The 41,675-nt window shown below is 55.7% G+C and carries 30 protein-coding genes, 1 tRNA gene and 1 pseudogene; 8 read left to right on the forward strand and 24 right to left on the reverse strand.

Annotated elements, in window-relative coordinates; all coding sequences use genetic code 11:
• Positions 1-15: 15 nt before the first annotated feature.
• Together HMPREF9720_RS10865 and HMPREF9720_RS10870 are read right to left on the reverse strand one after the other, a co-directional pair.
• Positions 16-1,233 carry a site-specific integrase gene (locus HMPREF9720_RS10865; RefSeq protein ID WP_009598416.1) on the reverse strand — a complete coding sequence of 406 codons (1,218 nt, stop codon included), beginning with the start codon at positions 1,231-1,233 and terminating at the stop codon, positions 16-18.
• A gap of 249 nt (positions 1,234-1,482) precedes the next feature.
• Positions 1,483-1,558, reverse strand: a tRNA-His gene (locus HMPREF9720_RS10870).
• 220 nt (positions 1,559-1,778) lie between these two features.
• On the opposite strand from HMPREF9720_RS10870, the gene HMPREF9720_RS10875 reads away from it, so the two are divergent.
• Positions 1,779-2,048: a co-chaperone GroES gene (locus tag HMPREF9720_RS10875; protein WP_009598415.1), complete on the forward strand. Its 270-nt coding sequence runs from the start codon at positions 1,779-1,781 to the stop codon at positions 2,046-2,048.
• A 15-nt stretch (positions 2,049-2,063) separates the two neighbouring features.
• Complete coding sequence (gene groL / locus HMPREF9720_RS10880) at positions 2,064-3,695, forward strand: chaperonin GroEL (protein ID WP_009598376.1); 1,632 nt, start codon at positions 2,064-2,066, stop codon at positions 3,693-3,695.
• Between the two features lie 109 nt (positions 3,696-3,804).
• Here the strand turns inward: groL and HMPREF9720_RS10885 are convergent, their stop codons facing one another.
• The 7 genes from HMPREF9720_RS10885 to cls all read right to left on the reverse strand — a co-directional run bounded on the left by HMPREF9720_RS10885 (position 3,805) and on the right by cls (position 10,659).
• Entirely contained in the window at positions 3,805-4,392 is a 588-nt protein-coding gene (locus HMPREF9720_RS10885; protein WP_009598393.1) for a hypothetical protein, read from the reverse strand.
• A gap of 75 nt (positions 4,393-4,467) precedes the next feature.
• On the reverse strand, positions 4,468-6,111 hold the full coding sequence (gene recN / locus HMPREF9720_RS10890) for a DNA repair protein RecN (RefSeq protein ID WP_009598384.1): 1,644 nt from the start codon (positions 6,109-6,111) through the stop codon (positions 4,468-4,470).
• Between the two features lie 6 nt (positions 6,112-6,117).
• A complete protein-coding gene (gene coaBC, locus HMPREF9720_RS10895) occupies positions 6,118-7,404 on the reverse strand; it encodes a bifunctional phosphopantothenoylcysteine decarboxylase/phosphopantothenate--cysteine ligase CoaBC (protein ID WP_009598398.1) in 1,287 nt (428 codons plus the stop codon).
• Positions 7,405-7,416: 12 nt separating this feature from the next.
• A complete protein-coding gene (locus HMPREF9720_RS10900) occupies positions 7,417-7,743 on the reverse strand; it encodes a DNA-directed RNA polymerase subunit omega (protein WP_009598412.1) in 327 nt (108 codons plus the stop codon).
• 2 nt (positions 7,744-7,745) lie between these two features.
• On the reverse strand, positions 7,746-8,567 hold the full coding sequence (locus tag HMPREF9720_RS10905; protein WP_009598389.1) for an outer membrane protein assembly factor BamD: 822 nt from the start codon (positions 8,565-8,567) through the stop codon (positions 7,746-7,748).
• A gap of 110 nt (positions 8,568-8,677) precedes the next feature.
• Positions 8,678-9,289: a porin family protein gene (locus HMPREF9720_RS10910; protein ID WP_009598395.1), complete on the reverse strand. Its 612-nt coding sequence runs from the start codon at positions 9,287-9,289 to the stop codon at positions 8,678-8,680.
• 35 nt (positions 9,290-9,324) lie between these two features.
• Entirely contained in the window at positions 9,325-10,659 is a 1,335-nt protein-coding gene (cls, locus tag HMPREF9720_RS10915) for a cardiolipin synthase (RefSeq protein WP_009598379.1), read from the reverse strand.
• Between the two features lie 295 nt (positions 10,660-10,954).
• Between cls and greA the strand changes: the two genes are divergently transcribed.
• The 3 genes from greA to HMPREF9720_RS10930 all read left to right on the forward strand — a co-directional run bounded on the left by greA (position 10,955) and on the right by HMPREF9720_RS10930 (position 14,293).
• Positions 10,955-11,431, forward strand: coding sequence for a transcription elongation factor GreA (gene greA / locus HMPREF9720_RS10920; RefSeq protein WP_039940532.1), 477 nt, complete (start codon positions 10,955-10,957; stop codon positions 11,429-11,431).
• 141 nt (positions 11,432-11,572) lie between these two features.
• The gene (locus tag HMPREF9720_RS10925; RefSeq protein WP_009598378.1) at positions 11,573-11,905 is read left to right on the forward strand and encodes a hypothetical protein; all 333 of its coding nucleotides are present in this window, start codon (positions 11,573-11,575) and stop codon (positions 11,903-11,905) included.
• An 84-nt stretch (positions 11,906-11,989) separates the two neighbouring features.
• Positions 11,990-14,293 (forward strand): TonB-dependent receptor, encoded by a 2,304-nt coding sequence (locus HMPREF9720_RS10930; RefSeq protein ID WP_009598400.1) that lies wholly within the window; start codon positions 11,990-11,992, stop codon positions 14,291-14,293.
• Between the two features lie 285 nt (positions 14,294-14,578).
• On the opposite strand, the gene mdh is transcribed toward HMPREF9720_RS10930, so the two are convergent.
• Complete coding sequence (gene mdh, locus HMPREF9720_RS10935) at positions 14,579-15,520, reverse strand: malate dehydrogenase (RefSeq protein ID WP_009598388.1); 942 nt, start codon at positions 15,518-15,520, stop codon at positions 14,579-14,581.
• A gap of 112 nt (positions 15,521-15,632) precedes the next feature.
• The gene (gcvH, locus tag HMPREF9720_RS10940; protein ID WP_009598413.1) at positions 15,633-16,010 is read right to left on the reverse strand and encodes a glycine cleavage system protein GcvH; all 378 of its coding nucleotides are present in this window, start codon (positions 16,008-16,010) and stop codon (positions 15,633-15,635) included.
• Between the two features lie 277 nt (positions 16,011-16,287).
• On the opposite strand from gcvH, the gene HMPREF9720_RS15920 reads away from it, so the two are divergent.
• From HMPREF9720_RS15920 to HMPREF9720_RS10950, 3 genes are read left to right on the forward strand one after another with little or no spacing between them, the layout of a single operon-like run.
• On the forward strand, positions 16,288-16,668 hold the full coding sequence (locus tag HMPREF9720_RS15920) for a Gfo/Idh/MocA family protein (protein WP_229100559.1): 381 nt from the start codon (positions 16,288-16,290) through the stop codon (positions 16,666-16,668).
• A 16-nt stretch (positions 16,669-16,684) separates the two neighbouring features.
• Complete coding sequence (locus HMPREF9720_RS15925) at positions 16,685-17,155, forward strand: Gfo/Idh/MocA family oxidoreductase (RefSeq protein ID WP_254654387.1); 471 nt, start codon at positions 16,685-16,687, stop codon at positions 17,153-17,155.
• A 21-nt stretch (positions 17,156-17,176) separates the two neighbouring features.
• Positions 17,177-18,319 (forward strand): DegT/DnrJ/EryC1/StrS family aminotransferase, encoded by a 1,143-nt coding sequence (locus tag HMPREF9720_RS10950; RefSeq protein ID WP_009598408.1) that lies wholly within the window; start codon positions 17,177-17,179, stop codon positions 18,317-18,319.
• A gap of 1,371 nt (positions 18,320-19,690) precedes the next feature.
• Here the strand turns inward: HMPREF9720_RS10950 and HMPREF9720_RS10960 are convergent.
• The 13 genes and pseudogenes from HMPREF9720_RS10960 to HMPREF9720_RS15930 all read right to left on the reverse strand — a co-directional run.
• Complete coding sequence (locus tag HMPREF9720_RS10960) at positions 19,691-21,442, reverse strand: alpha-1,3-galactosidase-related protein (RefSeq protein WP_009598410.1); 1,752 nt, start codon at positions 21,440-21,442, stop codon at positions 19,691-19,693.
• A 14-nt stretch (positions 21,443-21,456) separates the two neighbouring features.
• Complete coding sequence (locus tag HMPREF9720_RS10965; protein ID WP_009598403.1) at positions 21,457-23,505, reverse strand: hypothetical protein; 2,049 nt, start codon at positions 23,503-23,505, stop codon at positions 21,457-21,459.
• Positions 23,506-23,512: 7 nt separating this feature from the next.
• Complete coding sequence (locus tag HMPREF9720_RS10970; RefSeq protein WP_009598405.1) at positions 23,513-24,478, reverse strand: alpha/beta hydrolase; 966 nt, start codon at positions 24,476-24,478, stop codon at positions 23,513-23,515.
• On the reverse strand, positions 24,462-26,330 hold the full coding sequence (locus HMPREF9720_RS10975; RefSeq protein WP_175282411.1) for a hypothetical protein: 1,869 nt from the start codon (positions 26,328-26,330) through the stop codon (positions 24,462-24,464). The genes HMPREF9720_RS10970 and HMPREF9720_RS10975 overlap by 17 nt, the downstream gene beginning before the upstream one ends.
• Positions 26,275-28,164 carry an alpha-1,3-galactosidase-related protein gene (locus tag HMPREF9720_RS10980; RefSeq protein ID WP_139022493.1) on the reverse strand — a complete coding sequence of 630 codons (1,890 nt, stop codon included), beginning with the start codon at positions 28,162-28,164 and terminating at the stop codon, positions 26,275-26,277. The genes HMPREF9720_RS10975 and HMPREF9720_RS10980 overlap by 56 nt, the downstream gene beginning before the upstream one ends.
• Positions 28,140-29,285 (reverse strand): hypothetical protein, encoded by a 1,146-nt coding sequence (locus HMPREF9720_RS10985; protein WP_014774950.1) that lies wholly within the window; start codon positions 29,283-29,285, stop codon positions 28,140-28,142. Before HMPREF9720_RS10985 ends, HMPREF9720_RS10980 begins: the two co-directional genes overlap by 25 nt.
• A 30-nt stretch (positions 29,286-29,315) precedes the next feature.
• Positions 29,316-30,899 carry a RagB/SusD family nutrient uptake outer membrane protein gene (locus HMPREF9720_RS10990; RefSeq protein WP_009598411.1) on the reverse strand — a complete coding sequence of 528 codons (1,584 nt, stop codon included), beginning with the start codon at positions 30,897-30,899 and terminating at the stop codon, positions 29,316-29,318.
• Positions 30,900-30,912: 13 nt separating this feature from the next.
• Positions 30,913-34,044, reverse strand: coding sequence for a SusC/RagA family TonB-linked outer membrane protein (locus HMPREF9720_RS10995; protein WP_009598391.1), 3,132 nt, complete (start codon positions 34,042-34,044; stop codon positions 30,913-30,915).
• Between the two features lie 19 nt (positions 34,045-34,063).
• Positions 34,064-35,338 carry a PKD domain-containing protein gene (locus tag HMPREF9720_RS11000; RefSeq protein WP_014774949.1) on the reverse strand — a complete coding sequence of 425 codons (1,275 nt, stop codon included), beginning with the start codon at positions 35,336-35,338 and terminating at the stop codon, positions 34,064-34,066.
• A 378-nt stretch (positions 35,339-35,716) separates the two neighbouring features.
• Positions 35,717-38,074: a response regulator gene (locus tag HMPREF9720_RS11005; protein WP_161989193.1), complete on the reverse strand. Its 2,358-nt coding sequence runs from the start codon at positions 38,072-38,074 to the stop codon at positions 35,717-35,719.
• Positions 38,075-38,262: 188 nt separating this feature from the next.
• Positions 38,263-40,008, reverse strand: coding sequence for a ligand-binding sensor domain-containing protein (locus HMPREF9720_RS11010; protein ID WP_009598401.1), 1,746 nt, complete (start codon positions 40,006-40,008; stop codon positions 38,263-38,265).
• Positions 40,009-40,167: 159 nt separating this feature from the next.
• The gene (locus HMPREF9720_RS15210; protein WP_227042898.1) at positions 40,168-40,716 is read right to left on the reverse strand and encodes a transposase; all 549 of its coding nucleotides are present in this window, start codon (positions 40,714-40,716) and stop codon (positions 40,168-40,170) included.
• Positions 40,717-41,115: 399 nt separating this feature from the next.
• A pseudogene (locus HMPREF9720_RS15930) lies at positions 41,116-41,310 on the reverse strand (hypothetical protein); the annotation flags it as partial.
• Between the last annotated feature and the right edge of the window lie 365 nt (positions 41,311-41,675).

Genomic DNA, 41,675 nt, shown 5'->3' on the forward strand with positions numbered 1-41,675 from the left:
CTGTGCCCTAAGAGTCTATGCTGTCAGAACCTTTCCTATTCTTTGCATTTCCCGGCTAATATTGGCTTCTGAAATTTTTGCATAGTGCCGAGTCATATTCGTATTTGTATGTCCGAGGATTTTGGCAATGATGTCGATTGGCATGCCATATTCGATAGCCAATGTGGCGAAAGTGTGGCGAGCGCAATGCGTCGTCAGATTTTTATGGATGTTGCATATTGTTCCGATTTCCTTGAGATACGAGTTCATTTTTTGGTTGCTGGGGATAGGTAATAACTTTCCTTTGAGTTGTAATTCAGGATTATGTTCATATTTTTGTAATATTTTGAGCGGGTAGGGTAGAAGTGGCACACGACTTATTACAGAGGTCTTTTCGCGTGGTTTATGTATCCACGTTGTTCCGCTGTCATCCGTTGTAATGTGTCGTTTTTGTAAGTTGTCTGCGTCCGTAAAGGCCAGTCCCGTTAATGCACAGAAGCAAAATACGTCTCGGATACATTCCAGCCGTTCATTAGGCATTTCCTTGCTTATCAATATGTCCAGCTCTTCTTTTGTCAATGGAACCTTGACGTTTGTTTTGTCTATTTTCATCTTGTAATACTGAAACGGATTTTTTTCAATCCATTCGTTCCGTATCGCGAATAAGATGAAATTTTTGAGACAGCAAAGTAAATTTACGGCACCATTGTTTCTGCATTGGTGGGCTGTTTGCATGAAGGTATTTAGGCCGTCTATATATTCATAGGAAACCATATCCAGCGGCAGGTCATCTTTCCGGTATTGCTGTTTGGTATATTCGGTCATGTATCGTAGTAAACGATGGTATTTGTTACAAGTTACCTGTGTGATACGTGTCCCGACCTCCTGTTGCCGTTTATCGCAGTATTTCGAAAACTCGACGAGGAACATTCTTGAACCGGATGCATTGCTCAGTCGTTGTTTGATGGAAAAGCAGTCCGGAGTTTTATTCTCTTTGAGAAGCAGGTCGTAGGCCGCAAGGATATTCGCCCGATAACTGGCGACGATGCTGTTAATTTGCTGATCTACTTCGTCTTTGTAAAGGGAGCGTTCGAGGCGCTGGTTCCATCGTTCCGGTTCGATTTGACATTGGGTATAGATCTCTGTTGTTTGGCCGGATGTGGTGATACGGGCATAAATAGGAGCCTTTCCTTTTTTAGAGATTTTGGTCTTTTTGCAGAAAAAGACTACGTTGAATGTTGTGCGTTGGTACATAGCTGCATGGGTTTGAAATCGTTAAACGTGTGCAGCATAGGGATATTGTGGCGTAAAACGGTGCAATACAGTGTTTTATGTGTAATTCGTGACCTATTTTTGACCGAAATAAAATAGGTCACGAATTAGGTCATAAAAACCTGCTTCAGAATACATTTTACGCGATTGTTTCAAAAACGAAAAAACCTCATATATCGTTGATATACAAGGTTTTTACTCTTTATTGCAGTGATTTTCAACTGCTTCTAAGGGTGGAAGATGGGGCTCGAACCCACGACCTTCGGAACCACAATCCGACGCTCTAACCGACTGAGCTACATCCACCGTGTGACCGTTGTCCGGTCGTATCGGGATGCAAATGTAATATACTTTTTCGGTCCGTGCAAAAAAATCGCCCGAAAAATTGCGCAGCGTGACAAAATGACAGTCCGGCATGTACCTTTGTCACCCTGCATCTGCCAAAAACCGGTTGGCACATCAATTGATGGAAAGGAGGTTGCAAATGCTAACTAATACATCATTATAAACCAAAAACAACAAAAGCTATGAATGTAAAACCATTATCGGACCGTGTGCTGATTCTGCCGAATCCTGCGGAGGAGAAGACGGCGGGCGGATTGATCATCCCCGACACGGCGAAGGAGAAACCGCTGGCAGGTAAAGTAGTCGCAGCTGGCCCCGGCACCTCGGAGGTCAAGATGGAGGTCAAGGCCGGCGATCAGGTGCTTTACGGCAAGTATGCAGGTCAGGAGATTCAGATCGACGGCGTCGATTACCTGATCATGAAACAGAGTGATATTTTAGCGATCATCTAATAAAGGAAAAACATCATGGCAAAGGATATCAAATACAATGTTGAGGCGCGCGAGCTGCTCAAGGAGGGTGTCGATGCGCTGTCGAACGCCGTAAAGGTCACGCTCGGTCCCAAAGGCCGCAACGTGATTATCGACAAGAAATTCGGTGCGCCGCAGATCACCAAGGACGGTGTGACGGTAGCCAAGGAGGTGGAGCTGGAAGACGCTTTCGCCAACATGGGCGCCCAGATGGTCAAGGAGGTAGCTTCGAAGACCAACGACGATGCGGGTGACGGTACGACCACCGCGACGGTGCTGGCCCAGTCGATCATCGGCGTAGGTCTGAAGAACGTGACGGCGGGTGCCAACCCGATGGACCTGAAGCGCGGTATCGACAAGGCGGTGCTGAAGGTCGTGGAGTCGCTGCGCAAGCAGAGTCAGGAGGTCGGCACGGACTTCGCCAAGATCGAGCAGGTCGCCACCATTTCGGCCAACAACGACGAGACGATCGGCAAGCTGATCGCCGAGGCGATGGGCAAGGTGAACAAGGAGGGCGTCATCACCGTCGAGGAGGCCAAAGGCACCGAGACCCACGTGGAGGTGGTCGAAGGCATGCAGTTCGACCGCGGTTATATCTCGGCTTACTTTATGACCGATCCCGAAAAGATGGAGGCGCAGCTTGAAAAGCCTTACATCCTGATTACCGACAAGAAGGTTTCGACGATGAAGGAGCTGATGGGCGTGCTGGAGCCGGTGGCTCAGAGCGGCCGTTCGCTGCTGATCATTGCCGAGGACGTGGACGGCGAGGCTCTTTCGGCGCTCGTTGTCAACAAGCTGCGCGGCACGCTGAAAATCGCGGCCTGCAAGGCTCCGGGCTTCGGCGACCGCCGCAAGGAGATGCTCGAAGACATCGCCATCCTGACGGGTGCTACCGTGATCTCGACCGATAAGGGTATGAAGATCGAGGATGCCGACCTTTCGATGCTCGGAACGGCCGACAAGGTGACGCTCAACAAGGAGAACACCACGATCGTGGACGGCGCCGGCAAGAAGGAGGAGATCGCGGCCCGTGTGGCTCAGATCCGCGCTTCGATCGAGAAAGCCACGTCGGACTACGACAAGGAGAAGCTGCAGGAGCGTCTTGCCAAGCTCGCCGGAGGTGTCGCCGTGCTGTATGTGGGCGCCGCTACCGAGGTGGAGATGAAAGAGAAGAAAGACCGTGTGGACGACGCGCTGGCCGCAACCCGCGCCGCAGTCGAAGAGGGTATCGTTCCGGGTGGCGGTGTGGCATACATCCGCGCTACGGCGGCTCTCGAAGGCATGAAGGGCGACAACGAGGACCAGACGACGGGTATCCAGATCGTGAAACGTGCGATCGAGGAACCGCTGCGTCAGATCGTCGCCAATGCCGGCGGCGAAGGCTCGGTTGTCGTCAACAAGGTGAAGGAGGGCAAGGACGCCTTCGGTTACAACGCCCGCGACGACAAGTACGAGGACCTGCTGAAGGCCGGTATCATCGACCCGACCAAGGTGTCGCGTGTCGCGCTGGAGAATGCCGCTTCGATCGCTTCGATGTTCCTGACGACCGAGTGCGTGCTTGCCGAGAAGAAGTCCGACGCTCCCGCCATGCCGGCAATGCCCGCAGGCGGTATGGGCGGCATGATGTAATCATCGGTTGCCATATGAAAACCGGAGACCTCATGGTCTCCGGTTTTTTTGTTGTCGGGAGCCGTCTCCGGCCGTCACCGCCCGCGGGTCCCTGACCGGGTGGGGCGGCTCACGGCATCCACTCCAGCACGCCGGTGACGGGGTTTGCGGCGCGCCATGCCTCGAATTCGGCGTAGGTGCGTACACCGTCGCGCAGCACGGCCTGATAGTATTCGATACCCATGATTTTCTCGGTCTCCGGAGTTTCGTATTTGAGCCGGAGGATGGTTTCGCGCGTTTGGTCGGTCAGCACGGCGGCGATCCGGTCGGCCACCCGTTCGAAATAGCCGTCGTAGGCCGAGCCTTTCGGCATGTGGATCATGTCGATCTGCCAAAGCTGGTCGTCGGCGTCGGCATACCATGCGTGCCATTCGAGGCACTCCTCGCTCGTGTCGAGCAGGTTGCCGTATTCGATGCGGTGGATGCGGCTGTTTTCGGCCAGCCGGGCCATGGCGGCGAAGCTGTCCGCTACGCGCAGGGGCGATGAGTAGATGTGGAAGTCGATGTCGCGGTGCGTCATCAGCAGTCCCGTGCGGAGCGAGCCGACCAGATGCGGTTCGGCGCCCACGGAACGCCAGATGCTTTCGATGCCGCTGTCGCGGATGACCTCTTGGGCGCGCTGCTGGTTCGCGGCGGCGAGGGTGCTGAGTTTGTCCATTGTGCGATGCTATGAAGGGTTAAAAGGGCTTGCCGGAGCGAATTCGTTCCGGCAGGCTTGCGGTTTGTCGGGGTGTTATTTGCCGAGCAGGATGCGGGCCTGCGCGACTGCGGCGTCGGTTATCCGGCTGCCGGAGAGCATTTTGGCGATCTCGGTGATGCGTTCTTCGGCCGTCAGACGCCGGATGCCGGTGCGTCCGTCCTGCTTGTAGACCACGAAGTGGGCCGAGCCTTTCGAGGCGACCTGCGGCAGGTGGGTGATGTCCACGACCTGCATCGTCGCCGAGAGCGACTCGATGATCTCTCCCATGGCGTCGGCGATGCGGCCCGAAACGCCCGTGTCTATTTCGTCGAAGATGACCGTCGGCAGCTGCATGCACCGGGCCAGCAGGGCTTTGAGGGCCAGCATGACGCGGGAAAGCTCGCCGCCCGAAGCGATCCGCTCGACGGGCTGGGGCGTTGCGCTGCGGTTGGCCGTGAAGAGGAAAACCACATTGTCGCGGCCCGTGCGGCCCAGTTCGGCGAGCGGCGTCAGCGCCACTTCGAACACCGTGTCGGGCATGCCCAGCTGCGTCAGCGTCGCAAGGATCTGTTTCGCGAAGCCCGCGGCGGCTTTTTCGCGGGCTTTGTGCAGGCGGTCGGCCAGTGCGGCCGCTTTCTGCTCGGTTTCGTGCAGCGCTTTTTCGGTCGCGGCGATCTCCTCGTCGCCGTGGACGATGGCCGCCAGCCGGGCGGCGTAACCGTCGCGTGCGGCGATCAGTTCGGCTTCGGAGGCGACGCGGTGCTTCTGCTGGAGCGCATAGAGGGTGTCGAGACGCGCCGAGAGCTTCGCCAGCCGTTCGGGGTCGGCGTCGATCCGTTCGCAGTCGGCGGCCGCGGCGTTGTCGATGTCTTTCAGCTCTTCGAGCACCGAGTGTATGCGCTCGGCGTACTCCCCGGCGGCGGGGTAGTGTTCGCGGATGCGTACGAGGTCGTTTTCCGAGTTTTTGAGCAGGGTGAGAATCCCCGTTTCGTCGGCGTCGAATGCGTTGCGGAGCGTGGTGAGGACTTCGCCGATGCGGTCGGCGTTTTCCAGTACGGCAAGTTCCGCTTCGGTCGCGGCCTGCTCGCCTTCGCGGAGGTTGGCGGCGGTCAGCTCTTCGCACTGGAAACGCAGCCACTCCTCGTCGCGGCGGCCGTCGGCGGCCGCTTCGCGCAGGGCTGCGAGTTGGCGCCGCAGTTCGGAAAGCCGGGCGTACTGCGCCGTGTACTGCGCGAGCAGCCCGCCGTTTCCGGCCACGGTGTCGAGCGCCGAGGTGCGGAACTCCTCCGAGGAGAGAATCAGGTTCTGGTGCTGGGAGTGTATGTCGATCAGGCGGGTGCCGAATTCGCGCAGCTGCGCGAGCTGGACCGGAATGTCGTTGATGAAGGCGCGGCTCTTGCCGGCCGGGGTTATCATGCGCGTAACGTGCGTTTCGGGAGCATAGTCGAGGTCGTTCTCGTCGAAGAACGACTCCATGCCGCGGCCCGAAAGGTCGAAAGTCCCTTCGACCACGCAGTTGCGCGCCGCGTCTTTCATGGCCGAGCCGTCGTTCTTGGCTCCGAGCAGCAGGCCCAAAGCACCGAGCAGGATGGATTTGCCGGCTCCCGTCTCACCCGTGATGATGTTCAGGTGCGGGTCCAGCTCCATTTCGAGCTTTTCGATAAGCGCGTAATTCTCAACCGACAGACGACGTAACATGGCGGCCTATTTTAACAGTGATTCGATTTTATCGGCGATGCGTTCCGCGACTTCGGACTTCGGCATCAGGGGCAGTTCCTCCCGGCCGCTGCGGTCGATGAAGGTGACTTTGTTGGTGTCGCCGCGGAATCCGGCCCCGGCGTCGCGCAGCGAGTTGAGGACGATGAAGTCGAAGTTCTTCTTGGCGAGCTTGGCTTCGGCGTTGGCCTGTTCGTCGTGGGTTTCGAGCGCGAAGCCCACCAGCAGGCGGCTGCCTTTGCGTGCGCCCAGTTCGGCGGCGATGTCGCGCGTGCGGCGCAGGGTGATGCACATTTCGCCGCCGCATTTTTTGATTTTCGTTTCAGAAACGGTATCGGGCGTGTAGTCCGCGACGGCCGCGCACATGACGGCTCCGTCGGCTCGGTCGAAAGCCGCGGTGGCGGCGTCGTACATTTCGGCGGCAGAAAGTACGTCCGTGCGCTGCACTCCGGCGGGCGTCGGCAGGGCCGTACGGCCGCTGACGAGCGTCACGTCGGCGCCGCGGGCGGCCAGTGCGCCCGCAATGGCGTAGCCCATCTTGCCCGACGAGTGGTTCGAGATAAACCGCACGGGGTCGATGGCTTCGATCGTGGCGCCTGCCGTTACGACGAAGCGTCTACCTTGCAGGCTCTTTTTTTTTTCGGGATTTTCTCCGCCGAGCAGTTGGCCGACGAAAGCGGCGATGTCGGCGGGTTCGGCCATGCGGCCCTTGCCCGTCAGTCCGCTGGCCAGCTCGCCTTCGGCGGGCTGGACGATCCGCACGCCCCGTTCGGCCAGACGGCGCAGGTTCTCCTGCGTCGCGGGATGGGCGTACATGTCGAGGTCCATGGCCGGCGACACGACGACCGGGCAGCGGGCCGAGAGATAGGTCGTCAGCAGCAGGTTGTCGGCGATGCCGCAGGCCATTTTGGCCAGCGTATTGGCCGTGGCGGGGGCTATCAGGTAACAGTCGGCCCACTCGCCGAGCGAGACGTGCGAATTCCACGCTCCGTTTTCCGGGTCGAAGAATTCCACGAGAATCGGGTTTTTCGAGAGGGTGGCCATCGTCAGGGGCGTGATGAACTGCTTGGCCAGCGGCGTCATGACGACGCGCACTTCGGCGCCCGCGCACTTCAATAAACGACAGAGCACAGCCGCCTTGTAGGCCGCTATGCTTCCCGTAATGCCCAGCAGTATGCGCCGTCCCGCGAGTCCCGCGAGTCCCGCGAGTCCCGTGAGTCCTTCGACCGTGCGGCCGGCGCCGGGGCTTTGTATGTCGTGTCCCTGCGAGTCCATGCCGGCGGGCTGTTACGCCTTCTTGACCTCTTTGTTCTCCTTGAAGAAAAGCTCGTCGTCGAGGAACTCCTCGGTGGCGATGATCGCGGGCTTGGGAAGACGCTCGTAATAGCGCGAAATCTCGATCTGCTCGCGGTTCTCGAAGGTCTCCTCCATGGTGTCCGTGGGCGATGAGAAGTCGGCGAGCTTGCGGTTCAGCTCGGTCTTCAGCTCGGTTGCGATCTGGTTGGCGCGGCGGGCGATGATATTTATCGACTCGTAGACATTGCCGGTCTCCCGGTCCAGATCGACCAGTTTACGCGTAATGGTGTTGTTGGGAATGTTCTTCTTGATTTCCATTGCTATATGTTGTTGTCTTCTTGCTTGTTGCGGTCCAGATAATCGCGGGCGTGCTGGGCCATGCGGTCCACCTCCTTGATATGTTTCGATTCGGGGAACTCCTCTTTGAACGAGAGGTACGAGTCGAGCATCGCCAGATAGCGATCGGTCTGCTTCTCGGCGACCGAGTTGCTGGCGAAGCGGTAGCTGGCGTCCACGATCAGGTACATGATCTCCTCGCGGTGCGAACTTTCGGGGTATTGCTTGAGCGCGTTCTTGAGCGATACGATGGCCGACTTGTAGCGGCCTATCTTATAATAAGTGTATGCGTTGAGGTAGGCCTTGTCGTGCAGGCGCTGCGTCAGCTCGGTGTTGATGGTCTTGAAATTCTCGATCTGCTCGCTGTGCGGATAACGCGACATGAATTCGTTGATGGCGATCAGCGCCTGTCCGGTCATCGTCTGGTCGCGCGAAGGGCCGGGCGAAAGATAGTAGAAGCAGAGTGCGTACATGCCTTCGGCGTCCTCGATGAAGGCGCTGCGGCCGAACTTGCGGCGGAAATCGTCGAGAAGCGTCGCCGCCGTGTCGTAATCGCGGTTCTTGTATTTGCAGCGGGCGTTGAAGAACGAAATGCTGTCTTCGCGGGGCGTGCCGGAGTAGTAGTGCTGGACGCCTTCGAAGAGCGTCGAGGCCCGCGACCACTTCTCCTTCTGGTAGTACTCCAGCGCCTTGCTGTAAATCAGGTCGGGTTGTCCGCTTTTGAGCAGGGCGTTGATTCCTGCGCATCCGCTAAATGCAGTGATCAGGATCACTCCGCACACGGCGTATAAAAAAGTCTGCTTCATCGATAAATCTTTTGCGGCGCTTTATCGCGCAAAGTTACGCATAAATTAACGATTTGCAAAATTATTTATTGTGCAAAAAAAGAGTGCGTCTCCGCACCCTTGTTTTTTGTTCAGAAGAAGAACCCGACCGAACCTCCGTAAACGAGGTTGCGCGGGACCCTGACCCGCTGCGACACGCCGTCGGAGACGAAGGTGTTCCAGACGTGCGAACGGGCGTAACCAGACAGGCGGAAGTCGAAAAAGAATTTGCGGATGTTGAATCCCACGCCGCCCATGATGCCGACGTCGTCGTTGAAATTCACCTTCAGCAGCTTCGGGGCGCTGTCCCGCTCGGAGTCGGCCACGCGGAACTGGGCGCCGCCGAAGAGCCGCAGAGGCCCGAACTGAAGGCCCAGCTGCAGCGGGATTTCGAACCGCTCCGAACGCAGCGAGACGCTGCGGGTGCGGGGGCCTTCGGCGCGGATCGAGTAATTGACGAAGGCGAAATTTAGCTCCGACTGCAGATGCAGGCGGCGGGTGAGGTTGAACCGCAGGACCAAGCCCGCCTGATAGCCCGCCTTGGCGGGACCGGGCCGGAATCGGTTTTCTCCGATTTCCACACGGGAAAAGGTGTAGCTGGTGGTGGTGACGCCGCCGCGGACGCCGACCTGAAAGCGGCGCTGGGCCGAAGCCGCGCCGGTGAGCAGCAGCGCGCAGAGCAGGAGCGGGAAGAGATGTTTCATGCCGAAATTAGCTGGTTTTAAGGTTGCTGCGGAGGTTACATCAGGGGTGACACGAGCCGCAGCACATCGCCCAGCGTGCGCCGCCATGCCGCCGGCCGCCACTCGTCCCGCACGATCCGCCGGCACGAGGCCAGATCGCCGTCGAAGGTGGCGGACAGCTCCCGGACGACCTCCCGGTCGCGGATGAAGGCCGTGACTTCGAGGTTGTCCAGCAGACTGCGGTAATCCATGTTCGCGGTTCCGACCGAAGCCGTGTCGTCGTCCACGATCAGCAGTTTGGCGTGCAGAAAGCCGTTGTCGTAGCGGTAGAGTTCGATTCCCGCGTCGAGCAGGTCTCCGGCGTAGGAGTCGGATATCAGGTCCGTGAACGGCGAGTCGCTGCACGTCGGGATCATCACCTGCACCCTCACGCCGCTCCGGGCCGCCAGCCGCAGGGCGTCGAGCAGCATCGCGGGCGGCAGGAAGTAGGGCGAGGATATGCGCACCCTGCGCTGCGCCCGGACGATGGCCGCGGCGAACGCCTCGGCGATGGTCAGCCGCGAGGGACCTTCCTCGGCCCATGCGAGCTGGATCGGCAGCCGCTGCCGGATGTCGTGCGGCGCGATATGGCGGCGGATGTCGAGACATTCGCCGCGTACGCGCGCCCAGTCGGCGATGAAGAGCTTCTGCAGGTCGGCGACGGCGTCGCCTTCGATGCGAAGGTGCTCGTCGCGCCACTTGCCCATGTAATCTCCGTCGAGGTAGTATTTCGCAATATTTATGCCACCCAAGTAGGCGACCTTTCCGTCCGTAACGACTATTTTGCGGTGGTTGCGGCGGGTGACGCGCGTGGTGAACCACGGGAAACGCACCGGTTCGAAAGCCGCCGTCTCGACGCCCGCCTCGTGCATGCGGCGCAGCATCGTGCGGCTGAGCCGCCACGAGCCGACGGCGTCGTAGATGACGCGCACTTCGAGTCCCGCGCGGGCCTTGCGGATCAGGATTTCGGCGATGGTTCGGCCGATGCGGTCGTCGCGGATGATGTAGTACTCCATGTGGATCGAGCGCACGGCCCGCTGGAGCGAGGCGATCAGTGCCGTGAAGGCGTTGTTGCCGTTGTGGAGCAGTTCGACGCTGTTGTGGCGGGTGATGCGCGTGCCGCAGCCCCGTGCGATGATCTGTCCGAGACGGTCGCCGCGGTATGCGCGGCGTTCCGCCGCCGGGAGGTGCGGCCGGTAACCCGCCAGTATGTAGAGCAGCGTGCCGGCCACGGGAAGCAGCAGGATCAGCGCCAGCCACGCCGCAGCCGACGCGGGCAGGCGTTTCTGGCGGGTGACGAGCGGGACGGCTCCGAGCGTCCATGCGATGTGAATTGCAAGCAGCAGATACATAACCCGTGCGTGAGGGCATACTCCGTGCCATGCAGGTTGAAAAAAGATTTGGAAATTCGGAATATACTTCCTATCTTTGCTGTATAATGAAAATCAGGGTTCTGGCCTTCACCGGTCAGGATTCTTATTTTTTTACGATGTTTAATTCGAAACTCCTCCTCTGCGGAGGGGGATTCAGGAAGGTTTTAGATGCGGGGCGGGCGTTTTCGGATGCCTAAAGTGAGTTCGACGGGTTCCGGCATTTGAAATCTTTCGCGGTGTTATGAAACTGAATACGTCGGACTCGTATAAAATTATGGCAAAAGAGATTATCTATCTGACAGCGGAGGGGTACAAGAAACTCAGGGACGAGCTCGACCACATGCGTTCCGTCGAGCGTCCTGCAATTTCGGCGGCGATCGCCGAAGCGCGCGACAAGGGCGACCTTTCGGAGAACGCAGAGTACGACGCTGCCCGCGAGGCGCAGGGTATGCTGGAGATGCGTATAGCCAAGCTGGAGGATTCGCTTGCCAACGCACGGGTGATCGACGAGTCGAAAATCGACAAGAGCAAGGTGCAGATTCTGAGCAAAGTGACGCTGCTGAATCACAACACCAAGAAGGAGATGGTCTACACCATCGTCGCCGAGCACGAAGCCAACCTGCGCGAGGGCAAGCTGGCCATCGGCACGCCGATCGCCAAAGCGCTGCTGGGCCACAAGAAGGGCGACCGGGTCGACGTGGAGGTTCCCGCCGGAACGATTCACTTCGAGATCCTCGACATCAGCATTTAGGCGCCCGTTCCCGCAGGGCAGCGGCGCCGCATCGTCCGCTCCCGGCCGGGTGCAGGACACGACATACATCCCCGTTTGTGGGTATTTTTGCAGGACCGTTTTGTGCGGTCCTTTTTTTGTGCTACTTTTGGCAGCAGAAAGATGATACGCAAAGCACCCAAACGGATATACGCCGCTCTGCTGCTGCTGATTCTGGTCGCAGCGTACGCAGGACACAAGGTCCACATCTACAAGGAGGACCCTGCGCATTTCGCCGCGCTCTGCGGCGATCTGATGCCCGACAACGGCGCGCATCAGATCGTGGTGGAACGCTGTATCGTCGACGACTTCTATTTCTTCCCCTATCTCGACGCAGTACAGCCCGCGCACTCGTTCTATTGCGGGATGCTGGGCGTTCTGATGCCCGAAGCCACGCAGTGCAGACGCTGCATGCCGGTTCCGGGCGTTTCGCTGCGCGCGCCTCCCGCGGCGTAACCCGCAATCCCCTTCCCATCCTGTTTTTTGCCGGGCCGTGCGGTCCGGCGGGTTACGTATGTCATTCAAACAATCCGATAAGCAATGAAAAAATATCTGTTGCCGGCACTCTTCATGTGTCTGTATGCCGGTGCGTCGGCCGCGGAGACGCCGAAGAGGAGCACCGACGCCAATCTTTTCGGCCACGTCGTGGACCGTGAAACCCATGAACACCTTCCCTATGCGACCGTCGCCGTGACGGGCACGGCATTCGGCACCACGACCGACGCGTCGGGACACTATTTTCTGAAAAACCTGCCCGAAGGCGAGCTGACGCTCGAAGTCCGTGCGCTGGGGTACGCCGTGCTGGAGAAAAAGGTGACGCTCGAACGGGGACAGACCCTCGAACTGAATTTCGAGGTGATGCAGAGCGGCATTTCGATGGACGAAGTGGTCGTCTCGGCCAGCCGCTCGGCCACGCTGCGGCGCGAAGCGCCTGCGCTGGTGAGCGTGCTGGACGCCGCGCTGTTCGAGAAAACGAACGCTTCGTGTCTGGCGCAGGGGCTTTCGTTCCAGCCCGGCGTGCGGGTCGAGGACGACTGCCAGAACTGCGGCTTCGCGCAGGTGCGCATCAACGGACTCGACGGCCATTATTCGCAGATTCTCGTCGATTCGCATCCGGTCTTTTCGGCCCTGACGGGCGTCTACGGACTGGAGCAGATTCCGGCCAACATGATCGAGCGGGTCGAGGTGCTGCGCGGTGGCGGTTCGGCGCTGTACGGCTCGTCGGCCATCGGCGGCACGATCAACGTCATCACCAAGGAACCTTCGCGCAATTCGGCGCAATTGGCGCATACGCTGACCTCGCTCGGCGGCAGCAACTCCTACGACAACAACACGATGCTCAATGCGTCGCTCGTGACCGAGAGCGGCCGTGCGGGGCTTTGCGTCTTCGCTCAGAACCGCCACCGTTCGGGGTACGACCACGACGGCGACGGATTTACCGAGCTGCCCCTGATCAACAGCCGGTCGGCCGGCATGCGGTCGTTCTTCCGCACGGGCGCCTATTCGCGCATCACGGCGCAGTACCACCACATCGACGAATACCGCCGCGGCGGCGACCTGCTGGACCTGCCGCCCCACGAGGCGATGGTGGCCGAGCAGACCGACCACTCGATCGACGGCGGAAGCCTTTCGTTCGACATCTCGTCGGCCGACCGCCGCAACCGTTTCAACGCCTATGCGTCGTTCCAGAATACGGCCCGCAAGAGCTACTACGGCAGCAAGCAGGACCCCGACGCATACGGTACGACGCACGACCTTACGGTCGCGGCGGGCGTACAGTACGTCCATGCGTTCCGGAAACTGCTTTTCATGCCCGCCGAACTGACGCTCGGCAGCGAATACAGCTACGACGACCTGAACGACCGTTCGATCGGCTACGACATCAACACCGCCCAGACGGTGCATATCGTGGGCGGCTACCTGCAGAACGAATGGAAAACGAAGAGATGGTCGCTGCTGATCGGCGGACGTTTCGACAAGCATAATCTGGTGGACCACGTGATTTTCAGTCCCCGCGCAAATATTCGTTTCAACCCTTCGGAGGCGGTGAACCTGCGCGTGAGCTATGCGGGCGGCTATCGGGCGCCGCAGGCCTTCGACGAGGACATGCATATCGCCGTGGTGGGCGGCAAGCGGGTCCGCATCCGGCTCGCCGACGACCTCAAGGAGGAGCGTTCGCACAGCGTGAGCCTTTCGGCCGACCTTTATCACAACTTCGGCAGGGTGCAGACCAACCTGCTGGTCGAGGGGTTCTATACGATTCTCGACGACGTCTTCGCACTGCGCGATCTGGAAGATACGGACGACGGAGGCAAGATCAAGGAGCGTTACAACGGTTCGGGCGCCGCCGTGCGCGGCTTCAACGTCGAGGGGCGGGCGATTTTCACCCGCTGGTTCGAACTGCAGGCGGGCGTAACCCTCCAGCAGAGCCGCTATAAGGAGCCTGAACAGTGGAGCGAGGACGCCGACGTGCCGCCCGTGCGCCGCATGTTCCGCACCCCCGACGCCTACGGCTACTTTACGGCGTCGTTCAAGCCGGTCCGGAACTTCACGGCCGACCTGACGGGAACCTGCACCGGCTCGATGCTCGTGCAGCACATGGCCGGATCGGGCGTCGCGCAGGATGCGGCCGTCTCGACGCCGTCGTTCTTCGATATGAACGTCCGCCTGTCGTACGACCTGCGTATCTACAAGGAGATAACCTTGCAGCTTTACGGGGGCGTGCAGAACCTCTTCAATGCCTACCAGAAGGATTTCGACAAGGGCGCCGACCGCGATTCGGGCTATATCTACGGTCCGTCGCTGCCCCGCAGCTGGTTCGTCGGCGCGAAGTTCAGTTTCTGAGTCCGCGCTGCTGCGACCGGCATAAAAGGCTGCCCTTTCGGGGGCAGCCTTTTGCGTGTGGCGGCGGTCTCTGCGGGCCGTTTCGGATGCGTGTGGCGGCGGTTTTTGCGGACTGTTTCGGATACGTGTCGCGGCCCGGAATCCTGTGCCGGGTTTTGCGGGGGATCGGTTGTGACGCCTGCGCAAAGTCGCCGGAATGTCCGGCCGGGTGCGGAGAATTTCATCCGGGAAACAAAAAGCCGCCCCGGATTCCGGGGCGGCCTTGCCGTATATCTTGGCGCGGAACTAGATCGCCTTGATCTCGTGGAGCACGTTGTTGGTCTTGCGGACCGCGTCGGCCGAAGCTGCGAACTTCTCGGCCTCTTCCTTCGAAAGGTCGATCTTCACGATCTTCTCGATGCCCTTGCGGCCGATGATCGCGGGAACGCCGATGCAGATGTCCGACTGGCCGTATTCGCCTTCGAGCAGGCATGAGCAGGGAATCATCTTTTTCTGGTCGTTGAGGATCGCCTCCACCATCATTGCCGAAGCGGCTCCCGGAGCGTACCATGCCGACGTGCCGATGAGCCTGGTCAGCGTGGCGCCGCCCACCATCGTGTTGGCTACGGCCTCTTCGAGCTTCTTCTTCGATGCGAACTGCGATACGGGAACGCCGTTTACGGTAGCCTTCGAGACGAGCGGAATCATCGTCGTGTCGCCGTGGCCGCCGATGACCATGCCGTCAACGTTGTTGATGTTGGCGCCGGTGGCTTTGGCCAGATAGCACTTGAAGCGCGACGAGTCGAGCGCGCCGCCCATGCCGATGATGCGGTTCTTCGGAAGTCCCGAAGCCTTGAGCGCCAGATAGGTCAGCGTGTCCATCGGGTTGGCGACGACGATGATGATGGCGCGCGGCGAGTACTTGACCACGTTTTCGATTACGCCCTTCATGATGTTGGCGTTGGTGCCGATCAGCTCTTCGCGGGTCATGCCCGGCTTGCGGGGAATGCCCGAAGTGATGACGACGACGTCCGAATTGGCGGTCTGCTTGTAATCGTTGGTGACGCCTACGAGTTTGGTGTCGAAGTCCATCAGCGTCGAGCACTGGTACATGTCCAGCATCTTGCCCTCCGAAAGACCCTCCTTGATGTCGATCAGGACTACTTCGCTTGCGACCTCGCGGCAAGCCATTACATTCGCGCAGGTGGCGCCTACGGCACCTGCACCTACTACTGTAACTTTTGACATAACTGTTGATATTTAAGTTTGTTGTGCGTTTCTTTCCGGCGGGGCGTCGTTCGCGGCCGGCCCTGTCATGGAGCAAACCCCTCTCGGAAGAGGGGCTTGAACGGGTCGGGGATCAGCCGATCAGCTTTTCGTAATCCGCGGCGCTCAGCAACGCGTCGTATTCCGCGGGATCGGACATTTTGACCTTGACGATCCAGCCTTCGCCGTAGGCGTCCTTGTTGACGATTGCGGGGTCGGCGTCTACCGCGTCGTTGAATTCGACGATTTCACCGCCGACGGGCAGGAAAGCGTCGCTGACGGTCTTCACGGCTTCGATCGAGCCGAACACCTCGCCTGCGGCGAGCGTCTCGCCGACGGTCGGCACGTCTACGAAAACGATGTCGCCGAGCTGGCTCTGCGCGAAGTCGGTAATGCCGATAACGGCCGTGTCGCCCTCGATACGGCACCACTCGTGGTCGTTCGAGTATTTCAGATTTGCAGGTACGTTCATAATTTGGTTATCGTTTTAAATTTTGAATGTGCTTTTTCTGATGCAAATATAACTGTTATTTCCGTAACAGCAAGGGGATTCTGTATTTTTTAATGCGATTTTGCGCCGCGGATCGTTGCCGATTTGCGGAATGGCTTGCGCAAAATATTTGTATGTATTATTTTTGCGGCAAAATCAAGCTTGCGTTACAGGTATGACAGGGGTAGAGACGTCCGAATCCCGGAGATTCGCGATCATAGGCGTTGCCGGGTACATAGCTCCGAGACATTTGAACGCCATGCGGTCGCTTGGGTGCGATCTGGTGGCGGCGCACGATGTATTCGACAGCGTGGGGATGATCGACGGGTATTTCCCCCGCGCCTATTTCACCACCGATCCGGACGATTTCAGAAAGCGCATGGTCGCCGACCGTGCGGAATTTCTGACGGTCTGCACCCCGAATTACCTCCATTGCACCCATACCGTAACAGGCTTGGAGGCGGGGCTCGATGTGATTTGTGAAAAGCCGCTGGCACTGACTCCGGACGAGTTGTCGAGGATGGAGACCTGCAGCCGGGCCGCGGGCAGGCGCGTATTCCCCATATTGCAGCTGCGCCTTCATCCGGAAATAGAGCGGCTGAAACGGATGGTCGACTGCGCCCCCCCCGACAATTTGTGATGTAGACCTTACCTACATTACTCCCAGAGGAAGCTGGTATGCCGCTTCGTGGAAAGGCGACCCGTGCAAGAGCGGCGGCGTGACGGCCAATATCGGCATCCATTTTATCGACATGCTGCACTGGATATTCGGGCCGGCCGAGAAGGTGGTGCTGCACCATTCGTCGCCGGAGTGTTCGGCCGGCTTTTTGCAGTTGAAGGGTGCCCGCGTCAGGTATTTTCTGAGCGTCAACGCCGCCTATCGCCCTTCGCCGAACGATAATCCCATGTCTCCGTACAGACATCTCGTTATCAACGGCGAGGAGTTCGACTTTACGAACGGGTTTACGGACCTCCACACGTTGAGCTACGAGCGGATACTTGCCGGCCGGGGTTTTGCGGTCGAAGATACGGCGTGTGCCGTCCATACGCTCGATATGCTGCGAAAGAGTGCGGCGGTCGGCCTGACGGGCGACTATCATCCGCTGCTGCGGAATTTGCAGGGGTGATGCGAAAAAAGAACGGGAGCGATGAAAATGGTGGATCTACATAGGCAGTATCTCGGCATCCGCGATGAGGTGGACCGCGCCATCGGCGATGTCATTGCCGAGACCGCCTTCATCAAGGGTCCTGCGGTCGGGCTGTTCGAAGAGGAGCTGGCCCGGCGGTTCGAAGTGCGGCACTGCATCGCCTGCGGCAACGGTACGGACGCGCTTCTGCTGTCACTGCTGGCCGTGGGGCTGCAGCGGGGCGACGAAGTCATCGTCCCGGCCTTTGCATTCGCGGCCGTGGCCGAAACGGTGCTGCTGCTGGGCGGCGTTCCGGTCTTCGCCGACGTCGATCCCCGCACTTTCAACATCGACCCGGCGAGCGTCGCCCGGCTGGTGTCGGAGCGTACCCGTGTCGTCATCCCCGTCCATCTGTTCGGGCAGCCGTGCGATATGGCTGCGCTCACGGCCGTTGCGAAGGAGCACGGCCTGAGGGTGATCGAGGACAACGCCCAGTCGCTGGGAGCCGTATGCCGCATGTCCGACGGCGCGAGCCGCTATGCGGGTACGATCGGGGAGATCGGGTGCACGTCGTTCTTTCCCTCCAAGGTGCTGGGCTGTTACGGCGACGGCGGCGCGGCGTTCACCGACGACGACGGGCTGGCGGCCCGCATCCGGGCGCTGGGCAGTCACGGTTGGTTCCCCAAATACGACAGCCGGCTGGTCGGAATGAATTCGCGGCTCGACACGCTGCAGGCCGCCGTACTGCGGGTCAAGCTGCCGCACCTCGACACATGGATCGCCGCCCGCCGGAGCGTGGCAGCGCGCTACACGGAGCGTTTGGGCGGTCTGACGCCGGTCGTGACCCCGGTCGAGACGCCCTACGCCACCCACGTCTACCACCAGTACACCGTCAAGGTGCCTCCGGCCTGCCGCGACGGACTTCGGGCCGCACTCGCCAAGGAGGGCATACCCTCCATGGTCTATTATCCCGGAACCCTGTACGAACAGCCCGCATACCGCGACGCCTGCATCTGCGATCCCGCGATGCGCCATGCCGCAGCGCTGCCGGCGGCGGTGCTGTCGCTTCCGATGGACAGCGAACTGACCGACGCCGAGGTGGAGCGTGTGGCGGATGCCGTATGCCGCTATTTTGCCGATAACGAAAGCAGATACCATGAGTGAAACGTTCATCCACCCCTCTTCGTTCGTAGACGACGGGGCGGTCATAGGGCCGGGTTGCAGGATCTGGCATTTCTCGCATATAATGGCCGGGGCCCGCTTGGAACGGGATTAAAAAACTGTAACGATTCGATTTATCGGGTCGTTACAACTTTTATATAGGAAAATAGGTAACGCGAAGGTAACGATTTATTTTCAGCTTATTGCGTCTAAATGCCGCATTTCAAATAACCTACTGCAAGCTACGAAAAATTTTCCGATCGAGCAAATTTGCTAAAAACAATAGCGTGTTTGCGGTTCAGTACGACATGCTTATACTTATCGGAATCATTTATCTAGATGTTGATCATCCATGTGAACCCTTCTACAAACAGATCCAAAGAAGTCTGCGAACCGTCAAGACATCGTCCGGCACCGAGTTCCTGCATCGGAACTGCTATCTCCCATAAGATCTGTAGGTGTAAATTGCTTTGCCCAATAAATCGGAGATTTCGGAATTGTGATTTTCTTCCGCAGTCCATGACTACAGGATGGTTTACTTTCAACCAGACCATTTTCATCTCGAATTCCCTCAATGCAATGACAGTCCATAGTAGCGATTTCATTCCTGGAATCACTTTACTGATTCATCTCGGATATTCATCAGACGTCGTCTTACTTTTGCCAACGTATGAAGTGTATTTTTTCAGATCGGAGCAGCGGCTAAATATAGTTGATATAACGTTTGAAATAAAAAGTCTGGAATGGAAATACTTTTACATCGGAAGATATTTTCGAGGCTATAAAATTGGAAGATCTGCGTCGTATTATTGGTAACACAAGCAGGAAATTAACTTGGACATCAATTAGCCGATTTACTCAATATATTGAATCATGGCTGTATCATTATCGGAGGCAAATTGCGCCTTATCATTTTCTACAGCCTGAAAAACTTGCTGTCTATAATATTCACTCCGGTTGATGACCCAATATTTTTCTATTGTTTCATTTCAGTCAGGTGCTAAGCCGGAGTTATTGGGATATGTGACAATATGGAATAAAATCCAGATAATGAGGCAATTTAGAGAGTGCGCATTCGACATAAATGCCAGCCCCCCTAAAAAAGTTGAATGAAGATGTAACCACCAGTTTATCTTCAACCTGCTACGCTCAGATTTTATAGTGCTCCATGGAAATATGATGAGTATCCTCCTCTGTTTTTGCTACGGCCTATGTTATATTATTCACGACGGAATGAAATCCTACATGAGAATAATGTATCCAACTTCTTTAGCTGTGTCTTGCGGACTTTTATTCCAAAGTATGGGAAAATAGGAGTTGCAAACTTTTATTGTTGCAACTCCCATCTGATATCGATTTTTTAGAAGGACTCTTTCAACGCTGTTCAGCCATTTCAATCTGTCGTGGAATCTCGATGTGATCGCATTGGTCGAATACGAAATGGAGCTTCGGATCGAATGTCGCAGGATAGTCTGACGTTCGCACGATGCGATTGCTCGCAGAGAATTGGAATCCGTCTACGCAATACAGATTAACAATGCGGGGATCGAATACTCGGAACAGATTTCCATCGACCTGAATATTGCGGTGATAACGACTTGTCTGCCGCTGGGAAATTCCGCTGCCGACAGCAATGCAGGCACTTCCCCATCCCCGGCTTCCATAATTGCCGTTTGCGAAGATGTTGTTGCGAATTGTTACGTCACGGACACCGGATTGTTCGAACCAGAAGTTACCGTCGCCCTCAAAGAGGATCGAGGCTCCGGCGATATGGAAATAGTTGTTTTCGATGATAACCCGTCCGCGGGAACCAATCAGCAAACCGCGGGCGCGGTTTCCCGACATCCGGCAACCGCTGATGTGAACATCGGGACCGGGTTCGTCGGCTGCAATCAGATGGCCGGGACGAATGTTCTCGGGTAAGGGTTCAGTGAAGGTTACCGCAGAATACTCCTTGTTGAACCGTTCGACCTTAGCAACAATCCGCCGGGCATAGGCTTCAAGCGTGTGGTTGTCGACAATTTCCACCGCCATCCCCGGGACGAGGAAATCTGTGCCGTATTGCCCGCTGTGTCCCCAGCGAACCCAAATCCGCTCCCGATCGAAAATCGTATCGACGGGCATATATAGTCCATGAATATTGGAGGCATCATCCTTCTGATTTTCGAACGTACAGTCGATTAGACGGATCTGTCCCCCGCAATTGGAGAAATGCGTGGCGTCGGCCGTGATGCTGATCATGCGTTTTTTGCCGGGAGCCGGAACAACTTCCATCCGTTCAATTCCGATGTCGCGGCTGCGTTGTGCGATGACCCCCATCCCTCCGCAGTGATGGAGCTTCACGTCGAGGATTGCAATACCCTGCGAATCGGAAACGGTGATCCCGGGATTGAGCCGTCGGGCGGCCCCGAAGACCATCGTATTCCCGATCGCGGCCTTCAAATCACTGCGGAAAATCCGAATCCATCCGTTAGGACGCCGTTCAGCAGGAATGGTATGGGCCGGGAGCCAGTAGTCGTCGACGTGGAAAGCCGGTTCGCATCGTTGGGTATCGAACTCCAACAAACTGGAATAGGGGTAGACACGACCTTCGTCATCGAGGAAACGCAAGCATCCGTCCGTCAGATCGCATCGGTATTTGTCCGGGAACTCCAAATCGAGCCATCCGTTTCCGGCCGCCCGTACGGTACCTTCGGAGTGAAACGTGCGGGTAAAGTCGATCGAAAGATTGCGGATCGTGATGTTGCGGCAACGTTCGAGGTTGAACGGTGAAACGAAACCTGTGAAAAGGAGTTTCGTGTCAGCACCTTCAATGGTGAAATCTTGCAGGCCGACCAAATCAAAGGCAATCCGTTTCAAACCTTCGTCGTTGTTGCTGATGAACTGGTACTTTTCGACCGCCAGATCGGGTCGTATCCGGAGTTCTCCACCCGGAAGAATAAGCCGTGCGGCCCGGATCCGGGCACAATGGGACAAGGCGGCCCGAATGGCCGGTCCTGCGTCGGTTTGTGCAGTCAGGTCGTCAAGGAAATCATTCAAGTAGACATCGCCACCGGATGTCGGGGCCTGACAGGCTGCAAAGAGCCCGACAGCAAACAGCAACAGGGTGTGAAGCAGTTTTTTCATCAGGATATTGGAAATTATGGAAGTTTGATACGCAGGGACGCTCCCTGTCGAAGCCGGAAAGCTCGGGGATTGCATCCCGAAATCGCAAGCGTGACTCGCAGAAACCCGTCCGGCTGTTTCTCGATGACAAGGTCGAAGTTGTTTTCAAAGGCCCGAATGTGCCGCAACGCCATGCGATTCCATCCGGAAGGCATTGAAGGGGTAAGATCGAAGCTCCTGAACCCGGTGGGGCGAATCCCGAACAATCCCTCGGTGATAACGCGGCAGAAAAGCCCGCTTTCGGCGGCCAAGTGGCGTTGAGAGCCCTCGGGCCATGCTTCGATCGGATAGGGAACATGATCGCCCAGGAGTCTGCGCCGGGCATAATGACTGAGGAATTCCGTTGCACGGTCGGCCTGCCCGGCGATGTAGATTCCCCGCAGAGCATAAAGGGTCGAACGGTCCCAGAAGGTCGAACTGCCCTGTTCGGTGAGGAGGCCGTTTTCGGTCATCAGCTCTTTTCCGAGCAGCGCCCGAACAGTCCCTTCGCTGCGGTTTTGCAACCCGGCGATCAACGGCATGCATATCCACGAGCGGAGTTTCGTACAGCCATCGAAATAGCGGTAAGTTTCGTATCCGGCAACCGTGGCGCCGAAATGGCATTCAATCGCCTCAGCGAGCTCCGAAGTCTGCCGTTTGTAAACTCGCAGCGTTTCACGCGGACATCCGAGCTCCTGTCCGAGATAGACGGCCGACCGCAAGGCATCATAATAGAGTGTCGATGTACAGAGATTGGCCTTGCCGGCAGGGAATCGGCCCTCCAATTCATCGGTATCGGAAGCGACGACCCCTTCGGGAGTGAGTTTGCGCCGGCAGTATTCGAGACACCATTCCACCAAAGGCCACAGCTCTTCGGCTTCGTTCCGTTCCCCGCGGGCCAAGGCGTAGCGCGCAGCGCCGTATGCGATCATCGCGGCATCGCCTCGATCGCCGGCCCCGTTCCAGATGTCGTCGCCCTCGGCGATGATCGAACTAGGAATAGGCCGGTATTCAGCATTCATGAAACGGGCGAAGTGGCGGAATGCGTTGAGTGCCGATCGATTCCCGATGTCGTATCCGAGCATTGGAAAAAAAGGGTTGACGTATTCGGCCTGATCGTTGGCCCAAATAGCCGCGTAGTAACATTCGCCGCCCGGAGCATGCATGTAGCCGCCGCGGGTCTTGATAATGCTTTCGGCAGCCCGGATCTTGGCAAAGCGGAATTCCGTGTCGACTACCGGATCCGGGGTCTCCAGGACCAGTTTGTCCGAGATTGCAGACACGAACTCCCTACGAGAGCGGAGTTCGGCTCCGACATCTGCGGGCGGAAGTGTCTCTCCGACTCGACAAGCCCGGAAGAGGGCATCCACCACGGTCGAATCTCCGGGCTGCAGTATGCGGATTCCGGCATCGAGCAATTCGGCCCGAATGACGTAGCCGCCCGTAATGCCTCGTTCCGAAGGGGTCGTCACGATTTGCGAAAACTCTGGGATGGAAATCTCCAGCGTTTGCGAACCGATATTGCGGATAAGATACCGTTCACAGAGGGCGGGTTGTGTCGGCGAAGGAAAGATCGTGCGCTCCATGGCCAAGACCGGAGCCGGATGCTCCACCTCCTCGTATCCGGCCCCCACGGCATTAAAACTCCATTGACTAAAGACCCGGACCGTACCGTCTATGACGATCTTTTCGACCCGTTCGAACTGCAGGGCCGAAGCATTGAAACCCGAGGCGGAGGTATTCACGGCCAACAGCGAGGGAATATCCGTGGCCACGCGGCACATCAGACTGGCATGCGTATCATTGGGACGGACACGTAACAGCGGGAAGATCAGCGAACGTTCGACGCGAAAGGCTCCTCGGTCATCCACAACCCAGCGGAGAACCGTCGAGATCTGCTCGCCGGTCATTTCGAGATGATCCCTGTGGGGCGTATCGTTTCCGGGTCTCCAGACGATGCCTCCGTCCGGATCAATCTGCCAGCGTTGTCCTGCAACAGGAAGTCCGAGCCCGGTGCAAAAAAGAAGGAACAGCAGTTTTTTCATTGTCATTTCATTGTTCAAGGATGGCGGGGCATTCGAACCAGTGCTCCACGAATGTGCGGACGCGCTGCGCATATATCTGCGGATCGTGGAGATAGGCGGCACCATGATCGACGCCGGAAAGTATCCAGAGTTCCTTGTCTCCGATTTTCGCTTCGTACAGCCGGTGAACCATTTCCACAGGGACGACCGAGTCCTTGTCGCCGTGAATGAACAACATAGGCAACCTGCATCGGTGCACGGCATCGAGCGGAGAAGCCTTTGCGAAACTCCATCCGTAGAGGATCCGGCACCAAAGGTCCGATAGATGGAAGAGCGGAAAGAGCGGCAGTCGGCACTGCTTCTCCCAAGAATCGGCAAAGATATCCCGGGTTGAAGTGTAGCCACAATCCTCCACGGCACAGCGGACACATGCGGGCAGCGACTCTTCGGCAGCGGCGATCATCGTAGTGGCGGCACCCATCGAAACGCCGTACAGGACGATCTGCGTATTGCCGCCGAAAAGCGAATCTGCCGTTCGGATCCAGTCCACCACTTCCGTTCGTTCAGTCCACCCCATGCTGATGGCCGAAGGTTCGCTTTGCCCATGACCGCGCAGATCGGGAATCAGAACATTGAATCCGAAATCATGGTTGAAGAGATAGCCGATCATGAGCATGGTTTCCGCCGAACCCTGATAGCCATGAAAGAGCACGGCGGTCTTTTCGGTAGGCTCCGGAGCCCATAGCCACCGGGCATGGAGTCGCTCTCCGTCGGCATTCAACCGTACGATATCATGCAGCAATCCGTTGCTGCGGATGCTGTCGAGCCATTCTGTGGTATGAGGATATTGCCGGGTGAGCCAGCTGAGATCGGTCAGGCGGGGCGGATGGAGTGTCCTGTAACAGAGTACGAAACTCCAGCACAATGCCCCGATGACAAGCAGCCCGAAGATTGCGCTCAGTGCAGCAATGATTTTCTTATTTCGCTTTTTCATGACAGATATTATTTGGGTTCATATGGATCAGTTCGAAATCGGGTTTGCCGTAGCCGATAAACCGGTTCTCGGCGATGCGCACATTTCGACACCCCTCAAGGCAGAATGATTGGCGTTGTGCGGCTGTGGCGGGGAAATCGTATGTTTGTTCGACACAGTTTGCCACGAACTGCAGTCCCTCAACCGATCGGGCGTGGAGCAGCGGACGGTCATAAGTGAGAATGCGGTTGTTGCGGATCCGGATATTGCGATGATAGACCGGGCTGCTTTCGTCTGCCGGACGGAAAGAGGGAGTGATGCTGATGAGGGCTTCGCCCCAGCCGGATCCGCCGTTGTTCGAAGCCGAAGTGCCGCAGTTCTCGAAAAGGTTGTCATGGATATCCATGTCGCACACGGCGCCCGATTCGAACCAGTAGTCGGTATCTCCTTCGATGAGAATTGCCGTTCCGGCCGTCATGAAGCGGTTGTTATGTACGACAACCTTTCCGGGAGTGGTGAGCAAGATGCCGCGGGCGCGGTTGGCTCGCCCGAAGTAGCAATCGTGAATCGATACGTTGGCATACCACGAGGCGTTTTCGATAAAATCGTCTTCCCTGAATGTTTTATCGAGCGGCTCACGCAAGGCGACAACAAGCCGCTTGCTGCTTTTCCTGACAATGCGTTCAATGCGGTTCCGGGCCCCCCGAGATCCGGTCGTTCGTACAATCGGCCAGATCTCATCATCGGCTTTGAACACCCGTTCTGCCGGGAACCGGACTCCGAACAACTCAATCTGTTTCCGGTCTTTCGAAACAGCGACTATCCGGGCATAGATGCCGTGTATGTTCAAGGCATCGTCACCCTGTCCGTTGCAGTTGCAGCCGTCAAGTTCGATCAATCCGCGGCAGTTGGTAAAGTGGAACGCATCGGCAGCACAGCTGAACCGACGCTTTTCGGAACGATTGACGACCGTACAAACCGCCTTGAGCAGGATGTTCTCGCTGCGGAGTCCGTAAACGCCCATTCCGGGAGAATGGCGCAGGTCGATTTTTTCGAAGCAGACATTCCTGCAGTTCACCACCGTCATAGCGTTGGACAAATACCGCCCATGGTAAAGAGCGAGTTCCGTACCGATCGGCAGGGGACGGTCGACCGTCCCGAAGAAGCGGACCGTGTCCGGAGCGATTTCACGGGCTTCGCCGCGGAAGACTGCATTGCGGTCCGAGAGAGGACAGTCCCGGGTACCGTAAAGCACCGCACCGCTTTGCGGATCGTAAGCCGTAGAATAACTTTCGGGATCGATTTCACGCTCCCAAGTCTCATCCGTAAAGCGGATCCGCCCCTTTTCGATGTGGTAGGGATAACGTTTCCGATCGATAGCCAGGTCAACATGGCCGTCCCCAAGAGCAACGATCGAAGCCTGTGTGATATAGGGGCGTTCCCAGTCGAGCGAGAAATTGCGAATCGTCAGTCTTTCGCACTCCTCAGCCAAGAAAAGCATCAAACGCCCGTGTGCGATGAATTCAGCGCCACCGCCGTCGATTATTAAATCCCGAATGCCGCGGAGTCTTGCCACGATGTTCACCCGGTCGTCCTGCCCCTCAGGGGCATGGAAATCGTACCGCCCCGACTCGAAACACAATACGGTGGGGATTTCCCGCTTTCCGATGGTAGCGACGGCTTTTCGCAAGGCTTCGGAAGCATCCTCTCCCGAATCGGGCAACGCACCGAAATCTCGCATCCGAAGCGTATCTCCGAACGGCCGGGATGAAACGCTTCCGATCCATGCGGTCGCGAGAATCGGGAGGATGTATCGACTAATTTTCATAGAAGTACGGATTAGGATTCTCAACCATTCGAGGCATCTCTTCACCCTCCAAACAATGCTCGGAACAGTCGACCAGACTGATTGTCGAATTTTCCTTCCACCCGGAGAAGTCATTGTTCCGGACTGTGACGCTGCGGCAGTGCTGGGCATCGATGACCGAGAGACCGGCGAACCGGGGCTCAAACCGGCGGGAATCGACGAACCGGTTCCTGCTGATGACGAGCGAATCGACCGAGAGAGCATAAATCAACTGGTTGTCGAACGACTCCACGAGGTTTCCTTCGAAACGGATACATCCGTGATACGGAGTCCCCCCGCTCCGGGCATCATGCGAAATAACGGGGTCGATCTGCAGAACGGCCTGGGGAGACCGGCCGCCGGTAGCCATCGTGCCGAATCGGTTGTTACGGATCACGACGTTGCGCGTACGTCCCGATTCGAACCAGTAGTTGGCGTCACCGCAAATGCGTATTCCGGCCATCATTGAAGAAAGATCACTGTTTTCGACGCATACGTCGCCCGGAGTCGAAAGCAGAAAACTCCGGGCGCGATTATAACGAACCGTGCATTCCGATATTTCGACATCGGCATCGGCCGCGCGGTTCCCGACGGCAATGTGCACCGAGTCCGGAATTGCACTCAGGTCGAATCCGGTTCGAATGATGTAATAGTTTTCATTCACGTGGTTCACCTCCTCGACTCGTCCGCAGCCGAGTACCCCCAGATCGGCACGATCGATGAAGACGAGCGAATCACCTTGTTCGGCAAAATCGAAACCCTCCTGCTGAAAGTGCCCAAAACTGGCCCCAAACCGGTTCCCGGAAAACCGATCCACAACCGTCATGTAAACACCGTGAATGTTCGTGGCATCGTCGAGCATGCTTTCGAACCGGCAGGCCCGGAGCACTATTTTTCCCGAACATCCGACGAAATGAGTGGCATCGGCCGATGCAGAGACCATCCGGCCGCTTTGAGGCGGGACTTCAACCCGGTATTGCGAGCAGACGACGTCGCGACAGTTCTCGGCGATCAGCGCCATGCCGCCCGAATCGTGAAGCGTGACGTTCCGGACTTCAACACCGGCCGACTTGTAAAACGAGAATCCCGGATAGCGGCGGTTAGTCGAATGGGGGCCTTTATCCGTATAGACGCTTCCCACAGGAGGCAGCTCCCGAGACGAGTAGCCGCTCAGACGGACAAGCGAATCGCCGATCCATTCGGCCTGCAGCGTTTTTTTTTGATCGTGTTCGTACTGTTCGGCCTGATAGTAGGGCGAACGGGTTCCGGGATCGAACAAAATATTTTCACCGAACGGACTCGCCCAGTCGTAGCCCGTAAACCAGGGTTCCCCGCTCCGGATCTCGAAACGTTCCGGATCGAGCGGACGGAGCGTGATGCTGTGCGTACGAGGATCGTTACCAACGACGAGGCCTTCGAAGATGAACGATGCGTCGCAATCGATCGTGAAAGCCTCGAAAACGATCTGTTCGCATCGAGCGACGCGGAACGGAACGATTGCGCCGTGAAATCTCAACTGGGTTTTTTCTCCAGCCCCTTCGATCCGTACACGTCGCATCTCCTCGAGCAGAAAAGCGCAGCGTTTATAGCCGTTGTCGTTGTTCGAAACGCAGAGATAGCTGCCGGCCGCCTGTTCGGGATAGAAGTCGAACGTCCCCGCTCCGAATCGGATTGTGACCTCACCGGCTGGATGCTCCGCAAGGATCTTGCGTACAAGAGGCGTATAGTCCTCCGTTCCGGAATCGAAGTCGATGGCAATCGTTTCCGGATGCATTTCGCATCCGGAAACGATCAGCGCGGAAAGAATGATGAATTTTCGGATCGACATTCCAAACATCAATAAAATACGACCTTTCTCCATGCGAGACTGCGTTGTCCGAGATCATTCATGTCTGCAGCATAATACATGCGGACAGCCTGTCCCCCGGTTTGATCTCCCTCTTCACTGATCAGGTTGGGATACATGGCCTCCTCCTCACCCAGATTGAGGGATATAGGGGCCTCCCACGCAATACCGTCGGCACTCGTCGAAAGACAAATGCGTCGGCTCCACGAATGATAGACCATCACCCATTTGCCTATGTAGTGGTTCCACATGACCGACGGATTTCCGCCGGCATAGGTATCGAGATTGGCGATCTTGATGTTTGCGCCGCCGAGTTGTGTCTGCCCGTTGCAGCCTTCGACGGTGAATGCTTTGCCATCCCATTTTTTCCAGGTTCCGGCAGCTCCGGCCGGATCCTCCGAACAGGCCATCGTGATCATGTAGTTTCCGGGGTCATCGCAATAGCCCGAGTAGTAGCATATCCAGACTTTGCGCGCGTCGTTCCAAACTACGCACCCGTCTCCCAAGCCGTAGGACTCACCCTGCCCGGCGGGATTTTCGGGTTTGGGGTCGGTTCCGGAAAGGATCCGTCTGCCCGTTTCCCAGGTCAGTCCGTTGTCCGAGGAATAGGTGACGCCAATGGACTTATAGGCGGCGGAGACTCCGGGCCAATGGCTCTCGGCATGGAAGAATCCGGCCAACCGACCGTCCATGAGTTTATGCACGCCGATGAACCATGCGCCGCCGTCGTAAAATCCGGATACGGGTTCGATGCACTTGCCAAAGACCTCCATATCGGAGGTCAAGGCATTGACGTTCTCATCGAGCCAGGGACTGGCGGATACCTGTCGCAGGGAATTGTCCGCAGACCAGTAGGTCGTAAACAGTCCCGAATCATCGTATTTCCCGACGGAGATCTTTCCGTCAAGCCAGAGCATATACCGGGGAATGTGGGGATCCTGCCAACAGATGTTGCGGTCACCGACGACGAACGTTCCAAAATCGGTGTAATCATCCGGATTGAAATCCGCATCGAATTCGTAGGGTTTCGAACTGGAACCGTTGTTGTAGGCATGCGCGAGGTCAAGATCGCGGTCACAGGACGACAGTGCGATCATCAGAGCGGCACCAGCGACGTATAATGCATGTGTTTTCATGGTTTCGTAATTTGAATGGAGGATCGGGTTTTATTTCCAAAGCGGATTCTGTTCGATCTTCCCATTCGAGGCGTCGATAACATCCTGCGGAATGGGGAAGATTACGTGTTTGGGTTGGAAGTTCTGCGCCTGGGAGGTCGCCACGCTCGAATACTTGGCCAGTTTCTTCACGCCTTCCTCAAGTTTTCCGAAGCGGACCAGATCGTACCAGCGCTGTCCCTCGAAGCAGAGTTCGAAACTACGCTCGGCGAGCAGGGCCTCGGCGAACTTGTCGCCGTCCATCATCTTCAGATCAACCGCTTCATTCGGAGTCTTGATATCGACTCCGAAACCACGGCGTCGCACCTGGTTGACATATTCGAGCGCTTCGGGCGAAGGAACTTCGTGAGCCCGCCAAACGGCTTCGGCATACATCAGCAACACGTCGGCATAACGGATGATCGGAAAGTTGATCGGATTTGCCCAGTTTGCCCATCCCGGCCCCCGTCCCTCCTCAGTCAGGGCATGGCGGAACTTGTAGGCGTAGTAGATCGGTTCGGAACTGAGATCCTCCTTGACGAGATTCTGATTGTCGTCGTAAACATATTTGAAGCGAGCGATGTTGTCGCGGCGCAGGTCGGCGGGATCGTACGTTTCATAGAACTCCTGGGTACTCCATACCGCAGACCAGTAGAGGTTATTGGGGGTCTGAACACCATCGATAGTTCCGACCTGGCCTCCGTAGGTGGTTGTACCGTTGTTGGCAAACTCGACATCGAATAGGTATTCGGAACTGTATTCGTTCGACGCATCGAACAGACTGAAATAATCCTTCACGAGCTCAAAACGACCGCTCTGGATAACCTCGTTGAGTTCGACTTCGGCTAAAGCCGCAGCTTCGGAGTCTTCCAAAGGTTCGCCGGCCATTTGCAAATAGACCTTGCCGAGCAGGGCTTTGGCTGCGTAGTAGTGAGCCCGGCCGTTCGCATTCGACACCGGAAGGTTCCCGATGGCTAGTTTCAGATCACTGACGATTTGTTCGTAGACTTGGGCCACGGAAGACTTTTCAGTCTGCACCATTGTGAGATCGGTAACTTCGTGGTTGATGATCGGCACCTCACCGAAAAGCCTTACCAGATGGAAGTAGTAGAAGGCCCGCAGGAAATAGGCTTCGCCGAGAATCCGTTTCTTCTCGCTTTCATTGCCGATATCGGTGTCAGTCAGACGGTCTATGATAACGCAGGCGCGTTGTATCCCGCGATACTGGACATACCATGTTCGGGAGATGTAGCGATGCGAAGGGGTGTAGGTGTAGTTGCAGAGTTCTGTCTCGTTTCCGTCGATGTTGGTCGGAATGATCATCTCATCGGTTCCGACGCGCCCAAGGATGAGGAAACCCTGAAAATAGGACCCGTATCGGTCGCCATTGGCCCATTCGGCCGAGAGCAGCATGTTATAAACGCCCGTGAGTCCCATGTCGAACTCTTCGGCAGTCTTGTAAAAGTTGGAGGTCGCCACGGTACTTTCGAGGGGGACATCGAGGAAGTCGCTGCACGCCGAGAAGATACAGCCTGCAACCGCGATAACGACAAAGCGGCCGAGTCGCGAGTATGCGGAGGTGATGAACTTTTTCATGATGGAGATCGTTTTACTGGAACAGAATGTTAATACCTGCGGTGAAGGTGCGCGGGCGGGGGAAGCAGCCGTAGTCGAAGCCCGACGTGAGGATATTGCTCATGCTGCTGGAACCTTGGTTGGAGTACACCTCGGGGTCGTAGCCCGAGTATCGAGTGAGGACGAAGAGGTTTTCTCCGGCGATATAGAACTTGATCGAGCCGATGTGGCTGTTAGGGCCGAACCATTTGCGCGGACAGGTGTAGCTGATCCGTGCAGAGCGGAGCCGCAGAAACGAGGCATCTTCGACGAATGCCGAGCAGACCGCTCCGTTCGTCATCGTGGAGTATTGCGTGCTTGCAAGGTTCCGGGGCGACCAACGCTCCTCGAAGAATGCCATTTGGTTGTTCGTGGTTCCGGTGAACGCTGCGAGCTGATTGTAGTTTGCGTTGTAGACGTTGCCTCCGTATGAATATTGGAACGAGAGGTTGAGGTCGAGGTTCTTCCAGGTGAAGTTCGTGCCGAAGGCTCCGAAGAAATCGGGTGTCGAGTTTCCGATTACGGTCCGGTCGTCGGATGTAATCTTTTCGTCCTTGTACAGGTCGGCGAAGCGCATGGCCCCGGGTTTTTCGGCTCCGGTTTCGACGGCGACATCAGGCTTCGGCGTTATTCCGTCGATTTCGAAATCATTTAGTCCATAGACACCTTTGGTGACGTATCCGTATATGTCTCCGATCTCTCCGCCCTCTTGCAGGATGACGGCATTCTGACCGCTCAGACAAGTGACACCCAGCAGGATCGGGGCTCCGCCCTGGCCGAGTTCAAGAATTTTGGTCTTGTTGCGGGCGAAGTTGGCGAAGAAATTCCATTTGAAATTCTTGTGGTTGATCAACTGGGCGTTCAGGCTCAACTCGATACCGCGGTTGCGCATTTTGCCGATATTCTGCCATGCCTTGTCGAATCCGACGATGTTAACAACGGGAGCCTCAAGCAACAGGTCCCGGGTAACCTTGTCATAGAAGTCTGCCGTGAATTTCAGCCGGTCGTTCCATAACCCGACCTCCAATCCTGCGTTCACTTCGCGAGTGGTCTCCCAGGAGAGGTTTTCATTAGCAATAGACAAAGAAGACTGCCCGATGGTCTCAATGGTTCCGAAGGAGTAGTTCGTTCCGTAGAGCTGCGAGTAGGAGCCCGAGGTGGGGACATTTGAGTTGCCAACCTCGCCCAGACTCAGACGCAGTTTGAGGGCGCTGACGGTATTTTGATTCTGCATGAATCTTTCGCTGTCGATGTTCCAGGCTAATGCACCGGAGAGAAACGTACCCCACTTGTCGTTGATGAAGCGCGAGGTAGCATCGCGGCGGAGGGTGAAAGTGGCAATGTAACGGTTGTCGTATGAGTAGTTAATTCGACCGATGAGCGAGACATACCGGACCTGCTCCTTGCTGGAGTAGACGTTGAAAACTTTAGCCATCTGGGCATTATTCGATCCGAGATCCTCGTATTCGTATTGAGTGGTTTCGCTGCGATCGTAGAAGTTCGTGTATCCTTGTTCAGTCATGCCGACGAGGACATTGAGACGGTGTTTCCCGAATACGGGCTTCCAGGTGAGCGTGTTTTCGTTGATCCAACTTCCGGATTCAGAACTGCCGATGATACCCTGCCCCTTGTAAAAGTAGCCGCGGGGCGTCGAGGTGGGATAGAACTGGCGGTCTTTGAGCGAATAACTGTCATATCCTGCCGTGATGCGCAAGGTCAGATTCTTAAGGATGTCGGCCTCGACATAGGCATTGAGCATCATTCGGTTGATGCGTTTGGTGAGTTCGGTCTCATTGGCGATGTTGACCGGATTCCCGTGATAGTTGTCGATATAAGAGTCGAGCGAGGACTGCGAGACGCCTGCACGGCGGAAATAGGCCTGAGTCGTTTCGTCGAATTCGAAAGGAAGAGCCGTCAGGGCCGAAGTGATGACGCCTGCAACCTGGGACGTGCCTTCGCCGCCGGTCGGCACTCCGTCGTCGACGATTCGGTTATAGCCGATATCGACACCCGTGCGTATAAAATCCGTGAATCGGTGGTCGATCGTAGCTTTAGCCGTGAGTTTCTGCCAATTCGTGGCGATGAGGACCGATTTGTTCTGCATGTAGGAACCGGAGACGAACATACTCGTTTTTTCAGTAGAGTGTGAAATAGATAGCGAATGGTTTTGAATAAATCCGGTACGAAAGATTTCATCCTGCCAGTCCCGCGACTGTACGTCTCCGATTGTGCGGGGTTGCATGGTGATAGGGTCCGTGAACAGGTGGTTGTTCGAGGAGTTTCGATCAACCTGATAGGCGGCGTACTGGCGAAAATCCATCATGTCATACCGCTTATTCATCTGTTGAAATCCGAAGTAGGTGTTGTATTGGATCTTTCCGCTGTCGCCCCGGCCTCGTTTGGTGGTAATGAGAATGACTCCGTTGGCTCCGCGGTTACCATATATTGCCGTTGCCGAGGCGTCTTTTAGCACTTCGATCGAAGCGATATCGTCGGGGTTTATCATCGAGAGCGAGGACATGCCGGTGTCATATCCGTCTATGCCACCCCCGGTGGAGGTGCTGACATCGAAGAGCGGGAATCCGTCAAGGACAATCAGCGGGGCAGTGGAGCCGGTCAGGGAGTTTGCACCGCGGATAAGCATGCTCGACTCCGAGCCGGGTTTTCCGGATGAGGAGTTGACCATCAGACCGGCCACTCCGCCGGCTAAAGCGTCGTCAACGGAGAAAAGTACCCGGTTTTCGAAGGCATCGGCCTTGATCGAGGCAACAGCTCCGGTCATGTCCTTTTTCCGTAGGGCACCGTAACCGACTACAACGACGTCGTCTATCTGAAGGTCGGAGGGTGAGAGTACGACATCGATCAGGGATCGCTGCCCGACGGATTCGCGAACCTCCCGGTACCCGAGGAAGTTGAAGACGAGAATATCTTTGGATGAACGGACTTTGATCCGATAGAAACCCTTGGCATCGGACGTGGCACCGACGGTGCTGCCTTCGATGATTATCGACGCGCCGGCGACAGGCTTTCCGTCCGGGGAGGTAATCGTACCGCTGACGGAGGTCTGGGCCCGGAGACTCGAAGCAATGAGCAGCAAGCCGGCCAGTAAGAAAACGAATCGTTTCATAGCGAATAGTTTATTCGGGTTATTCTTCGATAAGATTGATTTGTATGTCGTCCAAATACCAGTTTACATCAGCGGAGCCGGCTGACAGAAGAGCGAATTGGGGATAGGTGTTCAGCAACGATTCGTATTTGGCGCTAGTGGCCGTGAATTCGAACCGGACCTGTTTCCACTCTGCGGAAGGCATCAGCTCCGGAGATGCCGGGAGTGTGATCGTTTCGGTAAGCGGATATTCGATATTACTCCAAATTCCGAACATCTCTTCCACCTGTTCCTCGAAAGGAATATCGGGGAAGTAGATGCTCCAGTGGTCACTCGCAAGTACCTGGAGGTATTCATTCCAAGACCAGGAGGGCAGATTGTTATAGATGCCCGTCAAGACGATAAGCGAACCCTCCGCGGCATCCGTTTTCTGCCAGAAGGAGACTTCATATTTTTGTCCGGCAACGAGTTGGGCGTTGCAAACCCAGTTGTCTCGCGTGAACAACTGATAGATGACTCCCGGTTTGAGCGTTACCTTGAGGGCCTGCTTCGAGCCATCGGCCCCGCCGCTGACGATGGAGGTGTTAGTCGTCAGATCATCCGCGGAAGTGGTCGTGTTCCAGAGCGTCCATTTTCCAATGGACGAAAGTTCGAACCGCCAGGGATCATAATCCTTCTCGGGAATGGGGTGCAGCATTGGATAGTTTCCGACAATAAAAGTCTGTTCGACGGTAGTTGTCATTCCGTCGTCGGCCCGAGTGAGTCTGCAGGAGATTCGGGCTCCGTTTTTGTTGGCCGAAGTCCAGGTGACCACTGGGGCGGGATCAGTCGACGAGGAAGGCGTACCGCCTTCGAATGTCCATTGGTAGGATGTCGGATTACCCTCGACTTCGGTAAGGCCGAACGAGACGGGGGTATCGAGCCGAATACAGCCTTTCGGTGTAAGTTCCAAGGCTTTGATCCGAGCCGAAAGCGGGTAAAATACCTCAATGTCGAACGATTCGGACTGCACCTGACCGTTGAGAAAATGGATTGTAAGGGTTACCGTCTTTATGCCTTTCGAATTGAATACGACGCTCGGTTCGGGATCCGTGGAGGTCGCAGGTGTTGCGTCTTCGAAACTCCACTCGCGGGTTTCGACCCCGAGCGAAAGGTCCGTAAATGTAGCGGGTTTCCCGACGCTGAATTGTGATTCCGCGCCGTAGCTCCAAGCGAATTCGTAAGGTTGTGTCCACTCGTCCGAATCGTTGTCACAAGCAGCCAGTACCAACCCAAAGGCAAGAACCGGCACGAGATGAAAGAATAGCTGTTTCATGGTTCGCAGTTTTTGGAATGTAGGTATTTTTTCGGTCAGGGAATCCGGAGTGCTTTCTTGCATGAAGAATTCCGGCATCCCTGTCCGAATCATGGAATCATATTCTCAAGATATGTATTCCTCGGAATATTCGGATTCTGCCCGGTGAGACTTCCGGGCCCAAAGGAGGCGGATCGGATGATCCGACCCCGGCGGATAGAGCATGGAGAGAGAAAATGATTCATTTGCGTTGATTTAGTTTAGGTTTTCAAATTGCCGCATTTGGTGCAGCTGATGCAAAGGAAACTATTAAAAACCTAAAAAATCAACGCAAATGTCTCAAAATACACGGATGACGGGAAAAGTATTTTTTAATTTATTTGAGAAAATCGTCCGGGGTCATTTCTGCGTCTCGGGCTCGTTTTTGGAGAAGATTTCCGACGCGGAGTCCACTTTTCCCGTTTTGCTCCGGTTCCGGAGGGCGAACTCCTTGGGGTAGAGTCCGAATTCCTCATGGAAGATTTTGGCGAAGTGGCTGAGATTGGTGTACCCTACGCGATACATTACCTCATTGACAGGAAGTGTTCCGTCTTGGGCAAGGAATGATGCAGCGTGCTTTAGCCGGATGCTGCGAATGAATTGTATGGGCGTCAACCCCGTGAGGGCAAGAATACGCCGGTAGAGCTGCGATCGTGACACGCCGATTTTGCGGCAAAGCTGTAGGACGTCAAATCGCGGATCGGCTATTTCGGTCTCGATGGTTTCGGTACATTTGACAAGGAAGAGATCTTCGGATTTCTCCACAGCGACTTCTGAAATGGGAATCTCCTTTATAGGTTGACTGTTTTTGTGGATTTTATTCTGTCGGGCAACAAGGTTGTCGATACGGGAGAAGAGCACTTCAAGGGAGAACGGTTTTGCTACATAAGCGTCGGCTCCGACACGGTATCCGGATACTTCGTAGTTCTGCAGATTGTGGGCCGTAAGTAGAATGACCCCGATTGCCGAAGTCCGGGAATTCTCCTTGATTTTGCGGCAAAGTTCGATTCCCGACATTCCCGGCATGACGATGTCTGTAAGCACCAGATCGGGCTGTTCATTGATTGCCTGACAATAAGCCTCCTCTCCATTTCGTGCCGTCGAGACGTTGTATCGGTTCTCCAGCGCGCTTCGAAGATAATCCCGCAAGGCGGTATTGTCCTCGGCCACGAGAATCGAAACTCTTTTTCCATCAGATGCAGCTGCTCCGTGGCGCGTATTTTCTTCCAGGAGCCCGCACTGCATTCCACGATCGTTCCCGATTGCGGTTTCCGCCGCCATCTCCGATTCGAATTGATCGTCACCGAAGTCCGACAGCGCGGAATCCATCCCTATCGGGAGATTCTGAAATGGCCGACCCGGGACCTTGTCGGAATCTTTGATCTGTTCGGGAGCGAGGTGCGCACATCCCTTCGGGATCCGGACCCGGAAGAGCGAACCGACGTTCAATTCGGATGCGACTTCAATTTCTCCATGATGCAGAGTAACGATATGCTTGACCAGGGAGAGTCCGATGCCGATGCTTTTTTGCGGCGAGTTGTTGTTTCGAGCCTGGTAAAAACGTTCGAAGATCCGGGACTGTTCATCCCGGGCTATTCCGATTCCATTATCTTCCACCGAAATGGTTACCGACAGCTGTTGCTCTTCACAGACGAGATTCACTTTCCCTGAACTTTTCCGACTGTATTTGAATGCGTTGTAGAGCAAATTAGCGATAACGATCTCCATTTTCCGACGATCGATCCAGAGTATGAGCGGATCGTTCGGAATCTCCTGCGAGAACTGTATCTGAAGTTGGTCGGCCAACGGCTTGAACAGTTCGGCTATACCGCGGAGGAATTCCGACGCATCGGTTTGCACAGCCGCGAGTTCCATTTTGTGGCTTTCGTATTTGCGCAAGTCGAGGATTTGTTCCAGCAGGGTCTTCAATGCCCCCGCATTGCGGTTGACGAGTTCCAGTCTGTTGCGCGTCGTTTTCCCGATATGCGGATTCAAGAGCAGCTCTTCGACCGGGGCTGTAATCAGCGAGAGCGGCGTCTTGAGCTCGTGGGCGATATCGGTATAGAACTGTAGCATGTTGGCGCTGCTCTTCTGCTCTTCATAGTATTTGTTGCGTTCGAGCTCTATCTGGTGGCGCTCCTGTAGTTTTCGCAGTGAACGGCGGTGCCATCTGTAGAGAAAAAGGATGGTTAGCGCAATGTAGCAAAGCCAGGCCAAGCGTGTGGCATAGACGGGCGGACGTATCGTGATTTCGAGCACCGCAGGGGCCTGAGACCAGTATCCGTCTTCGTTCGAGGCATATACGACCAGCCGGTAGCTGCCCGGGCGCAAGTTGGTATAGACGGCTTGAGGCGACAGTCCGCTGGTGTAGTTCCAGTCGGTGTCGAAATTCTCCATTCTATATTTATAGGTATTGTACTTGGGATCGACGTAGGCGAAGGCCGAAAATTCGAAGGTGAGGTTGTTGCAGTTGTAGGAGAGGTCGAGTTTGTTGAGCCGGTTGATGGCGCGCGGCAGGACGACGCGTCCGCAAACGGAATCTCCGGCCGAGACGGTCTGATTCCGAATCTTAAGCCGGGAGATGGCCGTGCGCGGGCGGATGTCGTTGTCGGTGATGCTGTCCGGATGGAAAATGTTGAACCCCTTTACGCCTCCGAAAACCATCTCGCCGTTGCGGAGTCTGTACGATGCCCAGATTTTGAAGGAGTTGCTCTGCAATTGGTCCTTTACCGTAAAATGCCGGATCGAGTGATCCCGGGGATCGAAGCGGGTGATTCCGTAGCCGCCGATCCAGAAGGCTCCGTGGTCGTCCTCCTGCAGGCTCTCCAGTTCGTTATTGAAGAACCGGGAGTTGGATGTGTCGAAACAGCTGAAACGGGGCGTTTTCCCGCCGCAACGACCTTCGGTCATAAGGAAGAGACCTTCGCCGATCGTTGCGATCCAAAGACCCCCCCCTCTTTCCGGTCACAGTGAATCGTCGAGATGAAGGCATCGGAACTACACACCTTCCGTTCACGGGCGTTCGTAGCGGCGAGTTCGATTCGCTGGCTGTTCGCCTTGCCGTCGGCATCGAATACGATTCGGTTCAGCCCCGAGCGGGTTCCGATCCAGATGGTCTTATTGTCGGTGACGGTATCGGGGTAGATGTCCGTCGTGAAATTGGAGCATAACGAATTGGGATCATCTCCGTTGTGGGTATAGTTGATCCACTGCCCGGTTTTGAAATCCCCGTGGGATGGAATGTATTCGAAACATCCCCGGTTCGAGCTGATCCACAGGTGTCTGTCGCGATCTTCAACGATTCGGAACACGGACAATTCCCCGTCGATGACCGGATGTTTGAGTTGTCGGGCCCGGACCTGACCGGTCTGTATCGCCCGGTCGATATCCCGGCTGTCGATGACCCACAATCCTTTGTCCCACGTTCCGAGCCAGATGTCGCCGTTTTCGGCCATAAAGAAGGCTGATACGGTTGCAAATTGGATGCTCGGCAATCCATTTATGCGCAGCTCCCGGAAAGTTGCGGAACTTCGATTAAACAGATTGATGCCGCCATGTGTGCTGACCCAAAGTATTCCGTCGCGGGCTTCGAGGAACGTGATGATCCGATTTTCACACAAGCCCTGCGCTTCGGTATAGCATTCGATATGTTTTTCGACGACATTGAGCCTACTCAAGCCGCCGCCGATCGTTCCGATCCAAAGCACCCCGGAACGATCCTCGAACAGTGCGCTGATCTCAAAGGAGTTGACGGCATGAGGAATGGGGAGTTTGGGGTGGTAGTGAACAATCTTAATACCATTCCGGTCGTATTTGTACAGTCCCCGGTTGAAACTTCCGACCCAGATGTTTCCGTGATTGTCCTGCGTCGTGACCCGGGATGAGAAGTCGCAGATTCTCTGTAGGTCGTCGGTTTTCGGATCATAGATCCGAACGCCCCATCCTCCGGAAAGCGCGATTTTGCCGTCTGCGAAAGACTGCATCGAGAAACAGCGGGTTTTGATTTCATCCCGGAGGATATTTTGTATCTCCTCGGTTTCGGGGTTATAGATGACGGGGCCGGCATCGGTTGACAGTAGCAGTCTGCAAGAATCCAAGGCGGTTCCGCACTGTATGTAGAATCCTCTCCATCGGTTCTTGACATGCAGATAAGTGGTTGCTCCTCGGAGTGTGAGGTATCCCAATCCGTCGTTTCGACAGACCCATACGGTACCTTTTCGATCTTCGAAAATGTTGTTGATCACCTGGTCTGCAGAGGTTGTCGGCTCTTCGGCGACCGGAAATATCGTTTCGGACACCGGATCGTAACGGTTCAGCCCTCCGGATTCGGTTCCGATATAAAGGGACGAATCCCGGGCGACGAATAGGCAGAGTATCCGGTCGCTGGTGAGGTCGGAATTGTCGGTCCGAAAGGTTTGGAGTCTGTATCCGTCGTATTTACTCAGCCCGCTGAATGTCGCGAACCAAAGATAGCCGTCACGATCTTGCGTAATCGCATTTACGTCGCTGTGCGGGAGTCCTTCGTCCATCGAGAGGGTCTGGATTCGGTCATAGGAGGCGGCAGCGGCGGGGAGCGGCGGAGATAAGAATCCGACGAAGTACAACATGACATTGAACGGAAACGACCGGAGGATGGAGGGAATAAATCGCACGTCGCATGAAATTTTTTCGAAAGTTAAGATAAATCTTCAATTCTTCAAAATTCGTATTTTCCAAGTGGAAGCAGGCAAAGCCAACGAATATTTATGAGGAAATGTATTAAAAAGCAAATAATTAAGTAAAAAGATAAAAAAAGAACCGAAGATTATTTTTTAGCCGGGACAAATCCATCGATATATTGAGTTGATTGTAGTAATGGTAAGAACAGGCCTGACGAGTTTGTTAGTCACAGCAATCAGAGCTACTTTGAATGGTTTTTCATTTGCCTTTAATCGGATATAACACTCCCGACTATTGTAACGCAAGGCAGTCCAAAAGGCAATATAGAGTAAAGATCGCAGACGTTCATCGTCATTCCGGTTGATATGTTCTCTGATATTTACGGATGTTCTTGATTGTTGATAGGTTGGACATATTCCGATGAAGCGGGATAGTTGCTTTGCATTGTCAAAGTAGGTAAACCCTTCGGTGGTAAGGATCCGTATTGTAGCCTGCGAGGGCATTTTGTAGATGGGAGGATTCATCTTCTCCCCGTACATGGCGATCATGTAGGCGTCTTTTTCGTCGGTTTTGGTAACGGGCATCATCATTCGGGAAAAATGCTTGATCTGCTTTTTGGGGGGGGCAAAACTGACGGCAATACCGTTCTGATGTAGCAGGTACAGCAGCAGCCGTAATTGCTGGTAGCTTCCATAACGCAATGATGCTCAGCGACAGCAAGCGTACCGATGAGCTCACGCATTCTCGCGGTTGTGTTAGGGAAAGTCTTAGTAGGGTTGCCGTTCGTTGATGGATAAGCCGCTACGAAACTGCTCTTGCTGATATCGATACCTCTGGAAACCATAATAAAAAACTTTAAGTGAAAATTACATCTTGTAAAACCATCGTCGCGGACATGGACTCTACTCGACTTCACGAACAGTTCAGCTTTAAGATGCAATGCATGGGGACGGAACGTCATAAACGGTTTCTAAAACCAATAAAAGCTCTGTCTTACTTCATGCTTGATACTCCAAAATCAATTCAATTGTTTAACAATGTATGACCAAAGATTGAAGAACTCAAAACAGGGAAATTGAATAATTTGAACTATATCTTCGGTCGCGTTTGATAACGACGAACTCCTCGTTGAAGATTCTTTTGACGATAAATTGGCTCCGATTATGCTCCAGTCCAGCCTTACAAAGCATCTGCTTAAAGCGGATATTCTCTTCCGTGGTGAGTTTGAAATTATACCTGTGGACTCTGGGATCTGTCGTTGTCGGGCGTCCGATCCTCTTTTTCGTGGTTGTCATCAATCTGGTAGTTTAAGTGGCGTGACTCGGGAACGCCACCCAACCTCGCAGAGCGAGCACCTTTTGTATGCCGAAAAGTTTTTCGGCATACAAAGGTACAGCTCGCTCCCATCTGGCGATGGGAAAAAGCCGCGCCGGAGAACTGCTATCGAAAGTTTGAAAACTCCTCCGCTACGGCTTCCGAGGCAAGGTCTTTCCCGGTGCAATATTACAACCGTCCGGTACGAAAAAAAAGCCCGCCGAACGGACTGGAGCGGTCGTGAGCGGACATCGGAATCGAGGTATTTCTGTCGGTTGTATCTTGCAGCATGAAAGGCAAGTTTTCTTATTCCGTTCATTATCCCGATATAAACTGTATTAAACAG

Source organism: Alistipes sp. HGB5 (genome assembly GCF_000183485.2).
GTDB classification, from domain to species: Bacteria; Bacteroidota; Bacteroidia; order Bacteroidales; family Rikenellaceae; genus Alistipes; species Alistipes finegoldii.

Coding starts and splice junctions, on each gene's coding strand:
- recN (WP_009598384.1), bottom strand. CDS start 6,111: ATGTTACGTCGTCTGTCGGTTGAGAATTACGCGCTTATCGAAAAGCTC.
- HMPREF9720_RS10965 (WP_009598403.1), bottom strand. CDS start 23,505: ATGAAAAAACTGCTGTTCCTTCTTTTTTGCACCGGGCTCGGACTTCCT.
- gcvH (WP_009598413.1), bottom strand. CDS start 16,010: ATGAACGTACCTGCAAATCTGAAATACTCGAACGACCACGAGTGGTGC.
- HMPREF9720_RS10925 (WP_009598378.1), top strand. CDS start 11,573: ATGATACGCAAAGCACCCAAACGGATATACGCCGCTCTGCTGCTGCTG.
- HMPREF9720_RS10970 (WP_009598405.1), bottom strand. CDS start 24,478: ATGAAAAAGCGAAATAAGAAAATCATTGCTGCACTGAGCGCAATCTTC.
- HMPREF9720_RS10910 (WP_009598395.1), bottom strand. CDS start 9,289: ATGAAACATCTCTTCCCGCTCCTGCTCTGCGCGCTGCTGCTCACCGGC.
- HMPREF9720_RS10865 (WP_009598416.1), bottom strand. CDS start 1,233: ATGTACCAACGCACAACATTCAACGTAGTCTTTTTCTGCAAAAAGACC.
- cls (WP_009598379.1), bottom strand. CDS start 10,659: ATGTATCTGCTGCTTGCAATTCACATCGCATGGACGCTCGGAGCCGTC.
- mdh (WP_009598388.1), bottom strand. CDS start 15,520: ATGTCAAAAGTTACAGTAGTAGGTGCAGGTGCCGTAGGCGCCACCTGC.
- HMPREF9720_RS10930 (WP_009598400.1), top strand. CDS start 11,990: ATGAAAAAATATCTGTTGCCGGCACTCTTCATGTGTCTGTATGCCGGT.
- HMPREF9720_RS10875 (WP_009598415.1), top strand. CDS start 1,779: ATGAATGTAAAACCATTATCGGACCGTGTGCTGATTCTGCCGAATCCT.
- HMPREF9720_RS10980 (WP_139022493.1), bottom strand. CDS start 28,164: ATGGAGAAAGGTCGTATTTTATTGATGTTTGGAATGTCGATCCGAAAA.
- HMPREF9720_RS10990 (WP_009598411.1), bottom strand. CDS start 30,899: ATGAAAAAGTTCATCACCTCCGCATACTCGCGACTCGGCCGCTTTGTC.
- HMPREF9720_RS10995 (WP_009598391.1), bottom strand. CDS start 34,044: ATGAAACGATTCGTTTTCTTACTGGCCGGCTTGCTGCTCATTGCTTCG.
- HMPREF9720_RS11000 (WP_014774949.1), bottom strand. CDS start 35,338: ATGAAACAGCTATTCTTTCATCTCGTGCCGGTTCTTGCCTTTGGGTTG.
- HMPREF9720_RS10885 (WP_009598393.1), bottom strand. CDS start 4,392: ATGGACAAACTCAGCACCCTCGCCGCCGCGAACCAGCAGCGCGCCCAA.
- HMPREF9720_RS10985 (WP_014774950.1), bottom strand. CDS start 29,285: ATGAAAACACATGCATTATACGTCGCTGGTGCCGCTCTGATGATCGCA.
- HMPREF9720_RS10905 (WP_009598389.1), bottom strand. CDS start 8,567: ATGAAGCAGACTTTTTTATACGCCGTGTGCGGAGTGATCCTGATCACT.
- HMPREF9720_RS10950 (WP_009598408.1), top strand. CDS start 17,177: ATGAAAATGGTGGATCTACATAGGCAGTATCTCGGCATCCGCGATGAG.
- HMPREF9720_RS15920 (WP_229100559.1), top strand. CDS start 16,288: ATGCGGTCGCTTGGGTGCGATCTGGTGGCGGCGCACGATGTATTCGAC.
- HMPREF9720_RS10900 (WP_009598412.1), bottom strand. CDS start 7,743: ATGGAAATCAAGAAGAACATTCCCAACAACACCATTACGCGTAAACTG.
- coaBC (WP_009598398.1), bottom strand. CDS start 7,404: ATGGACTCGCAGGGACACGACATACAAAGCCCCGGCGCCGGCCGCACG.
- HMPREF9720_RS10960 (WP_009598410.1), bottom strand. CDS start 21,442: ATGAAAAAACTGCTTCACACCCTGTTGCTGTTTGCTGTCGGGCTCTTT.
- groL (WP_009598376.1), top strand. CDS start 2,064: ATGGCAAAGGATATCAAATACAATGTTGAGGCGCGCGAGCTGCTCAAG.
- greA (WP_039940532.1), top strand. CDS start 10,955: ATGGCAAAAGAGATTATCTATCTGACAGCGGAGGGGTACAAGAAACTC.